This is a genomic window from Rhodococcus sp. NPDC059968 (genome assembly GCF_042738615.1).
GTDB lineage: Bacteria > Actinomycetota > Actinomycetes > Mycobacteriales > Mycobacteriaceae > Rhodococcus_F.
Genome location: NZ_JBHWUE010000018.1, coordinates 57,672 through 115,342, shown reverse-complemented (window position 1 = coordinate 115,342; position 57,671 = coordinate 57,672). Strand labels below are relative to the sequence as shown.

52 protein-coding genes, 1 pseudogene and 1 riboswitch (1 of these 54 only partly in view) are annotated in these 57,671 nt (G+C 66.8%); of the genes and pseudogenes, 29 read left to right on the top strand and 24 right to left on the bottom strand.

Annotated elements, in window-relative coordinates:
• Positions 1-2,465, top strand: partial view of an ABC transporter ATP-binding protein gene (locus tag ACFWAY_RS17510; protein ID WP_378511408.1) — the 3' portion only. 1,294 nt of this gene lie to the left of the window's left edge; the window shows 2,465 of its 3,759 coding nt (coding positions 1,295-3,759); the start codon falls outside the window, past its left edge; the stop codon is at positions 2,463-2,465.
• Between the two features lie 10 nt (positions 2,466-2,475).
• On the opposite strand, the gene ACFWAY_RS17505 is transcribed toward ACFWAY_RS17510, so the two are convergent.
• From ACFWAY_RS17505 to ACFWAY_RS17495, 3 genes are all read right to left on the bottom strand, one after another.
• Positions 2,476-2,877: a VOC family protein gene (locus tag ACFWAY_RS17505; protein ID WP_378511407.1), complete on the bottom strand. Its 402-nt coding sequence runs from the start codon at positions 2,875-2,877 to the stop codon at positions 2,476-2,478.
• Between the two features lie 34 nt (positions 2,878-2,911).
• On the bottom strand, positions 2,912-3,895 hold the full coding sequence (locus ACFWAY_RS17500) for an alpha/beta hydrolase (RefSeq protein ID WP_378511406.1): 984 nt from the start codon (positions 3,893-3,895) through the stop codon (positions 2,912-2,914).
• Between the two features lie 146 nt (positions 3,896-4,041).
• Entirely contained in the window at positions 4,042-6,360 is a 2,319-nt protein-coding gene (locus ACFWAY_RS17495; protein WP_378511405.1) for a helicase-associated domain-containing protein, read from the bottom strand.
• Between the two features lie 60 nt (positions 6,361-6,420).
• On the opposite strand from ACFWAY_RS17495, the gene ACFWAY_RS17490 reads away from it, so the two are divergent.
• Positions 6,421-6,609, top strand: coding sequence for a hypothetical protein (locus ACFWAY_RS17490; protein ID WP_378456470.1), 189 nt, complete (start codon positions 6,421-6,423; stop codon positions 6,607-6,609).
• 65 nt (positions 6,610-6,674) lie between these two features.
• On the opposite strand, the gene ACFWAY_RS17485 is transcribed toward ACFWAY_RS17490, so the two are convergent.
• From ACFWAY_RS17485 to ACFWAY_RS17475, 3 genes are all read right to left on the bottom strand, one after another.
• On the bottom strand, positions 6,675-7,256 hold the full coding sequence (locus tag ACFWAY_RS17485) for a transglycosylase family protein (RefSeq protein WP_378511404.1): 582 nt from the start codon (positions 7,254-7,256) through the stop codon (positions 6,675-6,677).
• Positions 7,257-7,264: 8 nt separating this feature from the next.
• A riboswitch (cyclic di-AMP (ydaO/yuaA leader) is annotated at positions 7,265-7,478 on the bottom strand.
• A 234-nt stretch (positions 7,479-7,712) separates the two neighbouring features.
• A complete protein-coding gene (locus tag ACFWAY_RS17480) occupies positions 7,713-8,090 on the bottom strand; it encodes a YccF domain-containing protein (RefSeq protein ID WP_378456468.1) in 378 nt (125 codons plus the stop codon).
• 30 nt (positions 8,091-8,120) lie between these two features.
• The gene (locus ACFWAY_RS17475; protein WP_378456467.1) at positions 8,121-8,360 is read right to left on the bottom strand and encodes a hypothetical protein; all 240 of its coding nucleotides are present in this window, start codon (positions 8,358-8,360) and stop codon (positions 8,121-8,123) included.
• 153 nt (positions 8,361-8,513) lie between these two features.
• On the opposite strand from ACFWAY_RS17475, the gene ACFWAY_RS17470 reads away from it, so the two are divergent.
• On the top strand, positions 8,514-8,924 hold the full coding sequence (locus tag ACFWAY_RS17470) for a cold-shock protein (RefSeq protein ID WP_005255275.1): 411 nt from the start codon (positions 8,514-8,516) through the stop codon (positions 8,922-8,924).
• A 67-nt stretch (positions 8,925-8,991) separates the two neighbouring features.
• On the opposite strand, the gene ACFWAY_RS17465 is transcribed toward ACFWAY_RS17470, so the two are convergent.
• The 3 genes from ACFWAY_RS17465 to ACFWAY_RS17455 all read right to left on the bottom strand — a co-directional run bounded on the left by ACFWAY_RS17465 (position 8,992) and on the right by ACFWAY_RS17455 (position 12,014).
• Entirely contained in the window at positions 8,992-9,477 is a 486-nt protein-coding gene (locus ACFWAY_RS17465) for a DUF2771 domain-containing protein (protein ID WP_378456466.1), read from the bottom strand.
• Positions 9,478-9,483: 6 nt separating this feature from the next.
• Positions 9,484-11,148 (bottom strand): MFS transporter, encoded by a 1,665-nt coding sequence (locus ACFWAY_RS17460; RefSeq protein WP_378511403.1) that lies wholly within the window; start codon positions 11,146-11,148, stop codon positions 9,484-9,486.
• Between the two features lie 71 nt (positions 11,149-11,219).
• Positions 11,220-12,014 carry a glutaminyl-peptide cyclotransferase gene (locus ACFWAY_RS17455; protein WP_378511402.1) on the bottom strand — a complete coding sequence of 265 codons (795 nt, stop codon included), beginning with the start codon at positions 12,012-12,014 and terminating at the stop codon, positions 11,220-11,222.
• 38 nt (positions 12,015-12,052) lie between these two features.
• Here ACFWAY_RS17455 and ACFWAY_RS17450 point away from each other — a divergent pair, with 38 nt between their 5' ends.
• The 3 genes from ACFWAY_RS17450 (at position 12,053) to ACFWAY_RS17440 (ending at position 16,174) form a co-directional block, all read left to right on the top strand.
• Positions 12,053-12,898: a DUF3027 domain-containing protein gene (locus ACFWAY_RS17450; RefSeq protein ID WP_378511401.1), complete on the top strand. Its 846-nt coding sequence runs from the start codon at positions 12,053-12,055 to the stop codon at positions 12,896-12,898.
• Between the two features lie 176 nt (positions 12,899-13,074).
• Positions 13,075-15,642, top strand: a complete 2,568-nt coding sequence (locus ACFWAY_RS17445; RefSeq protein WP_378511418.1) for an ATP-binding protein — start codon at positions 13,075-13,077, stop codon at positions 15,640-15,642.
• Positions 15,632-16,174 carry a phosphatase PAP2 family protein gene (locus ACFWAY_RS17440; RefSeq protein WP_378511400.1) on the top strand — a complete coding sequence of 181 codons (543 nt, stop codon included), beginning with the start codon at positions 15,632-15,634 and terminating at the stop codon, positions 16,172-16,174. Before ACFWAY_RS17445 ends, ACFWAY_RS17440 begins: the two co-directional genes overlap by 11 nt.
• A 25-nt stretch (positions 16,175-16,199) precedes the next feature.
• Here ACFWAY_RS17440 and ACFWAY_RS17435 read toward each other — a convergent pair whose 3' ends face one another.
• On the bottom strand, positions 16,200-16,448 hold the full coding sequence (locus tag ACFWAY_RS17435) for a DUF2530 domain-containing protein (protein ID WP_378511399.1): 249 nt from the start codon (positions 16,446-16,448) through the stop codon (positions 16,200-16,202).
• Positions 16,449-16,524: 76 nt separating this feature from the next.
• Here ACFWAY_RS17435 and ACFWAY_RS17430 point away from each other — a divergent pair, with 76 nt between their 5' ends.
• The 3 genes from ACFWAY_RS17430 (at position 16,525) to ACFWAY_RS17420 (ending at position 19,947) form a co-directional block, all read left to right on the top strand.
• A complete protein-coding gene (locus tag ACFWAY_RS17430; protein ID WP_378511398.1) occupies positions 16,525-17,979 on the top strand; it encodes an NCS2 family permease in 1,455 nt (484 codons plus the stop codon).
• A 33-nt stretch (positions 17,980-18,012) separates the two neighbouring features.
• Positions 18,013-18,444 carry a MarR family winged helix-turn-helix transcriptional regulator gene (locus ACFWAY_RS17425; protein WP_378456459.1) on the top strand — a complete coding sequence of 144 codons (432 nt, stop codon included), beginning with the start codon at positions 18,013-18,015 and terminating at the stop codon, positions 18,442-18,444.
• Positions 18,445-18,618: 174 nt separating this feature from the next.
• Complete coding sequence (locus ACFWAY_RS17420; RefSeq protein WP_378511417.1) at positions 18,619-19,947, top strand: MFS transporter; 1,329 nt, start codon at positions 18,619-18,621, stop codon at positions 19,945-19,947.
• A 16-nt stretch (positions 19,948-19,963) separates the two neighbouring features.
• On the opposite strand, the gene ACFWAY_RS17415 is transcribed toward ACFWAY_RS17420, so the two are convergent.
• The 6 genes from ACFWAY_RS17415 to ACFWAY_RS17390 form a co-directional block, all read right to left on the bottom strand.
• On the bottom strand, positions 19,964-20,818 hold the full coding sequence (locus tag ACFWAY_RS17415; RefSeq protein ID WP_378456458.1) for an FAD binding domain-containing protein: 855 nt from the start codon (positions 20,816-20,818) through the stop codon (positions 19,964-19,966).
• The gene (locus ACFWAY_RS17410; protein WP_378456457.1) at positions 20,815-23,190 is read right to left on the bottom strand and encodes a xanthine dehydrogenase family protein molybdopterin-binding subunit; all 2,376 of its coding nucleotides are present in this window, start codon (positions 23,188-23,190) and stop codon (positions 20,815-20,817) included. The genes ACFWAY_RS17415 and ACFWAY_RS17410 overlap by 4 nt, the downstream gene beginning before the upstream one ends.
• On the bottom strand, positions 23,187-23,717 hold the full coding sequence (locus ACFWAY_RS17405) for a (2Fe-2S)-binding protein (protein WP_378511397.1): 531 nt from the start codon (positions 23,715-23,717) through the stop codon (positions 23,187-23,189). The genes ACFWAY_RS17410 and ACFWAY_RS17405 overlap by 4 nt, the downstream gene beginning before the upstream one ends.
• 96 nt (positions 23,718-23,813) lie before the next feature.
• Positions 23,814-24,929: a VWA domain-containing protein gene (locus tag ACFWAY_RS17400; RefSeq protein WP_378511396.1), complete on the bottom strand. Its 1,116-nt coding sequence runs from the start codon at positions 24,927-24,929 to the stop codon at positions 23,814-23,816.
• A gap of 5 nt (positions 24,930-24,934) precedes the next feature.
• Positions 24,935-25,828: an AAA family ATPase gene (locus ACFWAY_RS17395; protein WP_378511395.1), complete on the bottom strand. Its 894-nt coding sequence runs from the start codon at positions 25,826-25,828 to the stop codon at positions 24,935-24,937.
• Positions 25,829-25,889: 61 nt separating this feature from the next.
• A complete protein-coding gene (locus tag ACFWAY_RS17390; RefSeq protein WP_378456453.1) occupies positions 25,890-26,729 on the bottom strand; it encodes an SDR family NAD(P)-dependent oxidoreductase in 840 nt (279 codons plus the stop codon).
• 70 nt (positions 26,730-26,799) lie between these two features.
• Here ACFWAY_RS17390 and ACFWAY_RS17385 point away from each other — a divergent pair, with 70 nt between their 5' ends.
• Together ACFWAY_RS17385 and ACFWAY_RS17380 are read left to right on the top strand one after the other, a co-directional pair.
• Complete coding sequence (locus ACFWAY_RS17385) at positions 26,800-27,606, top strand: TrmH family RNA methyltransferase (protein ID WP_378456452.1); 807 nt, start codon at positions 26,800-26,802, stop codon at positions 27,604-27,606.
• 2 nt (positions 27,607-27,608) lie between these two features.
• Complete coding sequence (locus tag ACFWAY_RS17380) at positions 27,609-27,899, top strand: DUF2537 domain-containing protein (RefSeq protein WP_378511394.1); 291 nt, start codon at positions 27,609-27,611, stop codon at positions 27,897-27,899.
• Positions 27,900-27,914: 15 nt separating this feature from the next.
• Here ACFWAY_RS17380 and ACFWAY_RS17375 read toward each other — a convergent pair whose 3' ends face one another.
• Together ACFWAY_RS17375 and sepH are read right to left on the bottom strand one after the other, a co-directional pair.
• Entirely contained in the window at positions 27,915-28,688 is a 774-nt protein-coding gene (locus ACFWAY_RS17375; protein ID WP_378511393.1) for a DUF6928 family protein, read from the bottom strand.
• Between the two features lie 72 nt (positions 28,689-28,760).
• Positions 28,761-29,618, bottom strand: coding sequence for a septation protein SepH (sepH, locus tag ACFWAY_RS17370; protein ID WP_378511392.1), 858 nt, complete (start codon positions 29,616-29,618; stop codon positions 28,761-28,763).
• 237 nt (positions 29,619-29,855) lie between these two features.
• Between sepH and ACFWAY_RS17365 the strand changes: the two genes are divergently transcribed.
• Positions 29,856-30,341, top strand: a complete 486-nt coding sequence (locus ACFWAY_RS17365) for a nucleoside deaminase (RefSeq protein WP_378456448.1) — start codon at positions 29,856-29,858, stop codon at positions 30,339-30,341.
• Positions 30,342-30,404: 63 nt separating this feature from the next.
• Here the strand turns inward: ACFWAY_RS17365 and serC are convergent, their stop codons facing one another.
• From serC to ACFWAY_RS17345, 4 genes and pseudogenes are all read right to left on the bottom strand, one after another.
• Positions 30,405-31,526, bottom strand: coding sequence for a phosphoserine transaminase (serC, locus tag ACFWAY_RS17360; RefSeq protein WP_378511391.1), 1,122 nt, complete (start codon positions 31,524-31,526; stop codon positions 30,405-30,407).
• A gap of 41 nt (positions 31,527-31,567) precedes the next feature.
• Positions 31,568-32,725 carry a citrate synthase 2 gene (locus ACFWAY_RS17355; protein ID WP_378511390.1) on the bottom strand — a complete coding sequence of 386 codons (1,158 nt, stop codon included), beginning with the start codon at positions 32,723-32,725 and terminating at the stop codon, positions 31,568-31,570.
• Between the two features lie 209 nt (positions 32,726-32,934).
• Positions 32,935-33,570 (bottom strand): TetR/AcrR family transcriptional regulator, encoded by a 636-nt coding sequence (locus ACFWAY_RS17350; protein WP_378511389.1) that lies wholly within the window; start codon positions 33,568-33,570, stop codon positions 32,935-32,937.
• Positions 33,571-33,631: 61 nt separating this feature from the next.
• A pseudogene (locus ACFWAY_RS17345) lies at positions 33,632-35,226 on the bottom strand (long-chain-fatty-acid--CoA ligase).
• A 584-nt stretch (positions 35,227-35,810) separates the two neighbouring features.
• Here ACFWAY_RS17345 and ACFWAY_RS17340 point away from each other — a divergent pair.
• The 13 genes from ACFWAY_RS17340 to ACFWAY_RS17280 all read left to right on the top strand — a co-directional run bounded on the left by ACFWAY_RS17340 (position 35,811) and on the right by ACFWAY_RS17280 (position 50,775).
• Complete coding sequence (locus ACFWAY_RS17340) at positions 35,811-36,677, top strand: NAD(P)-binding domain-containing protein (RefSeq protein ID WP_378511388.1); 867 nt, start codon at positions 35,811-35,813, stop codon at positions 36,675-36,677.
• A 62-nt stretch (positions 36,678-36,739) separates the two neighbouring features.
• Entirely contained in the window at positions 36,740-37,615 is an 876-nt protein-coding gene (locus tag ACFWAY_RS17335) for a phytanoyl-CoA dioxygenase family protein (protein ID WP_378453995.1), read from the top strand.
• Entirely contained in the window at positions 37,612-38,229 is a 618-nt protein-coding gene (locus ACFWAY_RS17330; protein WP_378453994.1) for a hypothetical protein, read from the top strand. Before ACFWAY_RS17335 ends, ACFWAY_RS17330 begins: the two co-directional genes overlap by 4 nt.
• The gene (locus ACFWAY_RS17325; protein ID WP_378511387.1) at positions 38,222-39,607 is read left to right on the top strand and encodes a glutamine synthetase family protein; all 1,386 of its coding nucleotides are present in this window, start codon (positions 38,222-38,224) and stop codon (positions 39,605-39,607) included. Before ACFWAY_RS17330 ends, ACFWAY_RS17325 begins: the two co-directional genes overlap by 8 nt.
• 32 nt (positions 39,608-39,639) lie before the next feature.
• Complete coding sequence (locus tag ACFWAY_RS17320) at positions 39,640-40,728, top strand: Zn-dependent alcohol dehydrogenase (RefSeq protein ID WP_378453992.1); 1,089 nt, start codon at positions 39,640-39,642, stop codon at positions 40,726-40,728.
• A 17-nt stretch (positions 40,729-40,745) separates the two neighbouring features.
• On the top strand, positions 40,746-41,471 hold the full coding sequence (locus ACFWAY_RS17315; RefSeq protein ID WP_378453991.1) for a gamma-glutamyl-gamma-aminobutyrate hydrolase family protein: 726 nt from the start codon (positions 40,746-40,748) through the stop codon (positions 41,469-41,471).
• Positions 41,458-42,954: an amidase gene (locus ACFWAY_RS17310; RefSeq protein WP_378453990.1), complete on the top strand. Its 1,497-nt coding sequence runs from the start codon at positions 41,458-41,460 to the stop codon at positions 42,952-42,954. Before ACFWAY_RS17315 ends, ACFWAY_RS17310 begins: the two co-directional genes overlap by 14 nt.
• Entirely contained in the window at positions 42,954-44,438 is a 1,485-nt protein-coding gene (locus tag ACFWAY_RS17305; RefSeq protein WP_378453989.1) for an aldehyde dehydrogenase family protein, read from the top strand. The genes ACFWAY_RS17310 and ACFWAY_RS17305 overlap by 1 nt, the downstream gene beginning before the upstream one ends.
• Before the next feature lie 7 nt (positions 44,439-44,445).
• Entirely contained in the window at positions 44,446-45,348 is a 903-nt protein-coding gene (locus tag ACFWAY_RS17300) for an NAD(P)-dependent oxidoreductase (protein WP_378511416.1), read from the top strand.
• A 35-nt stretch (positions 45,349-45,383) separates the two neighbouring features.
• Positions 45,384-46,871 carry a flavin-containing monooxygenase gene (locus ACFWAY_RS17295; RefSeq protein WP_378453988.1) on the top strand — a complete coding sequence of 496 codons (1,488 nt, stop codon included), beginning with the start codon at positions 45,384-45,386 and terminating at the stop codon, positions 46,869-46,871.
• Between the two features lie 102 nt (positions 46,872-46,973).
• Positions 46,974-48,122 carry a saccharopine dehydrogenase family protein gene (locus ACFWAY_RS17290; RefSeq protein ID WP_378511386.1) on the top strand — a complete coding sequence of 383 codons (1,149 nt, stop codon included), beginning with the start codon at positions 46,974-46,976 and terminating at the stop codon, positions 48,120-48,122.
• The gene (locus ACFWAY_RS17285; protein WP_378453986.1) at positions 48,119-49,666 is read left to right on the top strand and encodes a class I adenylate-forming enzyme family protein; all 1,548 of its coding nucleotides are present in this window, start codon (positions 48,119-48,121) and stop codon (positions 49,664-49,666) included. The genes ACFWAY_RS17290 and ACFWAY_RS17285 overlap by 4 nt, the downstream gene beginning before the upstream one ends.
• A gap of 86 nt (positions 49,667-49,752) precedes the next feature.
• Positions 49,753-50,775: an NADP-dependent oxidoreductase gene (locus ACFWAY_RS17280; RefSeq protein ID WP_378511385.1), complete on the top strand. Its 1,023-nt coding sequence runs from the start codon at positions 49,753-49,755 to the stop codon at positions 50,773-50,775.
• Positions 50,776-50,829: 54 nt separating this feature from the next.
• Here ACFWAY_RS17280 and ACFWAY_RS17275 read toward each other — a convergent pair whose 3' ends face one another.
• Positions 50,830-51,096: a hypothetical protein gene (locus tag ACFWAY_RS17275; RefSeq protein WP_378453984.1), complete on the bottom strand. Its 267-nt coding sequence runs from the start codon at positions 51,094-51,096 to the stop codon at positions 50,830-50,832.
• A gap of 71 nt (positions 51,097-51,167) precedes the next feature.
• Between ACFWAY_RS17275 and ACFWAY_RS17270 the strand changes: the two genes are divergently transcribed.
• A complete protein-coding gene (locus tag ACFWAY_RS17270; RefSeq protein ID WP_378511384.1) occupies positions 51,168-51,338 on the top strand; it encodes an SDR family oxidoreductase in 171 nt (56 codons plus the stop codon).
• Between the two features lie 59 nt (positions 51,339-51,397).
• Here the strand turns inward: ACFWAY_RS17270 and ACFWAY_RS17265 are convergent, their stop codons facing one another.
• Positions 51,398-52,090 carry a TetR/AcrR family transcriptional regulator gene (locus ACFWAY_RS17265; RefSeq protein WP_378453982.1) on the bottom strand — a complete coding sequence of 231 codons (693 nt, stop codon included), beginning with the start codon at positions 52,088-52,090 and terminating at the stop codon, positions 51,398-51,400.
• A 598-nt stretch (positions 52,091-52,688) separates the two neighbouring features.
• On the opposite strand from ACFWAY_RS17265, the gene ACFWAY_RS17260 reads away from it, so the two are divergent.
• From ACFWAY_RS17260 to ACFWAY_RS17250, 3 genes are all read left to right on the top strand, one after another.
• On the top strand, positions 52,689-53,558 hold the full coding sequence (locus tag ACFWAY_RS17260; protein ID WP_378453981.1) for a phytanoyl-CoA dioxygenase family protein: 870 nt from the start codon (positions 52,689-52,691) through the stop codon (positions 53,556-53,558).
• A gap of 79 nt (positions 53,559-53,637) precedes the next feature.
• On the top strand, positions 53,638-54,381 hold the full coding sequence (locus tag ACFWAY_RS17255) for an SDR family NAD(P)-dependent oxidoreductase (RefSeq protein WP_378511383.1): 744 nt from the start codon (positions 53,638-53,640) through the stop codon (positions 54,379-54,381).
• 1,721 nt (positions 54,382-56,102) lie between these two features.
• On the top strand, positions 56,103-57,551 hold the full coding sequence (locus ACFWAY_RS17250) for an APC family permease (protein WP_378453979.1): 1,449 nt from the start codon (positions 56,103-56,105) through the stop codon (positions 57,549-57,551).
• Positions 57,552-57,671: the final 120 nt, after the last annotated feature.

Sequence of the window (57,671 nt, the reverse complement as noted above, 5' to 3'; positions counted from 1 at the left end):
TCCGCGCCAACGTGTCCTACGGCCGGCCGGATGCCGACGAGGCACTGGTGCGTGAGGCGCTCCGGGTGGTGCAGGCTGAGGAATTCGTCGACGCGCTGCCCGAAGGCCTCGACACCGTCGTGGGGGAGCAGGGGGTGACGTTGTCGGGTGGGCAGCGGCAGCGGATTGCCCTCGCCCGGGCATTGGTGACCGATCCGCGGATCCTGGTGCTCGACGACGCGACGTCGGCGGTCGACGCCCGTGTCGAGGCCGCCATCCACCACGAACTGTGCGTCGCGACCAGCGAACGGACCACGCTGATCATTGCGCATCGCCGGTCGACGCTCGCGTTGGCCGACCGCATCGCGGTGCTGGCGCACGGGCGCATCGTCGACGTGGGCACGAGCGCCGAACTCGACGAGCGGTGCCCTCTGTTCCGCGCGCTGCTGTCGAGCGCGGACGACGTGACCGCTCCGGACACGTCACCCGAGCCGCCGGACGTCGACGGTGTCACCGCCGAACTGTGGCGCCGGGAGGACGGCGACGAGGTATCCGGGGTGTTCGATGCCAGAGCCGCAGCGGCTTTCGCGACCGCGGCCGCGGGTGCCAGTGGACCGTCCCGCGGAGGCGCGTCGGGCGGGATCCTCTCTTCGGCGCCGCCCAGCCCCGACGTGATCGCTCGGCTCGACGACCTGCCGCCACTCACGGGGAACCCGGACGTCGCCGCGGACGAGGCGCGGGCCGCCGACCCGGCGTTCGGGCTCGGCTCGCTGCTGCGGCCGCTTATCCTGCCGCTGGTCGCGGGCTTGGCGCTCGTCGGGCTCGACGCCGTCGCGCAGATCGCGGTACCGGTCCTCGTCCGTACCGGGGTGGATCGGGGAGTGCTGCAAGGCGCCCGCGACCTACTGCTGCTCGCGGCGGCCGCGACCATTCTGGTGGTGCTGCTGGACTGGGCCGTCAACATCGCCCAGGCGCGGGTGACCGGGCGGACGGGCGAACGGTTGCTGTACACGTTGCGGGTCAAGACGTTCGCGCAGCTGCAGCGGCTCGGTCTGCAGTACTACGAACGAGAACTGGCCGGCCGGATCATGACTCGCATGACCACCGATGTCGACAGCCTGTCCAACTTCCTGCAGACGGGTCTGGCCACGGCGGTGGTGAGTGGGCTGACGATCTCCGGTGTTCTGGTGGCACTCCTGGTGATCGATGCGGAACTGGCCCTCGTGCTGGTCCTCGTGGTGCCCGTCCTCGTCGCGGCCACGGTCGTGTTCCGCCGAAAGTCCGTGCCCGCCTACGCGGAGGCCCGCGATCGCGTCGGGATCGTCAACGCCTACCTGCAGGAGAATGTGACGAATATTCGCGTCACGCAGGCATTTCGGCGCGAGGACTACAACGCCGCCCAGTTCGCCCGGCGAGCCTGGGACTTCCGGGAGTCGCGGCTACGCGCCCAGCGATACATGGCGCTGTACTTTCCGTTCGTCGAGTTCCTGTCGGTGGTGGCGACCGGGCTGGTGCTCGCGGCCGGGACGGCGCGGATCCACGCAGGGTCCCTCACCGTCGGCACCTTGATTGCCTTCGTGCTCTACGTCGAACTGTTCTTCGCTCCCGTGCAACAGCTTTCGCAGGTGTTCGACGGCTATCAACAGGCGGTGATCGGACTCGGTCGACTGCGGGGTCTGATGAGGACACCGACCACAACGCCGCAGGCGGGCGATCCGATCGTCCTCGACCGCATCCAGGGCGGCATCATGTTCGACGACGTCCACTTCGCGTACGAATCCGGCAGGGGAGAGGCGCTGCGAGGGGTGGCGCTTCGCATCGAACCGGGTGAGACGGTCGCCCTCGTCGGTCAGACCGGCGCCGGCAAGTCGACGGTGCTCAAGCTGCTCGCCCGGTTCTACGACCCCACGGAGGGCGCGGTGCGGGTGGACGGCATCGACACCCGGTCACTCGACCTCGCGTCGTTCCGGCAGCGACTCGGTGTCGTTCCGCAGGAGCCGCACCTGTTCGGAGCCACCGTCCGCGACGCCGTCGCCTACGGGCGCCCGGACGCGACAGACGCGGAGGTGGAGGCCGCCAGCAGGGCGGTCGGGGCGCACGAGATGGTGTCCGGGCTCGCCCTCGGATACCTGCAGCCGATCGGGGAGCACGGACGCAACCTGTCGGCTGGGCAACGTCAGTTGCTGGCACTCGCCCGCGCCGAATTGGTGGACCCCGACATCCTGCTGTTGGACGAGGCCACGGCGTCACTGGACCTGGCCACCGAGGACCGCGTCCGGCTCGCGACCGAGAACCTGTCCCGGCGGCGCACCACCGTCGTCGTGGCGCACCGGCTGAGCACCGCGGCGCGAGCCGACCGGGTGGTGGTCCTCGACGGCGGACGGGTCGCGGAAGTCGGAACGCACGAGGAGCTACTCGACCGGGGCGGCGTCTACCGGGAACTCTGGGACGCCTATGCGGCTTCGCCACCCGTGAGTACTTATTAACCGCCGGGCGTTAATAAGTACTCACGGGGCCGGAGGCCACGGTGGGGGGATGCTCCGCCACGCAGAATAGATTGCCCTCCGGGTCGGCCAGCGTTGTCCATTGCACATGGGGGTGCTCGTCGAGGACGTCCCATCGATGCGTTGCACCGAGCGTGAGTAGCCGCTCGACCTCGGGTTGCCGTGAACCCCACGGAACGGTGAGATCCGGGTGGATGGCTTGGCGCTCGGGACGGGGGCCGGTGAGCGGCTGGAAGAACATCGCGAACCCGTTCGGGCCGGCCGGTGGCAGATAGACGCTGTCACCGCCCGGCAGCGGCGCTGCACCGGTGACGCCGGCCCAGAACGCGGCGAGCGCGGCGGGGTCCGCGGCCTCGAGATTGATTGCTCCCAGGCTGATCTGATGGTTCTCCACGTCGGCGATACTAGGCGGTACCTGTGGGGCTCGCTCAGGCGCCGATCGACGCCTTCATCATCGGCAGCATGGCCCACAGCTGGTCCTGCCAGTAGCCCCAGCTGTGGGTTCCCGTCGCCGGGAAGTCGTAGTGCGCGCCGATGCCGAGGGTGTCGAGTCGCACCTGGAAGGCACGGTTCTGGGCCAGGGCGATGGCCTCGAGGCCCATGCCGGTGCCGACGTTGAACACGTCGATGGCGGATTGCGGTTGATCGTGCGGGCCGGGGAGGCCGGCGCCCGCCGAGATCCACATCGGCAACCCGCGCATGAGGGGCGCCGCGACGAACGGGTCGTTCCGCAACCAGGCAGGATCCCACGGCGGACCCCACATGCAGTCGGAGTTGTAGCCGCCGGAGTCGAGCATCGCCAGTCGGATCGCCTCACGCATGCCCGGCGCCGACAGGTTCAGGTACCCCGACATCGAGCCGGCGAACGTGAACTGGTTGCGGTGGTAGGCGGCGAGGATCAACGCCGCGTTGCCGCCCATCGACAGTCCGGCGATGGCGTTGCTGGTGCGGCTGATGCCGTAATTGTTCGCCAGGAAGTCGGGCAGGTTCTGGGTGAGGAACGATTCCCATTTGTATGTGTACGGCTGACCGTTGGTATTGCTGGGTGCGTACCAGTCCGTATAGAAGCTGGACTGTCCGCCGACCGGTTCGACGACGGTGATGCCGTGATCGGACAGCCACGCGGCATTGGTCTCGTGTTCCCACCCGCTGACGTCGTTGGTCGCGCGGAGGCCGTCGAGCAGGTAGAGGGCCTTGTTGCTGCCGTTGTTCGCGAGCCACATCCGCACCTTGATCTGCCCGACCCCGCCGGGTGCGTCGACCCAGTGCTCGCGCAGACGGCTGTACGGGTCCGCGGAGGCCGTTCCGCCGCCGACGAGGACGAACGCCAGCGGCAGGATCACCACGGCAATCATGAGCCGGACGACGCCTCGTAACCAACCATGTGACGGCTTCGTTGCTGTGACAATCACGGTTCTGCCTCCTGGTAGTCGTCCCCGGCCAGGTACATACCAGCATCACGGTATTGCGCGCCCCGGAATTCCTCGGCGTTTGCGCAGAATCGTTATCTGACCCGTGAGTACTTGTTAACCGCCCGTGGTTAACAAGTACTCACGGGTCAGTCGACGCGGGCGACGGACGTGATGCGGTGGAGGGTGAACCGCCGGACCGCGCCGCTCGCCGGGTCGAACGCGTCGAGCTGACCGCCGCCGACGCTTACGGGATCGACGATGCGGTGCGTCGCCACGCCCTGCGCGTCGACGTAACCGATCGTCACGCTGGTGCGTTCCCGCGCTGCCGCGTTGAGCAGGGCGATGGTCGCGGCGCTGCTGGCCCGCGATCCGTCGGACCGGATGCTGCCGGATCCCCGGGCCGATGCGGCCAGGTCGCCCGCGCGGAGGGTTCGGACGACCGCGTCGAGCTGGGCGTCCGTGGCGACGGCCGGGGTGCGGCCGGCGGGAGCCTTGCGCCGGGTCAGGACCCGGGCCCCGCGCGGGCGCAGGTCGACCAGGGCGCCGGACGAGTCCTCGCCTGCGGGCGCGAAACCGGCCACCCGCAGCTCGCCCAGTACGTCCCGCAGCGGTGCCTGCGACACCGCCACCGTCGGAGCCAATGCGCGCAGGGCCAGGGAGGCGGCGACCGGTGACGCCAGGACCTCCGCGAGCAGGGTGGGGTCCTCGCAGCGGACGAACGACGCCGCGACACCGGCCCGGAGCCGGCCGTGCCGCCGCGCGACGTCGTCGATCAGATACGACAACGACTGCGGGACCGGTGTGCGCGACCGGGTGGCGAAGAGGCTGTGCAATTCGGCTGCCGTCATCCCGACGTCGAGGGCGCGCCGGACGCTGTCTTCGCTGATTCGATACATCGACGCCGCACCGGCGGACTCGATGTCCGCGACCAGGGTGATCTGCTCCAGCAGGTCGGGGGTCAGCGGTCCGGGGGCGACGACGGTGAGGTCGGCCTGGACGAGGACGTGGTCGACGGGTTGGGGCAGCGAGGCGTGCATTTCGGCCTCGGCGTCGCCGCCGTGGAGCAGTGCGCGTCCGGGTGAGCTGAGGGCTCCGCGGGCGACGAGTCCGAGCGTCGCGGCCTCGTCGAGGGTGCGTGCGACCGCGTGGACACGCAGCCGGGCACCCCAGCGGGGGCGACGCCACGCCAGCAGTCGGCTGACCTCCGCGGGATCCGCAGAGTGTCCGCTGCCCAGCTCCGCCAGCAGTCCGAGGATCGCCTGCCGGTCGCGCGGCGCGGACGGCGCGCGCACTTCCTCGGACAGGGCGGCGACCGGTTTGTCGTTGGCGTCGCGCATGCCGATGAACCATGACATGCGAGGCAGTTCCAGCCACGCCGCGGCCAGAGCGTGCCACCGCCGGGCGACCGGCGCCGTGAGCCAGGGGTCGACGGCGGTGGTCGGTGCCCAGTAGCTCTCCCCGCTGTCGGACGTCGGGGCCGGGTCCGGGGTGCCGCTCGCGATCAGTCCCGCAGCGGAGAGCAGCTCGACGAGCAGGCTCAGCCGGTTCTCGTCGATGCCGGACGTCTTGGCGATCCGCCGCAGTTCGCGGACACCGAGACCACCCGCCCGCAGAGCGGGCGCCGGGACCTCGCCGAGAGCCTTGACGACGTCCTCGCAGTGGCGAACCAGTTCGAGCGCCTCACCTGCCGCGGCGGCATTGATGTCGGCCGGCTTGTGTTTGCGGCCGGTCACGGTGGGAGCGGCCAGCGAGGTGGGGTCGAAGACGGCCTCTCCGCGCAGGACCTGCCGCACCTGATAGGGCAGTTCGACGGTTTCGTCGTCGATCCACCGCAGCAGCCCGGCAGCGAGGAGTCGCTGCACCGGACGGTCGGGGGGTGTTCCGGGGGCCGCGTCCCGGGTCCGTCCGATCGAACTCGATTTCGACAGGGTCTCGAGAATGTCGCGCTCGACGGTCTGCAGTCCGGCCAGCGCAGCCGTGATCCCGGGTTCGTCGAGCGTCTCGACGGGCTCGGCGCTGCGTCCGACCCGCCACGGGATGGTGGCCACGACAGCGGGAACGATGCGCAGCGACGTCTTGTCACCCCAGACGATCCCCACGGACCGCAGGCCGTCCAGCGTGGCGTCGACGGTCTTCTTCGTCGCCCGCGACCCCACCGCGTCCTGCAGGGTGGCCCGTGGCACGGCGACCTCGTCGGCTCGCTCGAGCGCCAGGAGTTCGAGGATGCCGAAGTCCAGCGACGTCAGGTTGTCGGCCGCGCGGGCGACCGACGCCCGCTGTTCGGCGCGACCGGCGAGAACGACGATCGTGGCAGGCGGTGGGACCGCCAGGTCGGGGCGCTTGCGGAGCAGATCCGTCAGTTCGGCGTCGCTGCGCGCGGCCAGCCAGTCCGCGAGAGTCGCGGCGCCGCGGGACGAGGCTGCGGTGCCGTTGGTGCTCGCGGTGGTGTCGTCGGTGTCGGTCATCGACTATCAGATTAGAGACCTGGGCTGTACGTCGCCGAATGCTCCTGTCAAAATGGCACCGTGGCTAACAATTCGAAGAAGCAGTACGTAGATCCCGGGTGGCCCGAAACCGCCGATGGAGATAACGCCGTGACCGAACTGTCGTCGAGCCGTGCGGGCGGATTGTCCCCGTTCGGCGAGGACACCGAGTTCCCGCTGCCGGCGGAGTCGCTGCCGTACGCGCATCCGCACACCGTGATCAACCGCTGACCCGACGACACAAGAGGGGCCCTGCACCGGATCGGTGCAGGGCCCCTCTTGTGTGAGCTACCGGGTTACTGCGGGAGCAGTCCCTTGTTCGCGTCGATGAGCTGCAGGATCTGGGGATCGATCTCGATGCCCTGAGCCTTGACGGCCTCGATCGCGCTGTCGACGGCGCCGGCGTACTGCGAGGTGCCGTTGGTGCTGGGGACGCCGCCCGTGAGGTCGGGGAGTGCCGGCGCCGCGGGGGCCTCGGGCACGGTTGCGGGGGCGTTGCGCTGGGTGGGTGCGCTGCTCAGGCCGAGGCTCGAGGAGCAGGACGGCCATGCGCCCCAGCCCTGGGAGTCGAGGACCTTCTCGGCGACGACGATCTGCTGTTCGCGCGAGGCCTGGTTGGCGGTTGCGGCGTACTGGGTTCCACCGTGTGCGTTCCAGGTGCTCGGGGAGAACTGGAGTCCGCCCTGGAAGCCGTTTCCGGTGTTGATGCCCCAGTTTCCGCCGGACTCGCACTGCGCGAGGCGGTCCCAGTCGGAGTCGGGTGCCGCGTTCGCGGTGCCCGCGAAGGCTGCTCCGGCGACGCCCATGATGGCGCCGGTGACGGCGACCTTGGCGACGGTGCGGCCGGTGGTGGTGGGCTTGCGATGGCGTCCGCTCATAGTGGTCGAGATCCTCTCCACACGCGCCTGCGAGGTCAGCTGTCGGGTTCGGGCTGAGAGGTCGCCCGGCCTCGCCTCTCCTGGCTGGAGAGGGTCTGGCTTCACCCCAAGATCCGAGTGTGCGAGGCACATTCGAACCGGTGTCCGTCTGAGAACTTGCGTTCCCTGGAGGACTTTGGGTCCCCCGTCCTCGTCCCTGGAATGCTTCGTCGGGACTCCGGTACCCGCGGGACGAGGTTTGGCGCGGCGGGCCGGACGTGGCCGATGTTTCCTCGGCCGGTGACGACGGTAACGGGCCGAGGCCGCAGTGTCACCATTTGATAACGCGGAGTGTCTTCGCCTGTTGAGGGGCCTCATTGGGCGCGCAGAGACTCTTCCCAGCTAGTGGCGACGAGACGTGTCCATCTCCGAGCTGTTGCCCTTCCGTTACCGGGTCGTTATGTGAGGAAGCTCACATCACTGGGGCGCGTCGACGATGTCCTTGCCGAGCGGCATGAGCGAGATGGGAATCATCTTGAGATTCGCGACCGCCAGCGGGATCCCGATGATCGTGATCGCCATGGCGATTGCCGTGACGACGTGCCCGATCGCGAGCCACAGACCAGCGATGATGAACCAGATGACATTGCCGATCAGCGAGGCCACACCGGCCGTCGGCTTGTCGACCACGGTCTTCCCGAACGGCCACAGCGCGTAGACGCCCACCCGGAACGACGCGATGCCGAACGGGATCGTGATGATCAGGATGCAGCAGAGGATTCCGGCGACGAAATACCCCAGCGCCAGCCACAGACCGCCGAAGATCAGCCAGATGATGTTGAGCAGAATTCTCATGATCGTCCCATCGGTCGGTGGTCGGGTGTGTCAGCGCGCGCGTCTGCCCTGCCTCAGTGCCGCGACGATTCCGAGGAGGAATCCGATCGGGCACGCGAGGGCGATGAGATAGAGAACGAGACCCGGGTCGGAATCGGAGAGCACCGGGGTCAGGAAAATCGCCACGATCGCCACGAAGCCGATCGCGAAGAGGGCGAGTGCGACACGCAGCAGTCCGTCACCCCTCCGGGGTGTGTGAGGAGTGCTCGAAGGAGTCGATTCGTGGGCCACACCAGCAACGATAGTGCCTGGAAACCCGGATGCCGGAGGGGGTGTGCCCAAGGTAGACTGTGGGCACTGCGCGTCCCGCACCAGAGGTGGGGCGCGCTGTTTTGCATACCAAGTGCAACCAACTGCACTCCAAGTGATGAGCGGGTGAACGCGGTGCCGACCGGCAAGGTGAAGTGGTACGACGTCGAAAAGGGCTTCGGCTTTCTGTCGCAGGAGGAGGGGGAGGACGTCTATGTGCGTTCGTCCGCTCTTCCCGAGGGCGTCGAGGGCCTCAAGGCCGGCCAGCGTGTCGAGTTCGGTATGGCCGCCGGTCGACGTGGACCCCAGGCGCTGAGCCTGAAGGTGCTCGACCCGGCGCCGTCGCTGCGTCAGAACGCCGCGCGCAAGGAGCCGTCCGCCAAGAAGCACACGCCGGACGAACTCCACGGCATGGTCGAGGACATGATCACGCTGCTCGAGGCGAAGGTCCAGCCCGACCTGCGTAAGGGTAAGTACCCGGACCGCAAGACCGCCCAGCGCATCTCCGAGGTGGTCCGGGCCGTCGCGCGCGAGCTCGACAGCTGATTCGACGAACGACGAGAAGGGCCCCCGCGCTTTCGGCGCGGGGGCCCTTCTTCGTGAGCGTGTCGTTCTAGGCGGTCTTGATCGACCAGGCCGCCCGGGCCTGCGTGAGCCCCTGCTCGTCGACGACGGCGGAGGGTAGCTGGATCTCGACGCCGGCCAGCTGCAGGTCCTCCGAGGAGGGCACGGTCACGGCGCGGGTCTCACCGGCACGGTGGGCCTGTTGCTGGACGACGACCTGACCCGACGCGTCCTGGTACACGACGAGCATGCGCCACGGTGCATCGACGATCTCCTGCGGCAGCGATAGCTGCAGCGAGGAGCCGGGTGGCACGTCGAGTTCGGCGAGGTCGCCGGTTGTGCAGTCCTCGAGATACAGGTTGCAGTACGCCAACGGGGGGACCTGCTCGGCCCGGTTGTGCGCGAAGGCGGTGATCTCGGGCAGGCGGGGCGAGGAGTTGCGGACGAGTGCGTACAGGACTCCGACGAAGGCCACCAGGACCACCATCAGGCCCACAGCAATCAGTGCCAGGATCTTCTTGGTTCGCGCCTGCATTCTCACTTACTTCACTTTTCCTGTCGATCGGTCGGCCCGGTGGGTCGAGTGAGGCTCGGACACTTCTTGTTCGGCCAGGTCGGGGCGTTTTCCGCCGAGCCCGGGCAGGAGGGTGCTCCCGCGGTACGTGAGGACGGTCTGGACGAGCCCGATGGTCATGACGGCAGAGACCACCGAGAACCCGATCCAGTATTCGGTGGGCAGGAGGACGCCCAGCGCGCCGCCCACGACCCAGCTCAGCTGCAGGACCGTCTCCGATCTTCCGAATCCGGACGCAATCGATTCCTCGGGCAGGTCGTGCTGCAGCGACGCGTCCAGCGACACCTTGGCCAGGGCGCTGGCCGCCGACGCGACGAGGGTGGCCAGGGCGGCGGTCAGCAGGTTGTCGGTGATCGCGGCGAGGACGGCGATGATCCACACGGCACCCGTGCAGCGCAGCACGATGAGGGCGGGGCGGCCGAGCTTGATCCGGGCGCCCGCGGCGTTGCCGGCGAAGTTGCCGATGCCGGCGGCGGCGCCGACCAGGCCGAGCATCGCGGCCTGCACCAGCGGCTCGTGGTCGGTCCTCGACTTCGCGACGAACGCGATGTACAGCGTGAGGAACCCGGTGAGCACGCGGATGGTGCTGTTTCCCCACAACCCGGTGATGACCGCGCGGCCCAGCGGTTGCCTGCGTTTACCGGATTTCGCGGGGGCCTCGGGCTGCAGCACGCGGGTGCGTCCCATGACCTCGGTCGGGTGTTCGTCGCCGTGGTACGTGAGGGTGGCGGGGACCTCGCCTTCGGTGACCTCGACCCACGACGGGATCCGCATGCTGAGGTACGCGCCGAGGGCGGTGATGACGGCCGCCAGCCACAGTGCGCCGACGGACCCGGTGGCCATGGCGAGACCACCCGCGAGGGCGCCGGCGCCGATGGTTCCGCCGAGAAGTCCGAACACGGTGAGCCGGGAGTTGACCCGCACGAGGTCGATCTCCGGTGGCAGCACACGTGGTGTGACCGCACTCTTGAGCACCGAGAAGGACTTGCTGAGCACCATCATTCCGAGCGCGGCCGGATACAGCACCCAGCTGTCGAAGTTGAAGACGAGAACGATCGCCAGGATCGTCCGTAGGCCGAACGACGTGGCCAGTGCGACGCGACGGCCGTGCTGAAGCCGATCGAGCATCGGACCGATCAGCGGAGCGATGACGGCGAACGGGGCGATGGTGATCAGCAGATACAGCGCGACCTTCGTCTTGTCCTCGCCCGTCGCGGCCGAGAAGAACAATGTGTTCGCCAGGGCGACGGCGATGGCCGCGTCGGTCGCGTTGTTGGCCATCACCGCGTACGTGAGCGCGGTGAGCCCCGACTTGTCGGCACCGTCCGCCTTGGCCGCGCGATGGAACGTCGCGATGCCCTTGTTGGTGAGTTCCCGGCTGCGCATCGCCGCGACCCGGGTGACGGTGAGTTTGCGAGGCATCGGCGGCGCCTTGGGGGCGTCCGCCCGCTCCTCGTCGGAACGGGGACGCTGCCCGCCGCCGACCGGATGAAGGGGTGGGAGCGGTGTCCGTCGACCTCCCGAGCGTGCGGCCGGCGGGTATTTGTCGAAGCCGGGATGAACGGGGGGCCCGGAATTCTCGTCAGGAGCCCGACCGCCGTCAGGCTCGTGGGGTTCGCGCGGTCCGGTCACTCCCTAATTCTGTCCTAGTCGGGAGACATGCGACCACAGCAACCCCGGCCAATGCTGGTCAGATCGGCCTGTCAGGGAACGAACCGCACCTCGAACATGCGCGGCCAGTACTTTCCGGTGACGAGGAAGCGGTCCGTTCCCGGGATCTGGGCGATGCCGTTGAGGACGTCGACGTCCCGCGGGCCGGGTGGGAGCGCGTCGCGGAGGGCCGAGGCGTCGACCTCCGCGGTGACCCGCCCGTCCGAGGGATCGATGCGGACGAGGGTGTCGGTGGTCCAGACGTTCGCGTAGATCGCGCCGTCGTCCGCGCATTCGAGTTCGTTCAGGCGGCCCAGCGGGCTTCCGTTCTGCACCGCCTGCACGGTGCGCCGGGGTTCGAAAGTGACCGGGTCGCGGAACGTGAGTGTGGGTGATCCGTCGCTCGTGACCAGCGCGTCGGGCAGCGCGCAGATGCCCCACCCTTCGCCGTCGAACGGGACCCGCCGCTGTTCGGCGAGTGTCGCGCGATCCCGGGCAACGGCGACCCCGTCTCGCCACGTCAGCTGCCAGACCGTGTCGCCGCTCACCGTGATGCCCTCGCCGAACAGGGGCGACGGCAGTTCCGCGCGAACCCGGACGGTGCCGCCGTCGAGGTCGGTGGCCTGCACCCAGGATTCGCCGGGGCGGCCGGTGCCCTCGAGCAACTGCGTGCCGTCGATCTCGAGTCCCTGGGTGAACGCATTCGGGTCGTGGTCGAGGGTGCGGAGGATCTCCGCGCGAAGGTCCGCGTCGGACGCGCCCGCCGCCACGGGGCTCTGCGGGGAGCACGCGGTGACCATCCACGCCACCGCAAGCAGGGCTGGGACGAGGTGCCTCCGGCCTGTCATCGGACCAGCATGACAGCCCAGGTGGGCACGCACTTGCGGTGGTGCGGCAAACTGGTGGTGTGAGTGTTGCTTCTTCCGACGAGCGCGCAGTGGCGCGTCCCGTACTGACCGACGCCGTCGAGCTCGCCCGGACCGCTGTGGTCGAACTGCAGGAAGGGGGAGTCGGCGACTACCTGGGCGTCACGTCCGACGACGCGTGCGCCGCGACTCACCGTTTCGTTGCGGACCTTCCGGGCTACCGGGGCTGGCAATGGGCGGTGGTGGTGGCTGCCGATCCCGAAGCGGACCATGCCACCGTCAGCGAACTGGCCCTCCTCCCCGGACCCGATGCGCTGGTCGCACCCGAGTGGATTCCGTGGGACCAGCGCATTCGCCCCGGCGACCTGTCCGCGGGCGATCTGCTGGCACCGCCGGCCGGTGACCCCCGCCTCGTCCCCGGCTATGTCGCGACGGGTGACCCCGAGATCGACGAGGCCGCCCTCGAACTCGGCCTGGGCCGCAAGCAGGTGATGAGCCTCGAAGGTCGCATCGACGCCGCCGAGCGCTGGCACGACGGCGACTTCGGACCCGATTCCGAGATGGCCAAGGCCGCGCCGTCGACGTGTGGGCTGTGCGGCTTCTACCTCCCGCTCGCCGGCTCGCTGCACGCGTCGTTCGGGGTGTGCGGCAACGAGATGGCCGCCGACGGGCACGTGGTCGACGCCACCTACGGATGCGGCGCCCACTCCGACACCCTGCTGCCTACGGGTGCCGGTTCGCCGCAATACGACGCGTACGACGACGGTGCCGTCGAGGTCGTCGAGCGGGCCGTCGCCGAGACGGAAACCGGGCCCGAAGCTGCTGCCGAGGTCACCGAGGCCGAGGAATCCGCATCGACCAGCTGACCGATCCTTTCGGCACCGCCGCCCTGAGGGATTCGACGCTCCTGGCGTGGCGCACGTCCCCGACCCGTCTGCGGGAGGACGCGGCGGCCGAATCCGATCTGGCCCGCGCCGGCTACCGCGACCGGCTCCTCACCGAGCTGGCGCAGAACGCGGCCGACGCCGCCGCCCGCGCCGAAGTGCCCGGTGAGCTGTCCGTGCAACTCGACGGACGCGTCCTGAGCGTGTCCAACACGGGCACGCCGCTGGACGAGCCGGGAGTCCAGGCGCTGGTCGCGTTGCGGGCGTCGAACAAATCCGGGACGACCGTCGGCCGCTACGGTGTCGGTTTCACGGCGGTGCTGTCGGTGAGCGACGAGGTCGAACTGCGGTCGACGTCCGGTTCGGTGCTGTTCTCCGCGGAACGGACGAGGTCGGAGCTCCGGGAACTCGACGGTGCGGACCCGGGAGCGGACGTGCCCGCCCTGCGGTTGGCGTGGCCGACGGAGAACCGCCCGGCCGCAGGCGCGGCGTCGGAAGTCGTGTTGACGCTGCGCGAGGACGTGGACGGCGAGTCGCTGCTCGCCTACATGGCCCGCGAAGCACCCGACCTTCTGCTCGAACTGCCGGCGCTCGTCTCGATCTCCGTGGGCGACAAGCAGTTCCGCCGCCGCGAACGACCACTCGATTCTGGGTTGACCGAGGTCGCGATCGGCGACGACCGCTGGTGGCAGTACGAGTCCGGGCGCGCACGCTGGCTCGTCCCGGTCCGCGACGGCGTCGTCTCACCCGTGACGGAGGACGTCCTGCGCGCCCCCACACGGTCGGACGAGGAACTGTCGATACCCGCGATCCTCGTCGCGGACATCGCGATGCAACCCGACCGCAGGCGCATCCTGCCCGGCGCATCGACCGGCGACTTGGCGTCCGGATACGCCGAGTTCGTGGCCGCGGTGCCGCCCGAGCAGCGACTGTCGCTGGTTCCCGTTCCCGCGTTCGCACGCAGCGAGGTGGACTCGGCGTTGCGCGACCATCTCGTCGCCGAACTCCGGGAGCAGCCCTGGCTGCCGACCGTCGACGGCACGAACAAGGCCCCCGCTCGGGCGTCCGTGGTCCCCGGTCTCACCGACGAACTCGCCGAACTCCTCGCCGAGATCGTCGACGGCCTGGTCGTCCCGGATCTGTCCGGCCCACGCTGGGCGCCCGCGCTGGCCGCCGTCGACGCCCACCGCCTCGGCCTGGCCCGCCTCACCGAACTTCTCAGTGGCATCGAACGGACACCGTCCTGGTGGCAGCGCCTGTATGCGGCGCTCGAACCGCTGGCCGTCGACGCCCTCGCGGCGGAGGAACTGGCGTCGATCCCGGTTCCGCTGTCCGACGGCCGCACGGTGACCGGTCCGCGAACGGTGTTGCTGGGTCACGACATCGACGGTGTCCTGGGGGTCGACTGGACGCGGCTCGTCCACCCGGATGCCGCGCACCCGCTGCTGTCGAGGCTCGGCGCGAAGACCGCCACGGCCGTCGACCTGCTCTCGGATCCGGCGTTGCGGGCCGTGATCGAGGACCTCGACCCCGACGACGCGGCGGCGGCAGAAGAACTGTCGACCGCGGTGCTCGCACTCGCCGGGCGGGTCGACCCCGGCACATTGCCGTCGTGGCTCGGCCAGCTGCCCCTCCCGGATGTCGACGGGGAGTTGCGCGGTGCGGACGAATTGCTGTTGCCCGGTGCGCCTCTCGCCGACGTCCTGGTGGACGACTCACCGTTCGCGTGCGTGGACGCCGCGTTCGCCGAGCGGGTGGGGGAGGGCGCCCTCCGCGCCGTGGGCGTCGGCTGGGGTTTCACCGTGCTGCGCGCCGAACTCCCCACCGGCCCCGATCACGACCTCGACGACGAGGACCGCTGGTGGGACACGCTCGACGACGATCCCGACGAGATCGGGGCCGTGCGCGACCTGGACCTGGTGGACGAGGACCGCTGGCCGCAGGCGCTGACGATGCTCGCCCGTGATCCGTCGACGCGTCCGCTGCTCGCCGACCGCGCCGGGTACACGGCCTGGTGGCTGCGTCACAACGCAGAGTTGGACGGTCAGGTGCTCGGCCTGCTCCGCGATCCCACGGACGAGACGTTCGCCGGACTGCTCGACCCCGTCGAGCACCCGGAGTCCGCCGTGTTCGCGGCGGCCCTGGCGCCTTCGACGGTCGACTCTCCCGAACTCGCGCAGCTACTCCTGGACCGACTGGCCGATCCGGACCGCGAACCGAGCCCGGCGGTGATCGCGCGGGCACACAGCCTGCTCTCGGCGGCCGCGGCCGCACATCGTCTCGACCTCGAGGAACTCCACCTGCCCGAACACGTGCGCGGCCTGACGGGTGCACTCGTCGACCCCGGCGACGCCCTGGTGCTGGACGCACCGTGGCTGGCCGCCGCGGTGCCGCGCGAGCGCCTGGTGGTCGGGAGCCTGGACACCGCCGAGGCTCTCGCCGACCTGCTGGACCTTCCCCTCGCGTCCGCGGCGATCCGCGGCACCGTCACCGGCTCCGGCCGTGAATCCGCGTGGGATCGCGAACCGGCCGCGGTGCTCGCCTTCGCCGCACTCGGCCGCGACCTGCCGCACGGGCCCGTCGTCGTCCATCCCCGGCTCACGGTGAAGCTCACCGGCGCGGTCGACACCGAGATCGCGGTCCCGTGGTGGGTGGACGAGCAGGGGACCACCCATTGCTCCGAGTCGTGGGCCGAAGGCACGTGGGGCGCCGCCGGTGTCGTTTGACCAGAGCGTTCTCGACAGTGCCGTCGGAGATCGCACACCGTGGTTGATCGATGTCGTCACCGTCGTCACCAACAGCGGAGGAACGGTCGCGGCCTGGATCGTGTCCACCGTCCTGACGACGGCCCTCCTGCTGCAGGACCGTCGCCGCGAAGCCGTACTCGTGGCCGGCGCGATGCTGTCGGGTCTGGCCGTGATGACCACGCTCAAGAATCTGTTCGAACGGCAGCGCCCGCCACTGCCGGATCGCCTGGTGGAGATCTCGTCGTTCTCGTTCCCGTCCGGTCACGCGATGATGACTGCGATCCTCGCGAGCGTTCTCGTCGCCGTGACCCTCCGGGTCGTGCTGGTGGGGCACGTCCGGATCGCGCTGGTCTTCCTGCTGGTGCTGTACACGCTGGCGGTGGGGCTGTCGCGCGTCTACCTTGCCGCACACTGGATGACCGACGTCCTCGCCGGGTGGGCGTTCGGCGCGTTGTGGGCGGCGTTCTGGATCCTGCTGACCCGCACCCGGCCCCGCCGCGCCCGGACCTAGAGGTAGAGCAGTCCCTGCTGTATCACTAGAGCAGTCCCTGCTGCGCCCCGCGGCTTCCGCGCCGGGCCGCCCGCCGCTGCAACGCGAACAGTCCGTAGCCGAGGAATCCGACGACGACCCCCGCTATACACGTCGGAAGCGCATCCAACCACCGGTCGCCCGTGACGATCACCACGACGATCGCGACCGCCCACGCCAGCGTTCCCAGTATCAGCGCAGGTCGCGGGTCGGCGAGGCGCTGAGTGAGGGGTGGGCGATCTGCGGATTCGTTCACCGAATGAACGCTACCCTCGCGGTGGTGCCCTAATCTCCAAGGGCGACGCGCGACTTCTGGCGATGGGGACTGAACAATGGGTGCTGCTCCGAAACTGCTCGACAACTACTTCAAGATCACCGAGCGTGGTTCGACGGTAGGCGCGGAGATCCGCGGCGGAGTGGTGACGTTCGTAGCGATGGCATACATCGTGGTGCTGAACCCGCTCATCCTCGGCAGCTTCTCACCCGACGACGCCGTCGCGAAGACCGACGTCCTCGGCAACATCCTTCCCGTCAACCAGGTGGCCGCGGTCACGGCCCTGGTGGCGGGGCTGATGAGCATCGTGTTCGGGGTCGTCGCGAACTATCCGTTCGCGATCGCGGCGGGCCTCGGCATCAACAGTCTTCTCGCCGTCACCATCGCACCGCAGGTCACCTGGCCCGAGGCGATGGGCCTCGTGGTGATCGACGGTGTCATCATCGTCGTGTTGGCGCTCACCGGATTCCGGACCGCCGTCTTCAATGCCATTCCGGCCGAGCTCAAATCCGCCATCGCCGCCGGTATCGGCATGTTCATCGCGTTCATCGGTCTCGTCGACGCCGGGTTCGTCCGGCGCATCCCGGACGTCGCGGGCACCACCGTCCCCGTCGGCCTGGGCATCAACGGATCGATCTCCTCCTGGCCGACCGTGACGTTCGTGTTCGGTGTGCTGCTGATGGGTGTCCTGGTGGTGCGCAAGGTGCGCGGCGGTCTGCTCATCGGCATCGTCGTCACCACCGTGCTGGCCGCGATCATCGAGGCCGTCGCCGGCGTCGGACCGTCGCTGGGCGTGAACCCCCAGGGCTGGAACCTCAGCGTCCCGGCCGCTCCCGAAGTGCTGGCGGAACTTCCGGACCTCAGCCTCGTCGGCGACGTCAGCATCTTCGGCGCGTTCACCCGCATCGGCGTACTTGCGGCCAGCCTCCTGGTGTTCACGCTCGTGCTCGCCAACTTCTTCGACGCCATGGGCACGATGACCGGGCTCGGCAAGGAGGCCGGTCTCACCGACGAGGACGGCAATCTGCCCAACATCGGACGGGCCCTGGTCGTCGAGGGCACCGGCGCCATCGTCGGCGGCGGCGCGTCGGCGTCGTCCAACACCGTGTTCGTCGAATCCGCTTCGGGTATCGCCGAGGGCGCCCGCACCGGACTCGCGAATGTGGTGACGGGACTGCTGTTTCTGGCCGCGATGTTCCTGACCCCGCTGTATTCGGTGGTGCCGATCGAGGCGGCCGCGCCGGCGCTGGTCGTGGTGGGCGCGATGATGATCGGTCAGGTCCGCGACATCGATTTCACCCAGTTCTCGATCGCGTTGCCCGCGTTCCTCACCATCGCCGTCATGCCGTTCACGTACTCGATCGCCAACGGCATCGGCGTCGGATTCGTGTCGTGGGTCGTCCTCAATGCTGCGAGCGGTGGTATCAAGAAGATTCACCCGTTGATGTGGGTGGTGGCGCTTCTCTTCGTGGCCTACTTCGCGGTCGGTCCGATCACCGACGCAGTAACGTAAACGGCGGCGGATCGGTCCCGTATTGTCATTCCCGTGACCACGGATACGCGAGCACTCGCCAGTGACCTGTCCCTGGCTGTCGTGCGCCTCACGCGTCACCTGCGTGGGCGCCGCGTCGACGCCCAGGTATCGCTGACCCAGCTGTCGGCTCTGGCCACCCTCGCCCGCGACGGCGCCATGACGCCGGGCAATCTCGCGGCTCGTGAGAAGGTGCAGCCGCCGTCGATGACCCGGGTCATCGCTTCGCTGGTCGAACTGGGACTGGTCGAGCGGGCACCGCATCCCACCGACGGACGGCAGATCATCGTCACGCTGTCGGATGCCGGTCACGCGCTGATCGCCGACGAGACCCACGCCCGCGAGGCGTGGATGAACGAGCGGCTCTCCGGGCTCGACGAGGCTCAGCTGAAGACCCTCCGCGACGCGGTCGGCATCATCACGTCCATCGTCGCCGAGTCGGAGTAGTCCCCGCGGCGAATGGTGCTGTGTCACTGAGTTTTCTGCGCGAGCCGATCGCGTCGACGACGGATGCCGCGATGTTCCGCGCGGGGCTGGTCGTTCCGATTCCGGGGCCGGGAGCAAGATGGATGTGTGCCGCCCGAATCCGAGACCACCGCCTCAGCCCAGCCGAAGACCGGCATGTTCGCCGCTCTCCGCACCCGGAACTACCGGTTGTGGGCCTCGGGGCAGATCGTCTCCCTCGTCGGAACCTGGATGCAGCGGGTGGCGCAGGACTGGCTCGTCCTGACGCTGTCGAACGGTAATGCGCTCGCCGTCGGCATCGTGATGGCACTGCAGTTCGGTCCGACCCTGTTCCTGTCCGTGTGGGGCGGCGTGCTCGCCGACCGATACGACAAGCGGCGCATCCTGATCGCGACGCAGGTGTCGATGGCGGTGTGCGCACTGGTGCTCGGGGTGCTGGACGTCGGCGGGCTGGTGGTCCTGTGGCACGTCTACCTCATCGCGTTTCTGCTCGGCTGCGCGTCGGCGATCGACGCGCCGGCGCGGCAGTCGTTCACGATCGAGATGGTCGGCAAGGAGTCGCTGCCCAATGCCATCGCCCTGAACTCGATGACATTCAACACGGCTCGCATCATCGGCCCGGCGATCTCCGGTGTGCTGATCACCCTCATCGGCACGGGGTGGGTGTTCCTGCTCAACGTGGGCACGTTCACCGGTGTGCTGATCGCGCTGCTGATGATGAACACCCGCGACCTGTTCACGGCACCCCAGGCGCAGCGCGGGAAAGGGCAGGTCCGCGAGGGTTTCCGTTACGTGTGGGGCCGCACCGACCTGCGGGTGCTGATGGTGGCGGTGTTCATGGTGTCGACGTTCGGGCTGAACTTCCCGATCAGTCTCGCCGTTCTCGCCCGCAACACGTTCGATCGCGGCGCGGACGCCTACGGACTGTTGTCGACGACTCTCGCTGTGGGCACGCTGGCCGGTGCCACGATCGCCGCGAAACGCAAGACCCCGCCGCGGCTGCGCACATTCCTCGGGGCGGCGGCCGCCTTCGGAGCCTTCGAGATCCTGGTGGGACTCATGCCCACCTATGTGCTGGTCGCGATCATGCTCGTCCCGACCGGCGCGCTCACGCTGACGTTCACGACGGCGGCGATGAACATCCTGCAGATGTCCGTGCCGTCGGAGATGCGCGGCCGGGTGATGGGCATCTACATGCTCTGTTTCCTCGGCGGCACCCCGCTGGGCAGTCCCGTTCTGGGATGGCTGGCCGACGTCCTCGACCCCCGCGCCCCGCTCGTGATCGGAGGCGCGATCTCCCTGGTGAGCGGGATCGGCGCGGCCCTGTACCTGATGCGGCACCAGCGGGTGCGGGTGACGGTGCGCAGACCGGACACCGGCAGCTATCTCCCGGTGATCGAACTGCACAACGTTCTCGAACCGCACCCGGTGGTCTGCGACGCCACCGAGCAGGCCGTGGAAGCGAGCCGCGACCCGCGGCGATGACGGCCGCCGCAACCGTTCAGACGCCGACCGCCGTCGCCACGGCCCGCCGGGTCAGCACTCTCGCGAGGTGGCTGCGGTACTCGGCGTCGGCGTTGCCGTCGGTGACCGGGTCGGTGCCCTCGGCGGCGTGTTCGGCCGCCGCCCGGATCAGCTCGGGATCGGCGGCATTGCCTACGAGCGCATCCTCGACGCCGCGAGCCCGAACCGGTACGGACCCCATGTTGGTCAGCGCCACCCGGGCCTGCCGGATGGTGCCGCCGTCGACCTGGATCGTCGCGGCCACTCCTACGATCGACCACGCCTCCGCGACCGTGTTGAATTTCTCGTACCGCGCCTCCCAGCCGGTGTGCTTGGGAACCCGCACGTCCACGAGGATCTCGTCCGGTCGCAGCGTGGTGGTGTAGTAGCCCTCGAAGAAGTCCGCGACCGGGATGCTCCGCCTGCCCGCGGTACCCACGGCGGTCAGGGTGGCGTCGAGTGCCAGCGCGGGGGCGCACAGGTCACCGGCCGGATCGGCATGCGCCAGAGCACCACCCAGTGTGCCGCGGTGCCGGATCTGCGGATCGGCGACGGTGCGGGTGGCCTCGACGAGCAGCAGCGCGTGCTCGTGGACGAGCGGGTCGCGGATCACGTCGTAGTACGTGGTCATCGCACCGATCACGATGCTGTCCCCGTCGTCGCGGACACCGCGCAACTCACCGATCCGGCCCAGGTCGACGAGGGTGCTCGGCGAAGACAACCGCAGCCGCAGCACCGGCAGCAGGCTCTGGCCGCCCGCGAGTATCTTGGCGTCCTCCCCGGCCTCGGCGAGCGCGGCCACCGCCTGTTCGACGGAGGTCGGGGACACGTAGTCGAAGCGCGGCGGAATCATCGGGCACCTCCCTGAGCGGCGCGGATGGCGTGCCAGACCCGCATCGGAGTACACGGCATCTCGACGTCACGTACCCCGAACTGGCGGACGGCGTCGAGGACGGCATTGACGACGGCGGGGGTGGACGCGATCGTCCCCGCCTCACCGACCCCCTTGACGCCGAGCGGATTACCGGTGGCGGGAGTCTCGGTGCGGCCCGTGGTGAACGACGGCAGATCCGCCGCCGACGGCACCAGGTACTCGGCGAAGGAACCCGACAGCAGGGTGCCCGACTCGTCGTACACCGCCTCCTCGTACAGGGCCTGCGCGATGCCCTGGGCGAGTCCGCCGTGCACCTGACCCTCCACGATCAGCGGGTTGACCACGTGCCCGATGTCGTCGACGCACACGTAGGAGCGGATGCCGACCTTCCCGGTCTCGGTGTCCACCTCCACCGCGCACAGGTGCGTGCCGTGCGGGAACGAGAAGTTCTCCGGGTCGTACGTGGCCTCGGAGTCCAGATTCGGCTCCACACCCTCGGGCAGGTCGTGCGCGGCGAACACGGCGAGCGCGACATCGGCGATGCCGACCGCCTTCTCGGTGCCCTTCACCCGGAACCGGCCCTCGGTGAACTCGAGATCGTCCTCGGCGCACTCCATCAGGTGCGCCGCGATGGGCCTGGCCTTCGCGATCACCTTCTCGGCGGCCTTCACCACCGCGATCGCCCCGACCGCCAAAGACCGGGAACCGTACGTGTCCATGCCTCGCGGCGACGTCTGGGTGTCACCGTGCAGCACCTCGATGTCCTCGAATGGAACCCCGAGCTGATCCGCGACCACCTGGCTCCACGCGGTCTCGTGCCCCTGGCCGTGCGCAGAGGAACCAGTGACCACCTCGACCTTGCCGGTGGGCAGCATCCGGATCGCCGCGTGTTCCCACCCGCCGGCCCCGTAGGCCAGCGCGCCGAGGGTGCGCGACGGCGCCAGACCGCACATCTCGGTGAACGTGGACACTCCGATGCCGAGTTGCACCGGGTCCTTCCGCTCGCGGCGCTCCGCCTGTTCGCGCCGGAGCCCGTCGTAGTCGAACAACTCCCGCGCGCGTGCGGTGGCGGCCTCGTAGTTGCCGGAGTCGTACGTCAGGCCCGCGACGGTGTCGAACGGGAACTCCTCGTGGGTGATCCAGTTCTTCGCCCGCAACTCCAGCGGATCCAGCGACAGCTCGGTCGCGAGTTCGTCGATCATCCGCTCGATCGCGAATGTCGCCTCCGGGCGCCCCGCCCCGCGGTACGCGTCGGTGGGCACCTTGTTGGTGAACACGTTGGTGCACGTGAAGTGATACGCCGGGAACTTGTAGATGCCGTTGAACATGAACGCGCCCAGGATCGGAACCCCCGGCGTGACCAGCCGCAGGTACGCGCCCATGTCGGCGAGCAGTTCCACCTTCATCCCGGTGACGGTGCCGTCGCGGCGGGCGGCGAGTGTCAGTTTCTGGATCTGGTCGCGTCCGTGATGTGCCGCGACCATCGATTCGCTGCGGGACTCGGTGTACTTCACGGGCTTGCCGAGTCGCCGCGCGACGAGCAGCGCGATCACTTCCTCCGGCGTCACCTGAAGCTTGCCACCGAAACCGCCGCCGACATCCGGGGCGACGACGCGCAGTTTGTGCTCCGGGATGCCGAGTGTCATCGCCAGCATCAGCCGCAGGATGTGGGGGATCTGCGTGGCCGACCACATCGTGATCTGGGCGCCGGTCGGGTCGACCACCACCGAGCGGGGTTCCATGAACGCCGGGATCAGCCGCTGCTGCCGGAAGGTGCGCTCGACGAGTACCTCGGCGTCGCGGATGGCCTGCTCGACGTCGCCGCCGGTACCGGCCTCCGCCGAGTCGAAGGTCCAGGTGGCGCTGACGTTCGTCCCGAGATCCGGGTGCACGAGGTCGGCGCCATCGGCGGCCGCGGCCGCGAGATCGAGGACGACCGGCAGTTCGTCGTACTCGACGTCGATCGCCTCGAGTGCGTCGTGCGCCTCGTAGGCGCTGCGCGCCACCACGACCGCGACGGCCTCGCCGGCGAAGTTGACGCCGTCGACCGCGAGGGACGGGGCCGGCGGCGACTTCATGTCCGGCGTGATCGGCCAGGCACATGGCAGGCTGCCCTGCTCGTCGGCGAGATCGGCGCCGGTGAGGACCGCGACGACACCGGGCATCTCGCGGGCGGCTGAGGCGTCGACACCGGTGATGCGGGCGTGCGCGAACGGGCTGCGCAGGATCGCCAGGTGCTGCATGCCGGGGAGGACGAGGTTGTCGGTCCAGCGGGTGCGGCCCGTGATCAGATGCTCGTCTTCCTTGCGTTTCCGGGCCTTGCCGATTTCCGGTTCGGCGGTGGCGGTCATCGCACACCTCCCTGCGCGGTGTCGGTCTTCGGTGCATCCGCCGTCGGTGTTTCTGCCGTGCCGCCGCCGCGCAACCGCTGCGCCGCATCCTGCACCGCGCTGACGATGTTCTGGTATCCGGTGCAGCGGCACAGGTTGCCTTCCAACCCCAACCGCACCGTCCGCTCGTCCGGGTCGGGTTCCTCGGCGAGCAGGTCGAGGGTCTGCATGATCATGCCGGGGGTGCAGTAGCCGCACTGCAGGGCGTGGTTGTCGCGGAACGCCTGCTGCACGGGGTGCAACGTCCCGTTCCGGGACAGGCCCTCGACGGTGAGGACGTCGCCGCCGTCGGCCTGCACGGCGAGCACCGAGCAGGACTTGACGCTGTGACCGTTCAGATGAACGGTGCAGGCCCCGCAGTTTCCGGTGTCGCAGCCGATGACGGTGCCGACCTTGCCGAGCCGGTCCCGAAGATAGTGGACGAGGAGCAGTCGCGCTTCCACCTCGTCCGTGTATGCCGTTCCGTCGACGGTGACAGTGATGCGCATCGCGCCTCCAAAGCCGGGAGCCTCAGGTGATACGTCCTACTCTGCGCCGACGGAGCGCGAACAACACCCGAAATCGTGGAACCGGTTCCGGATCGGTCACGTTCGGCGCGCGACCTCGAGCAGTTCCTGCAGTGTCGCGAGACTGTGGCCGGCGAGCAGACGATCGATGTACGGCAGGGCGGCCGCGATCCCGGACTGCACCGGCTCGTACCCGTCCGCGCCGGCGTGCGGATTCACCCACAGCACGGTGCGCGCGAGCCGGCGCAGCTGAGCCATCTGTTGCGCGAGCAGGGCCGGGTCACCGCGCTCCCAGCCGTCGGAGAAGATCACCACGACGGCGCCGCGGGCCACGCCCCGCCTGCCCCAGCGGTCCAGGAACGCGCGCAGCGTCTCGCCGAGGCGGGTGCCGCCCGCCCAGTCGGGCACGGCCCGGCCCGCGGCGGCGAGCGCCACTTCCGCGTCGCGGACCCGCAGCGCCCGGGAGAGCCGCGTCAGCCGGGTGCCCAGCGAGAACACCTCGGTGCCTGCGGGGTTGCCGCGGGCGACGACGTGCGCGAAGCGCAGCAGCGCATCGGCGTACGGGCTCATCGATCCGGACACGTCGATCAGCAGAACCATCCGGCGTGGCCGGGTGGCCTTGCGGTGGTGGCTCGGTCGCACCGGTTCGCCGCCCGCCGCGAGCATGCCCCGCACCGTGCGCCGCGGGTCCACGGCGCCTCGGCGGGCCGGCCGCATCCGGATGGCCGGGCGGGTCGGGGGCCGCGGGCGCAGCGAGGCGATCAGCTCGGCGAGGTGCGCCCGCTCGGCCGCGGTGAGGTCGGCGATGTCGCGGTGGCGCAACACCTCGGTGTCGTCCGCGGCGACCCGCAGATGCGGCGCGTCGCCACCGGTGTCGCCGCCGTCCGTCCTGGTCAGCGCTGCCGTTCCGGCGCGGCGCGGCTGCTCCCCGTACCGCGGCGTGCGCGCCGGGACGGTACCGCCGAACCAGCCCGCGAACGCCGAGTTGTACCGCGGGATGTCGTCGGGACCGCGGCACAGCGTCGCACGACCCGCCCAGTACACCTGAGTCGGATCGCCCACATCCACCTGGCGGAGGGCCCGCGTGAACGCGGCGACGGCGTCCGACGCGACCGACAGTCCCGCCGCCGCGAGGGCGTGGGCGAACCCGGCGATGCCCACGAGCGGGTCGCCGACGTCCGGGGTCGTGGACATACCTCTCACCCCGCCAGGAGACGGTCCAGTCCGGCACGGGCCACCCGTTCGAGGTCCTCGCGGTACTTGAGGACCGCCCCAAGCGTCGCGGCGGCAGTCTCCGCGTCCAGCACGTCCCGATCGAGTTCCCGCAATGCGCGGGCCCAGTCCAGCGACTCGGCCACTCCCGGCGGCTTGAGCAGTTCCATCTCGCGCAGGGAGTGGACGGCCCGGGCGACCTGGCCGGCGAGTTCGGCCCCGATGCCGGGGATGCGGCGGCGCAGGATCGCGACTTCCCGCGCCAGATCGGGGTGTTCGAGCCAGTGATACAGGCAGCGGCGTTTGAGGGCGTCGTGCACCTCGCGGGTGCGGTTGGAGGTGAGTACCACCAGCGGCGGTGTCGCCGCCCGCACCTCGCCGAGTTCGGGGATGGTGACGGCATTCTCGTCGAGTACCTGCAGCAGGAATGCCTCGAACTCGTCGTCGGCGCGGTCTATCTCGTCGACGAGCAGCACGCACGGCGCCTCGGTGAGGGCCCGCAGCAAGGGGCGCGCCAGCAGAAACCGCTCGGTGTACAGCGAGCGTTCGACCGTGTCGGCCTCGAGCATGCCGTCGCTCGCCGCCTCCAGCGTCCGCAGGTGCAGCAACTGCCGAGGGAAGTCCCAGTCGTAGAGCGCCTGCGCCGCGTCGATGCCCTCATGGCATTGCAGGCGGATCAGCGGCAGACCGAACGCTTCCGACAACGCGGTCGCGAGCGACGTCTTGCCGGTGCCGGGTTCGCCCTCGCAGAAGAGCGGACGTCCCATACGTATGGCGAGAAACGCGGCCATCGCGACGCCGTCGTCGGCGAGGTAGCCGGTGGCGTCGAGCGCCCGCGCCAGTTCCGCAGGCGAACCGACCGTCGGCGTGGAATCACTCACGCCCGCGAGCCTAGGTGAGTGCCCGGCCCCGGATACGCGACTCGGACAACCCCGCCGGCGGTCAACCGCCCGGCTCCACCCTGCCGCGGTCCTCGCTCAACCGCCGGAACATCGCGGTGGCGCCGAATCTCGCGGCCGCCCGTTCGACGAGTCGCGGCGCGATCTGCGCCAGGGCGAGCAGCGGGCGGATCGGTGCTCCGCTCTCGACGATCTCGGGCCGGTCACGCTGGATTGCCCGGATCACGGCGGCGGCGACCTTGTCGGTGCTGGTCTCGCCCGTGATCCGGCCGGCCCTGATTCCGCGTTCAGTCATCCGCTGGTACATGCCGTCGCCCGCGATGAATCCGGGGCACACCACGGAGAAACCGACAGGCGAGCCTGCGTACTCCGCCCGCAGCGACTGGGTGAGACCGATCAGCCCGGCCTTCGTCGCGGCGTACGGCGCGCAGTACGCCGGACCGATCTTCGCTGCCAGCGACGAGATGAACACCACGTGACCGCGACCGCGGCCCAGCATCCCGGGCACCACTCGGCGCGTGAGAAGTAGTGGCGCGGTGAGATTCACATCGACCATCGCGGTGAGCTCACCGGGGTCGAGTCGGGTGAAGGCCGAGACGTTCTCCACGCCGGCGTTGTTCACGAGGAGGTCGAGGGGACCGACTGCCGCCTCGGCGCGTTCGATCAGCGAATCGAGCTGGCCGAGTCGGTTCAGGTCCGCGGGCACGGCCTCGGCGCGCACACCGAGCGCACGCAGTTCTCCGACGACTTCCGCGAGTCGGTCCTCACGTCGGCCGGACACGGCGACGGCGACGCCCTCGCGCGCGAGGGCCAGGGCGACGATGCGGCCGAGACCGCCGGAGGCGCCGGTCACCAGAGCCGTGCGTCCGTGCAGTTGCTTCATTCCTTCGAGCTTTCGCGTTCGGTGGAGGGGAGTCAACGCTGTGACGCCCCGCATACGGCACGATGGACCGGTGGTTCACGTCATCGACATAACAGATCCGGCCGACACCAGGCTGGACGACTTCCGCGATCTCAATTCCTCGGACCGCCGTCCCGACCTCCCCGAGGGCAAGGGCCTGGTGATCGCGGAGGGTGTGCTGGTGGCGCAGCGCCTGCTCGCGTCCCGGTTCGACCCGATCGCGCTGCTCGGCGTCGATCGGCGTCTGGAGGAACTCAGAGGCGACCTCGCGGACGTGGACGTGCCGTTCTACCGGACGACGTCGGACGTCATGGCCGAGGTCGTCGGGTTCCATCTCAACCGGGGTGTGCTCGCGGCGGCGCGCCGCCCCGCGCCCCTCGAAGTGTCGGACGTGCTCGAGCACGCCCGGACGGTCGCGGTGCTCGAGGGCGTCAACGATCACGAGAACCTGGGCTCGATGTTCCGCAACGCGGCGGGGCTCGGCGTCGACGCCGTGGTGTTCGGCAAGGGCTGCGCCGACCCGCTGTACCGCCGGGCGGTCCGGGTGTCGATGGGGCACGTTCTCCGGGTCCCGTTCGCGCACGTGACGAAGTGGCCGCACGACCTGGACGCGTTGCGGGAGCGGGGTTTCCAGCTGATCTCGTTGACCCCGAATCCCGAGGCGGTGACACTGGCCGAGGCGATGACAGGGGAGAAGGTGGCGTTGCTGCTGGGCGCGGAAGGCCCCGGCCTCACCGAACACGCCATGCGGGCCACGGACATTCGTGCCCGCATCCCGATGGCACCCGGAACGGACTCACTCAACGTCGCGACGGCGGCGGCGATGGCGTTCTACGAGCGCGTCCGCACGGGTCGGTGAGAATGCTGCACCCTCATTCCCCGTATCCGCCGCAAACGGGAACACCGTGGTTCGCCGGACTTCTCGTGGCGGGGTTCGCCGCCGTCGTGGTGGCGGTCGCAATCATGGCCTTCGGCTCGCAGCTCGCCCGGATCAACCCTGCCCTGGCGGTGTTCCTCGAACTCGTCGCGGTGGCCGGGGTGGCGCCGTCGGCGTGGCGACTACGCCGAACACCGGTGTGGCGGTGGCTGGTGTACGGCGCCGCGGCCGGGGTGCTCGCCGGTTGGATCGCGATGCTCGTCGGCGCCGCGTAGTCCGGGATCGACCACTCAGAAGCCGAAATAGCGGCGGAGCAGTCCACCCTTCCGGGCGGCCGGTGGCGGAGCGGCTAGAGGTGTGGGGTGGGTGGCCGGGGCGGGTTGTTCCACCTCGGCGGGAGGCTCGACCTCGGGACCCTCACCGGGCGGGTGAACGGTGAAGCCGAGCACGGTGAGCGACTTCGGGTCGATCTCGGTGCCCTCGGGGGCGCCCGTGTACCGGAACCCCAGCCATTCCCGGTTGGCGCCCTCGGCGAACTGCTGCGGGTGGAACGGCAACGACTGCGGGTCGGGCAGGACACCCGTCGGATGCTTCAGCGGAAAGTCGCCCGCCCAGAACGGCCTCTCCCACACCAGCGGGATGCCGAGGTCCTCGTGGATGTGGACCGGCGTCGCGCTGAACGACCGCGTCAGGTGCCCGTCCTCCCACATCGCGAACGAGCCCCACGCGATGTCCGGCCTTGACGCCACGTAGTACGTCTTCGCGAATTCGGTGGGCCGGACGCGTGTTTCGGGCAGAGTCGACGGTCGGGGGACGGCCAGATCGGGCCCGCACACGACGGTGACGCCGGGGTAGGAACCGATGTGCACGGTCCCGGCGGCATCGAGCCGCGTGGCCTCGGCCAGCGGAACCGGGCCGGTGGGGGTGGCCGTCAGATCGGGATAGAGGCGAGAGGCGAGCCGCTGCGCCGCGTCGAGATCAGGCTCCGGGTGGCCGCGCAGCACAGCCGCAGGGTCGGGGACGTCGACGTACCAGATCGTTGATACCTTCGCCCCCACGGTCATCCCTCTCTTCCGGTGTCTTCCTGAAAGAGTACGACCCCGACCGTGTTTCCGGCCTGCTCACCGCGCAGACGGTCAGCGTCCGCTGCTGCGGACACCGAGCAGGACGTCGTCCCAGGACGGGAGGGCGGGTTTGCCGCGCTTGTCCTTGTTGTTCGTCTGGTGCGGAGCGATCTTGGGTGCGGCGGGCTCTTCGGACGGGGCGGGCTCGTCCTCGGGTTCCTCGGTGACGTCGGCCTCGATGATCTCCTCGGGCTCGATCGTCGGCACCTCCACCTCGGTGGGGAACTCGGCGAGTTCGAGTTGCTCCGGCTCGTCGGACACAACCGGCGCCAATCCGCGAAGCGGACGGCCGAAGTCGGGATCGATCAGGTCGAACGCGGTGTCGTCGAGCGCGACGATGGTGCCACCGTGCGCGTCCGGCTGATACCGCCAGTGCGCCGCGTTGGTGGTCCGCCCGGCCTGCCACTGCAGCTGGGCGACCCAGTGATTGTCCTCGTCGCGCCACGCGTCCCATGCGGCGTCGTCGATGTTGTGCCCCCGCGCGCGGAACGCCTGCGTGACGATCTCGGCGAGAGTGGGAACGGCGGGGCCGTTGTCGCGGACCGGGTGTCCACCCTGCGCCATCTCGGCCGCACGGGAACGTTCGAGCAGAACCGGATAGGCGAAACGCTCCACCTTCGCCAGGGGGATACCGGCCTCGTCGGCCACCTGTTCGACGGAGGCGCCGGCACGGATGCGGGCCTGGATTTCGCGGGGCCTGAGCTGACTGTCCATTTCGATCTCAATCTGGCCGAGTCGAGCGATGTCCCCGCGGGATGCGGCGCGGAGTTTGTCATCGGCGGGAAGCCGGAATTTTTCGCCGGTACTGGCATCTGCGCACACGACGTGCGATCCATCGGGCTCGAGACCGATCACTCGAAGCTCTCGCACGTTTGACCTCCTTATCGCGCCGGCTCGCGACTTTGCACCTGGGCAACTGTAATTCATTCGTGACAGCCCGCGCGGCAGGACACGCGCGGGTAAATCCCGTCCCGGCGTCGTGGCCGCGCTAGGCTTCCTCGTTTCGAGGCGGTCCCTCGGGATCGGCCTCCAGGACCTCGCCGCCGCGCGCATACTGATCGACAGAGCCCGGGAACGGGGCGTCGGAACAGAAGTGGATCTGAGTCGATGAGCCAGAGCGATGTCGACGGCGTGGACCTTGCGCACCTGCGGCGAGCCATCGAACTCGCCGACGAGACGGGCGACGCGGGCAACAGACCGTTCGGTGCGGTGGCGGTCGGGGCCGACGGTCACGTGATCAGCGAGGGCGCCAACTCCGTCGCGACGTCCGCCGACGTCACCGAGCACGCGGAACTCGACGCAATCACCACCGCCTGCGGTGAGGGACGAACCGGCGACCTCGTCGGCGCCACCATGTACGCCAGCGGTGAGCCGTGCCCGATGTGCAGTGCGGCGATGGTGTGGGCCGGCATCACGCGGGTGGTCTACGCGGCGTCGTCCGCGGACTTCTCCCGGATTCTCCCGGACGGCCCACGGTTCGCGCTGGGCTGCGCCGACGTGCTCGAGTCCGCGAGCGTCGAGATCGAGGTCAGCGGACCGCATCTCGGCGACGAGGCGCTCGCACCGTTCCACCGTTTCCTCGACACGGACTGACCAGGAACGCCGTCAGCCCCCGGCACCGCAGTGCCGGGGGCTGACGGACGTGTGTGCCGGGACTCAGCCGAGCTGCGAGACGACCCAGTCGATGCTCTTCGTGAGCTGCGAGACGTCCTCGGGGTCGATCGCCGGGAACATGCCGACACGCAGCTGGTTGCGGCCCAGCTTGCGGTACGGCTCCGTGTCGACGACGCCGTTGGCGCGCAGGATCTTCGCCACCTGGGCCGCGTCGATCTTGTCGTCGAAGTCGATGGTGCCGACCACCTGCGAGCGGTGAGCGGGATCGGTGACGAACGGGGTGGCGTATTCGCTGGCCTCGGCCCACTGGTACAGGCGCGACGACGAATCGGCGGTACGCGAGGTGGCCCAGTCGAGGCCGCCGTTGCCGTTCAGCCATTCGATCTGGTTGGCGAGCAGCAGCAGCGTCGCGACCGCCGGGGTGTTGTACGTCTGATCCTTGGAGCTGTTGTCCACGGCGATGGGCAGCGACAGGAAGTCAGGGGTCCAGCGACCCGAATCCTTGATCTCCGCGACGCGCTCGAGCGCCTTCGGGCTCATCAGCGCGATCCACAGTCCGCCGTCGGCCGCGAAGCACTTCTGCGGCGCGAAGTAGTACACGTCGGAGTCGGCGACGTTCACCGGCAGACCGCCGGCGCCGGACGTGGCGTCGATGGCGATGAGCGCATTCTCCGAGCCCGCGGGACGCGAGACGGGGATCGCGACACCGGTGGACGTCTCGTTGTGCGCCCAGCCGATGAGGTCGACGGACGGATCCGAGACCGGCTCGGGAGCACTGCCCGGGTCGGCGGACACGACGATCGGGTCGCCGATGAACGGGTTGTTCTTCGCGACCGACGCGAACTTGGAGCTGAACTCACCGTTCGTGAGGTGCAGCGACTTCTCCCGGATCAGGCCGAACGCGGCCGCATCCCAGAACGCGGTGGTGCCACCGTTGCCGAGCACCACCTCGTAACCCTCGGGCAGGGAGAACAGATCGGCGAGGCCGGACCGCACGCTGGCGACGATGTCCTTGACAGGCTTCTGGCGGTGGCTGGTGCCGAACACCGAGGAGCCCACCTCGACCAGCGACTGCAGCTGTTCGGGCCGAACCTTGGAGGGTCCGCAGCCGAAACGTCCATCGGCGGGCAGGAGGTCTGCGGGGATGATCGGTGTGGAGGTCATCGCTACTTTCGGTTCCTTACTGGTTCTGGCGGGGGAGGCGGTCAGCTGGTGTGGGCGATCTGGTCCCAGCCCTCGACGGACTCGGGGGTGCGGGGCGCGGGTCCGGTGTAGATGGCGGCCGGGCGGACGAGTTTGCCGAGGCGCTTCTGTTCGAGGATGTGGGCGCACCAGCCGGCGGTGCGGCCGCAGGTGAACATCGCGGGCATCATGTGCGCGGGGACCTCGGCGAAGTCGAGGATGACCGCCGCCCAGAATTCGACGTTGGTTTCGATGGCCCGGTCGGGGCGGCGTTCGCGCAGTTCGGCGAGCGCGGCCTGCTCGAGGGCGGCGGCCGCCTCGTAGCGGGGGGCGTTCAGCCGTTGGGCGGTGGCGCGCAGCACCCGGGCGCGGGGGTCTTCGGCGCGGTAGACGCGGTGCCCGAAGCCCATCAGCTTCTCCTTGCGGTCGAGGACGCCCTTGACCAGGGCGCGGGCGTCGCCGGTCTTCTCGGTGTCCTCGATCATCGGCAGGACGCGGGCGGGGGCCCCGCCGTGCAGCGGGCCGGACATCGCGCCGATCGCCCCGGAGAGGGAGGCGGCGACGTCGGCGCCGGTGGAGGCGATGACGCGGGCGGTGAAGGTGGAGGCGTTCATGCCGTGTTCGGCGGCGGAGACCCAGTAGGCGTCGATGGCGGCGACGTGGGCGGGGTCGGGGTCGCCCTTCCAGCGGACCATGAACCGCTCGGTGACGGTTTTCGCTTCGTCGATCCGCTTCTGGGGGACGGCGGGCTGGTAGATGCCGCGGGCGGACTGGGCGACGTAGGACAGGGCCATGACGGAGGCGCGGGCGAGTTGTTCGCGGGCGGTGTCGTCGTCGATGTCGAGGAGGGGCTGGTATCCCCAGATGGGGGCGAGCATGGCGAGGCCGGCCTGGACGTCGACGCGGACGTCGCCGGTGTGCACGGGCAGGGGGAACGGTTCGGCCGGGGGCAGTCCGGGGCCGAAGCGGCCGTCGACGAGCAGGGCCCACACGTTGCCGAAGGTGACGTGCCCCTCGACGAGTTCTTCGATGTCGACGCCGCGGTAACGCAGGGCGCCGCCGTCCTTGTCGGGTTCGGCGATGTCGCTGGTGAACGCCACCACGCCTTCCAGTCCGCTGACGAAATCGTCCGGCACCGGTGAACCGGGAGGTCCCAAGACTGACAAGGTCGTTTGGTTCATGGGGCAGTCTCTTTCTCGAAGGTGGGGTATCGCCGACGAGCGGTTTCGTCGACGGGGAAACGCAGTTCAGATCGGTACGCCGCGGCCGCGCGAGCATCGATCAGCGCAGCACGGGCCGAATCCCCGGGTAACTGACCGGCTCATCATCGCTCACGTCCGCACCGCTTCAGTGGCACTGCACTGCCACTGTTCAGAATGCGATCCGCCGCTCAGGCTCGTGCTGCAAGGTACTGCTCGGACTCCAAACGACGAATGTGCGTGACGGAACGGGCGAGCTCCACCAGATATCGTGCCAGCGCCACTGTTTCGGGCCCGCCGATGCGCTGCCGGTGGGATGCCATTTGCTGGAGGACCAGTCCGTCCAGCATCCCGACCAGGTAGTCCGCCAAAATGACCGGATCGATCCCCTCTGCCAGAGCCGATATGGCCAGCCGGTCTGCAACCGCATCCACGTGCTTACGGAAACTCTGCGCAGCAAGGTTGTCGCTCTGCTGAGTCCGCAGTGCCCACAGCAACAGTTCGTACTGCGCAATGGCGACATCCGAGCTTCCGTCGAACAGCTGCTGATAACCGCATACCATTGCCGCCACCGCGTCCTCGAGAGGTGGACTCGAGTTCGGGTTGCTCGACTCCCAAGGCCCCGACGCAAAGGCCTCGGTGTTTTCGAGAACGGCGGCGAACAACTCGGCTTTCGACCCGAAGCTGTAGTGGAGTGCCGCGAGGTTGAGGCTCGCTTCTTCCGCGATGCGACGAGTGGTGGCCTTGGACAGCCCTTCACGCGCGATGACCCGCGCAGCGGCGCGCACCAACTGAGCGCGTCGCTCGGTGAGCGTGGAGTACCCCAACGTCTTTCTCCGTCCTATTCGACCGGATCCGATCCGGAAGGTCATGTCGGCCTGCGCCGCCTCACCCTTGGATGCGGGTATGGTGTCCGGACCACTCTCTGTCGCGCAGCTGAAATTTCTGGATCTTGCCTGTTGATGTCTTCGGAAGTGCCTCAATGACATCGATGATGTCGGGTACCTTGAACTTCGCCATTCGAGTGGCCGCATGACTCCGCAGCTCGTCGGGTGTCACCTGCGCGTTCGGTTTCGTCACCACGAATGCCTTGGGTCGTTCCCCCCATTTTTCGCTGGGTACGCCGATCACCGCAGCTTCGAGAACGGCCGGGTGTGAGACAAGCACCTGTTCGACCTCGACAGAGGAAATGTTCTCTCCTCCGGAGATGACGATGTCCTTGCTACGGTCCCGGAGCTCGACGTAGCCGTCGGGATGCATGACCCCGAGGTCACCGGAGTGAAACCACCCTCCTTCGAAAGCCTTTTCGGTGGCCGCGGGATCGTTGAGATATCCCTTCATGACGCCATTGCCTCGCATCACGATTTCGCCGATGGTGGACCCGTCCGCGGGGACGTCGGTCATGTTCTTGTCCACCACCCGCACTCCGTGGTGTGGATCATTCCTACGCCTTGACGAGCTGCGAGTCTGGCTTGCTCGGTTGCGGGTAGCTCGGCCCAGTCGGACTGTGTTTCGCACACCGAATACGGTCCGTATGTCTCGGTCAGGCCGTAGACGTGAATGATCTCGAACCCGAGCACCCGAGCTTGCTCGATGATGGTGGGGCTGGGAGGGGCGCCGGCCGTTGTCACCGTGACGGCCTGCGGAAGGGCCGCCGCCGAGGGAGAATTGACCAGCATCACCAGGACTGTGGGGGCCGCGTTGAAATGACTGACCCCCTCGGTGCGGAAGAGGGTCCAGATCTTCTCGCTGTCGATTGCCTCGAGACAGATGTGGGTGCCACCGATGGCGGTAATCGCCCACGGTGTGCACCAGCCGTTGCAGTGGAACATGGGCAAGGTCCAGAGGTAGACGCTGCCGGAGGTGTGCCGAGAATGGATCAGCTCCCCCATCGCATTCAGGTATGCGCCCCGATGGGTGTACATCACCCCTTTGGGACGCCCGGTGGTGCCCGAGGTGTAGTTGATGCTGATCGTCGCCAGCTCGTCCCGGACCGTCCAGTCGATCGGCTCGTGCGCATTGTGATCGAGAATCTTTCGATATTCGACGGCATCGACGCCGGCGATATCGCCGGCACCGATGACCACAACCGTGGACAGTCTCAATTCACCGGCGATGGGCCGGATCGAGTCCAATAGCGACTCGTGGACGACAAGGATCTTGGCGTCGCAGTGGGCGAGGATGTAGGCGATCTCTGCCGACGCCAGCCTGGTGTTGAGTGCCACCAGGACACCCTTGGACAACGGAACTCCGAAATGCGCAACGAGTAGTTCCGGAACGTTGGGAGCGAGATAGGCCACGCGATCCTGCTCGCCGACGCCGAGGCGAGCGAGCCCACGCGCGAGTGCGGCGGCCTCCGCTGCGAACTCGCTATAGGTCGCACGTCGACCTCCGAGGACGATTGCGGTCTTGTCCGGAAAGGTCTTGGCGGCACGGTCGAGGAAAGCCAGTGGAGTCAGGGCAGTGACATTCGGTTCGGACACGGGTGCCAACTTTCATCGGAGAATTCGGGCCGGAACACGCCTGATCGCGCGATCGTGGGACCACGACGAGGCCGACGCTTCCGGATAAGCAGCACGCCTCGCGCGACAGCCGGAGAAGGGCTCCCTACATGCGGCTGCGCGGTGAGATCACCTGACTTGACCATATGGCCCACTTGCCTGTCAAGAGAAATTCTTTCGACTCCCCAGATCGACAGCCCAGGCACGCGAGGACGCCTCGCCCACTTCGAAGCCGAGAACGGCACCGTATCCTTACCGCGCAGAAACATCTACGTAACATTGAATATTGTTGCACGGTAATCTATTCCGAGCATCAGACGTACGACTTGACAAGCCCGAAACCGACGCGGTTAATGGACAGAGTCCGCTAGTTGATCAACTGCACAAGTCATGCGGCTTAATCAATTGCCCCGAAGGGATTGACAGCCGTCGAGTAGACCAACTAGCTTGACCATGTGCCCAAGTCGAGTGACTTGGATCACGACCCAACCAGGATGTGATCGCTCCGTTCGCTCGCCGAGAGCGGGAGCCACATCGGATTGCCCACGAACGCAGCGGAGGAAACCATGGTCAGCGAAGTATCGGTGCTCGGGCTCGGAAACATGGGATATGCACTGGCGTGGGCATTCGACGCTGCTGACCGTTCTGCCACCGTCTGGAACCGGACGCCGGGCAGGAATGTGGGACTTCAGGCGGAGTCTGCGCCCTCCGCAGCGGCCGCGCTTGCTGCCAGTCCCCTGTCGGTGATCTGCCTGTCGGACAATGCAGCGGTTCGCGCCTTGCTCGACGCTCCTGAAGCGGTGTCCGCGGTGAAGGGCCGAACCATCGTGAATCTCTCGACGGGAGTGCCACGCGAAGCGGGCGAACTGCAGAAACTCTTCCACGACGCCGGCGCCGAGTACCTGGACGGCATCATTCCCGACTACCCCGAAGCGGTCGGCACCAAGGACCTCGGAATCGTCTACTCGGGGTCCGAACAGGTGTGGAACCGCAATCGCGAACTGCTCTCCGAGCTGGGAGGCGCATCCTGGTACGCCGGGGAATCCGTCGGAGTGGCGGCGGCGATCGACACGACGATGTGCATCAACTTTTATCACACAGCTATCGGTGCATTCGTCGAGTCGACTGTCTTCGCGCGGCACGAGAACGTGTCGTTCGAGAGCATCGAACGGGTGGCACTCGAACTGGTCGCTTTGCTCCGCCACCAGATCCCGATCGCGGTCGCCGAAATGCGGGCGGGCAAGTTCGACACCGATCAGGCCGATATCGACGTGCACTGGCGCGGGACCGAGATGGCAGCGGAGGCGATGAGCGTTCTCGCCGGACACCGCGACCTGCATATTGCTCCCCTCGTCGCCGACCTGCGACGAGCCCATGAAGCAGGTTTGGGCGACAAGTCGCTACCCGCACTGTCCACCCAACTTCTGCCCTAGACGCACCCCTACCCGATCACGCGCGACGCATAGTCCTGACACATACACAAGGAGATGAACAGATGGCGGCCTTGCAGACTGTTCCGAACGACACCCCGGTAGAACACATCATCGAGATCGTCGACCGCGAGGGCGGCGTGATCGTCGAGAACTTCATCGACGATCAGACCCTTGCCGGGCTGTGGGACGATCTCGGACCTGACCTCGACAAGACCCCCGGCGGAGCCGACGAGTACCTCGGCAAGAAGACCCGTCGAATCTCGTCGCTGTTTGCCCGTAGCAACCGCATGGAAACGGTGGTCACCCAGCCGTCGTATCTCCAGACCGCCCGCGCGCTGATGCAGAAGCCCGTCAAGGTGTATCTCGACGAGTGGATGGACATCACGCCCACCATTCAGATCAGTATCAGCCAGGCCATCCAAATTCACCCGGGTCAGGGCAAGCAGCCCCTCCACCGCGACGACGCGATCCACCTTCGCCGCCACCCCGGCCCGCACAGCCGCGTCCAGCTGATGCTCGCGATGAGTGAGTTCACCGAGGAAAACGGCGGCACGATGGTCATTCCCGCCAGCCACCATTGGGACGACGAGCGCACCCCCCTCGAGTCCGAAGCGATTCCCACGGTGATGGCAGCCGGATCTGCACTGATCTGGGTGGGCGGTGTCTATCACGGCGGTGGGCACAACCGGTCCGACCAGCCGCGCACCGGCCTCACGATCGGTCTCGATCTGGGCAACCTGCGGCAGGAGGAGAACCAGTACCTCGCCATCCCCCGCGAGAAAGTCCTCGAGTACTCCGAAGAGGTCCAGCGACTCCTGGGCTACGACGTGTGCCCGCCGTTCCTCGGCGCGTACGAGATGAACGATCCTCACATCCTCCTCGAGGACAGGGAGATCAGCACGACCATGGCCGCACAGACTCTGTTTGGAGCAAAATGAGCACCGCCACCACTCCCCCGATCGTCCGGGAGGACGACGCGACGCCCTTTGTCCGCGCCATCACCACAGCGCTGCGCCGGTCCGCAGGCACGCCGGCCGGCATCGAATTGCTGTCCACCCTGCCCGCTGTCGTCGGCGTTCGCTCGGCCTCCGATTTCCAGAGGGCGACAATAGTTTCGGGCGCCTCGGAGGTCCGGGTGCACCGTGGTCTCGCAACGGACACAGACGTGGTCGTCGACGTCGATCCGGCAACTCGCCGCCTCGCTGGGAGCCAGGACGACGTGGAGCCCGGGGCGGCAGCGGTCGCCGCGGTCCTCGAGCCGGAATTGCCCGAGCTGTCCGATGTCGCGGCCGAATTCTGGGAGCTGACGAAGAATATCCCCGGCATGCCGGCGCTGAAGTTCGTCGCGACCGACTCGGGCGACCAAGTGGTCGTCGGTGACAGCGCACGACCCTATGAGATTCACGGTGCGGAAGCAGATTTGCGCCGCATCCTCGGTGGTTTGGAGACATTCCCCGATTCGCTGTTCGCGGGCAAGTTGACCATCAGTGGCACCTTCCGCGAGTGGTCTGTTGTCACCGGCGCATCTATGAAGGCGGTTTACGATGTCTGACAATTTCGATGCGGCGGCGTGGGTCGATCAGCATTCCATCCGCACCGTTCGGGCGGAAACCCTCAGCCTCGACGGTGTCCTGATCGGAAAGCACCTCGCCCCGCAAAAGTTCATTTCGGGCGCTCACGGTGGCGGATTCAGCTTCGCGGACATCGTCTTCGGTGTGGACATGGCCAACATCCCTCAGCTGGGATTCGATTTCGGTGACTGGCGCGGTGAACTCCGCGACATCCAGTTGAGGCCGGATCCGAGCACCCTCGTCGTGGACCCCTCTCTCGACGGTCTGGGGTCTGTGCTGTGTGACATCACCGACCAGAACAGCGTGCCGCTCCCAGTCTGCTCGCGGTCCACCCTCAAGCGAATGGTCGAGGAGCTGGCTGCGCGTGGGTATACCGGCAAGGCCGCCATCGAGATCGAGGCCACCGTTTTCGAGGAGTCGATCGAGCAGGCCCGCGCCCAGGACTTCAAGAATCTCCACCCTCTGGGTGGCTCGTCGGGTGCCGTCTACGTCCTGAGCCGCTCGCGTGATTTCACCGAATACATGGATGCGGTTGCGCGTCGACTCGACGAACTCGGAATCCCCTGGGAAGGCTGGGCCGACGAGTCCTCGATCGGACAGATCGAATTCAACATCTCCCCCACCGACATCGTCACCGCCGCTGACCTGTACGTGCGGACCCGCCAGGCCATGCGTACTGTCGCGTACGAACTGGGCCGCACGGTCACCTTCATGGCACGCTGGGCACCCGACCAGTACGGTCAGGGCTCGCATATCAATCTGTCCCTCGAACGAGACGGGGTCAACGCCTTCCACAACCCGGACAACCCGCACCGGCCGTCGCAGGCGATGACCGACTTCATCGGTGGAGTGCTCGAGACATTGCCGGCCGCAACGACGTTCCAGTTCCCGACGATCAACTCGTACAAGCGCATCGTAGAGTTGGATGGCCCGCCCACCAGCATCACCTGGGGCGTGGAGAACAAGTCGACGGCAGTGCGTGCGATCTGCCGCGATGCCAAGCAGACCCGAGTCGAGTACCGAGTGACCTCGGCCGACGTGAACATCTATCTCGCGTTCGCGGCTTTCCTCGCGGGCGGCATCATCGGGCTCGACCAGCACATCGATCCGGGACCCGAATGCGATGTCATGGCGTGGGGGCTTCCCGCAGGAACGGTACCCAAGATCCCGACGAGCCTGTCCGCAGCCACGGACATCCTGGTCGCCGACACCCTGTTGTCGAAGGTCCTGGGAGCGGATCTGGTCGACTACTGGGCCGGTACGCGCCGGTGGGAGTGGTTGCAGTTCCACACCACAGGCGGCGACCCGGACGCCGGCATCTCCGACTGGGAACTTCAGCGCTACTTCGAACACATCTGACAGCGAACACCACGATCGGCAGGAAGCTCATTATGAGAGCGGCAGTGCTCAATTCGGCTCCGGGAAAACTCGAGCTCGAAGACCTCACCATGGACGACCCCGGACCACGTGAGGTCGTCATCCGCACAGCGGCGGTAGGGCTGTGCCATTCGGATCTGCACTACATCGATGCGACCTGGAGCACCGACTTGCCAGAGGTTCTCGGGCACGAAGTCGCCGGTGTCGTCGCCGCGGTCGGTAGCGAGGTGTCGTCGGTCCGGCCGGGTGATCACGTCGTCACCTGCGCCACCATCTTCTGCGGGTACTGCCGATACTGCACCAACGGCCAACTGTCCCTGTGCCTGAACCACCAGGCACTGCGGACCAGGCCACGCCCCAAGCTCACCAATGCAGCGGGCCGGCCGGTAGGAACGATGGGCGGACTCGGCGGCTTCGCCGACAGCATGCTGGTTCACGAGAACGGTGTCGTCAAGATCGACAAGGTCATGCCCTTCGACCGGGCATGCCTTCTCGGCTGCTCGATCGTCACCGGCGTGGGGGCAGTATTCCGGGGCGCGCAGGTACAGCCGGGATCGACTGTCGCGGTCATCGGGTGCGGCGGTGTCGGGATCGCAACGATTCAAGGCGCCCGCCTTGCCGGCGCTTCCCAGATCATCGCCATCGATGTCAACGAACATGCCCTCGAGCAGGCGAAGTTCTTCGGTGCGACTTCGACGGTCAACGGCCGTGAAGTCGATTCCGTCGAGGCGGTGCGCGAGCTGACCGGCGGTGGAGTCGACTACTCGTTCGAGGCGATCGGAGTCCGCGTCACTGCCGAGCAAGCCGTAACCATGCTCGCGCCGGGCGGCGTGGCAACGATTCTGGGCATGGTCCCCGACGAGCAGCCGCTGCGCATCCCGTCGTCGGAATTCTTCGTGAAGGAAAAGCGCATCCAGGGATCCCTATTCGGATCGAACCAATTCATGGTCGACATCCCACGGTTCGTCGACTACTACCTCCAAGGCCGACTCCGGCTCGACGAGATGGTGTCCGAACGGATCCGACTCGACGAGATCAACGACGGATTCGACGCCATGCGCCAGGGCGGGATCACCCGCGTCGTCGTCGAATTCGATCAGTAGAGACAGGAGGAAGCATCGTGCGACCACTCATCGGTATCTCTGGGCGTCGTTGGCAAGGAACCCGCGTCGACATGGAAGCCCGCTATCAGAAGAAGCCGTTCGACGTCCATGTCTCGGATTTTGCGACCAAGGTAGCCGCCGCCGGTGGTCTACCGGTGCAACTTCCGTACGAATCCACAGGCCCGGATCTGATCGACCGCCTGGACGGACTGTTGATCAGCGGCGGCCAGGACGTCGACCCGGTCCGCTGGGGCGGCGAACCTGTCGATGCTTGCGACATTGATCCACTTCGCGACGAATACGAAATCGCCCTGATCCGCGATGCGCTCGATGCCGGAATCCCGATACTCGGTATCTGCCGCGGAATGCAGATCCTCAACGTCGCACTCGGCGGCAGTCTCGTACCCGACCTGCCGACGCACGAACTTCATCATCAGCAGCCAGGTCAGCCGGTCGAGAACGAGACGCACACGGTGCAGTTCCTGACCGGATCGACGATGTTCAACATCTACGGGCGCACCGCAAACGTGAACTCCCTCCACCATCAGGCCGTCGACACCTCCGGCACCGGTCTCACCGTGACGGGGTGGGCACCCGACGGGGTCGTCGAAGCAATCGAGTACGGCGACAAACCTGTCGTCGGAGTGCAGTGGCATCCGGAATGGCGGCACAAGGATGCGATCTTCGACTGGTTCATTGACCAGGCATCAGCAGATCAAGGAGGTCGCCGTGGAGCTGCATGAGTACGCCGCAGCCGACGCGACCGAGTTGCGTCACCTGATCCGCTCCGGGACCGTCTCGGCCGGTGAGGTATTCCGGGCTGCCGTCACGGCAATCGAGAAGGTGAACACGAGCCTCAATGCGGTCGTCGGACCCCTCTTCCAGCACCCACTCGAATACGACACCCGGGGCCCGTTCGCCGGCGTCCCGTTCGCGGTCAAAGATCTGTTGCTCACCGCACAGGGTGTTCCGTCCGAATCCGGCAGCGCTCTGACCCGTGATTTCGTTGCCTCTGCCGACTCCGATCTCATGTCACGTTGGCGCGAGGCAGGTTTGGCGACTGTGTGCCGTACCTCCACCCCGGAATTCGGGTTGAGCTGCACCACCGAGCCAGTTTTCAGCGGACCAACCCGCAACCCCTGGGATCCCACCCGCACCCCCGGTGGATCCAGTGGTGGATCAGCCGCACTCGTCGCGTCCGGCGCAGTTCCCTGGGCGCACGCCAACGACGCGGCCGGTTCAATCCGTATCCCCTCGGCTCTGTGCGGGCTCGTCGGGCTCAAACCGACCCGGGGCCGGACACCGGTCGGTCCAGGTGCCGACGAACCCCTCTTCGGATTGACGAGCGAGTTCGCAATCACCCGCACGGTGCGCGATGCTGCCGCACTCCTCGACGAGGTACACGGCGGTGTTCCCGGCGACCGTTACCTGGTCGCTCGCCCACCTGGCCGGTATTCCGACGCCCTCATCGATGCGCGGCATCCTCTTCGGATCGCGGTGAGCACGGAGTCACCGTTCGGTACCGCCGTCGACCCGAGGGTCGCCGAACAGGTCCTGGCAACTGCCCAGCTGCTCGAACAACTGGGCCACCACGTCGATTACGCGCAGCCAACCGTCGATGGCTCGATGCTTCTCGAACTCAACATCCGTTTCTTCTCCGCGTCGATCGGCCACACGATCCAGGAGATCAGCGGAAGCGACGATGCCGATGCATCGCTGGCACGTGTCGAGGCTTCCACTGCCGCATGCGCCCGCCGCGGTCTCGATCTCCGCTGGACAGATGTCGCGGAGGCCCGTTCCTGGCAGAACGACATCACGCGGAGCACCGCCGGCTTCTTCGCCGACGAGTACGACGTCCTGATGACGCCGACGGTCGCCACTCCCGCCTGGAGCGTCGGGAGCATGCGCGGAAACCAACCGGGCTGGAGCGCCGAATCGTGGATCCGCGAGATCTTCGAACACGTGCCCTTCACCGTGTTGTTCAACGTCACTGGTCAGCCGGCGATCTCAGTGCCGATCGGCATGGTCGACGGTCTACCGGTCGGTGGTCAATTCGCCGCCGCGCAGGGCGGTGAGCACACCTTATTGGCGCTGGCCTCAGAGCTCGAGCAGGCCGCGCCCTGGGCCGGCCGAGTGCCCCCCATTCATGTCACAGCAGACACCATCGACCCGTCTGGAGCCGTCGCAGGCCTCGGCGGATCCGTACCCGAGGAAGTGCTTCAGTAATGGCCCAGACACGCGCAGAGTGGGAACAGTACATCGGCGAATTGGTTCTGCCGACCGCGATGTGGATCGACGGTGGCTGGCGAGAAGGCACTGGCGACTCCGTTCACGATGTGATCAGCCCGCGCAACGGAAGCGCCGTCACTCAGGTGCCGTTGGCCGGCGACGACGACGTCGACCTCGCTGTCGCCGGTGCACGGGCTGCCTTCGAACGCGGCGACTGGTCGCGGATCTCGGCGCGTGAGCGTGGCAAGGCACTCCAGCGGTGGGCGGATCTGATTCACGACAACCGTGACGAGCTCGCGGCACTGGTCGCCCTCGAAATGGGCAAGCCCGTCCTCGACGCCCGCGACATCGAGCTGAAGACCACCGAGCAGACGTACCGGTGGTACGGCGAGCTTGCCGACAAGCAGCTCGACGAATCCCCTCGAGGACTCGCCGATGCAGTCGCCTTGGTCACGCGCGAGCCCGTCGGTGTGGTCGCCGCGATCACCCCGTGGAACTTCCCCATGACGCTGAGCAGCTGGAAGATCGCGGCAGCACTGGTCGTCGGCAACAGTGTCGTGGTCAAACCCGCCATCCAGTCCCCGTTGTCGCTGCTTCGGGTCGCCGAGCTCGGTACCGCCGCAGGTCTGCCCGCCGGGGTGCTGCAAGTACTGACCGGGACTGGTGGACAGGCCGGATCGCGTCTGGCTCGTCACGAGGGCGTCAACTGCCTGACATTCACCGGCTCACCGGGTGTCGGGAAGCAGCTGATGCACTACTCCGGCGACTCCAACGCCAAACCCGTGCATCTGGAGCTGGGTGGAAAGAGCCCGCACATCGTGTTCGCCGACGCGGACCTGGACGCAGCAGCAGAGTCGGTCGCATGGGCGATCACCTTCAATGCCGGCCAGATGTGCACTGCAGGCGCGCGACTGATCGTCGACAAGCGCATCGAGAAGCAATTCGTCAGCAACGTGATCGAAAGGATCGCCGCCAAGAAGGTCGGTGACCCCTTTGCCCCCGAGACGGTAATCGGTCCCCTCTCCAGCGCCAAGCACCGCAAGGATGTCGCAGCCCATGTCCGGCGCGGCGTCCAGGAAGGTGCCACACTCGAACTCGGGTCCCCCGACATCGCCGATGGCGACGGGTTCTACTTCGATCCGGTCGTCTTCACTGGTGTCGCCCCCAAGCAGGCGTTGTTCCAGGAGGAAATCTTCGGCCCCGTCCTCGCGGTGACATCGTTCGATGGCGCCGACGAGGCTGTGGCGCTGGCGAACGACTCGCAGTACGCACTCGGGTCCGGAGTCTGGACCACGAATCTGCGTACAGCCCATGATGTCTCACGCCGCATCGACGCCGGAATCGTCTGGGTCAACTGCTTCGAAGAAGGCGATCTGACCGTGCCCTTCGGCGGCCGCAAGCTATCCGGGCACGGCGCCGACAAGAGCGAACACGGACTCGAAAAGTTCACCTCGCTCAAGACCACCTGGATTCAGCTGTGAACGCGCGATCAACGGAAAGGGTGAACGCATGGCACGGATAGGAGTTCTCGGACTCGGCCTCATGGGGTCCGCAATCGCCGAAGCATTTCTCGTGGCCGGCCATTCGGTCACCGTATGGAACCGCACGGCGTCGAAGGCCGAACGGTTGGTGGAATTGGGCGCCTCGGCAGCAGGCACCCCTACCGAGGTGCTGGCCGAGAGCGAGTTGACCGTCATTGTGCTGTCCGACTACCGGTCGGTCCGGGACGTGCTGGACGAGATCAACAGGGACTCGCGCCGGCCGGAGGCTACAACGGTTCTGAACCTGACGACCGGAGACGCGGCAGCAGCTATCGAGTTGCAAAGCCACCTGGCCCCCACCGGTATCAAGTATCTCGACGGTGCGATCCTGGCCTACCCCAAGGCGATCGGCGCCGACGCCGACGTCGTGATCACGGGCCCTGAAACCGTGTGGGATGCGCACCGTCCGGTGCTGATGTCGTTGGGTTCCGGCACCGCCTTTGTCGGTGAGCAGATCGAGCACGCCAATGTCATCGACACTTCGATCACCGGCAGCTTCTTCTGCGTTGCGATGGGGGCGTTCTACGAGGCCACCGCGTATGCCGCGCGTTCAGGGATGACAGCGGACAAGCTCGTGCCCTACGCGCTCAGATGGACAGACCAACTGAGGACCGAGATCGAAAACGGCGCACGCGAGATCGTCTCCGGTGACTATACGACCGACCAGGCGGCCGTCGTTACCTACGAGAAGGCGATCGCCATGATCACCGAGTCGATCCAGCATTCCGGGCAACCTGCACACCTGAACGCTGCTCTGCTGGAAAATCTGCGCGCCGCAATGGCTGCGGGGCACGGTCGAGATTCTCTTGCAGCGATACACGCAACCCTGACCAGGGATGTCGGCGCATGACCGAAACGCGTACCACGGAAACAGAAAGAGCGATCATGGGTAACACCACAGTGACCGACAACCACATCGCCATCATCGGAACCGGATTCTCCGGGATCTGCGCCGCGATCAAGCTGAAGGAATCCGGGATCGAGGATTTCGTCATCTACGAGCGTGCCGATGACGTGGGGGGAACGTGGCGCGACAACACCTATCCCGGGGCCGCATGCGACGTTCCCAGTGTCCTGTACTCGTTCTCATTCGCTCAGAATCCGGAGTGGACCAGGACCTACAGTCCGTGGAACGAGATCCACGACTATCTGGTCAAGGTGTCCAAAGACTTCGAGATCGACTCGCACATCAAGTACGGTGCCGAAGTGTCCGAACTCCGGTTCGACGACAGTGCTCTGAACTGGACCGTGAGCTTCACCTCGGGTGAGTCCGTGACTGCACGTTCCGTCATCAGCTGTGTCGGTATACTCAGCCAACCCTCGATTCCACAGATTCCGGGATTGGAGTCGTTCGAGGGAACTACCTTCCACTCGGCGCAGTGGCGTCACGACCACAATCTCGAAGGCGAGAAGGTCGCGGTCATCGGAACCGGCGCGAGCGCGATTCAGTTCGTCCCGAAGATCGCCAACGATGCCGAGAAGCTGTATGTCTTCCAGCGTTCACCCCACTGGGTCATGGAACGCGGTGACCAGCCCATCAGCGCCCGCACCCGCCGCCTCTACCGACGCTTCCCGCTCCTCGAGCGGTTCGAGCGGTGGCGCACCTACTGGGATTTCGAGACCCTGTCCCGCGGCTTCCTCGGCAACCACCCGAAGGTGGTCGAGAACTACCGCGAGAAGGCCCTCGATTTCCTCGCCGAACAGGTGCCCGAACCGGGACTGCGCGCCAAGCTCACCCCCGACTACGACCCCGGGTGCAAGCGCCGCCTCGTCTCCGACGAGTGGTATCCCACTCTGCAGCGCGACGACGTCGAGCTCGTTACCGAGGGCATCGCCGAGATTCGGCCGCACTCGATCGTCACCACCGACGGCGAGGAGCACGAGGTCGACTCGATCATTTTCGGCACCGGGTTCACCGGCACGAGTTTCCTGGCGCCGATGAAGGTGTTCGGTCGCCGTGGTGTCGAGTTGTCCGACGCATGGAAGGATGGGGCCGCAACGAAATTGGGGGTCGCGACCCACGGCTTCCCGAACCTGTTCATCATGTTCGGACCGAACGCCGGCCTCGGCCACAACTCGGTGGTGTTCATGATCGAGGCGCAGGCACGCTACATCACCACAGCCGTCAAGCGGCTGCTCCGCTCCCGCGGTGCCGCCCTCGATCTCGACCTCGACGTTCAGACACGCTGGTACGAGCAGACCCAGAAGAAGATGCGCGAGACGGTGTGGGTGACCGGTGGTTGCAGCAGTTGGTACCAGTCCGCAGACGGCCGAGTCGACACCCTGTGGCCGGATCTGACACCGAACTTCTGGCGTCAGACGCGGCTGTACAAGAAATCGGACTTCGCCGCGATCCGGCCACAACGCAACTGACATTTCATCGGTCGGCGCAAAGTTTGTCGGAGCGCCGACCGATGTGGCCGGCCAGGGTGTGCCCGGGACAATCTGTAAACAACGTGAACTGGAGAAAATAAGATGCGGGTGGTATTCGTCGGCGGAGCCGGCGCCATGGGTTCACGCGCGGTCCGCACCGCCGCCGAATTCGACGAGTTCACCGAACTCGTGATCGCCGACTTCAACATCGCAGCGGCGGAGTCGCTGGCCGCCGAGTTGGGTCCGCGGGTCTCGGCGGTGAAGTTCGATGCTGATCGCGACGATCCACGGCAGTTGTTCTCGGGTGCGTGGGGCGTGCTCAGCTCCCTCGGGCCGTACACGCGGTTCGGGACCAAGATCATGAAGGCGGCGATCGAGTCGGGCTGCCAGTATGTCGACATCAACGACGACTGGGAACCGACCCTTCAAGCGTTCGAACTCGATGAAGCGGCCAAGGCTGCGGATGTAACAGCGCTGATCGGGATGGGCGCAAGCCCGGGCGTGTCGAATGTGCTCGCCGCCAAGGCCGCCGCCCAACTCGACGAGGTTCACGAGTTGCTGACCGGGTGGGCATTGGTCGGGATCGCGTCCGACGCCGGCAGCGTTCGCCCCCAGGCCGCCATGCTGCACGTGGTGCACCAGTGCACCGGCACCATACGGGCGGTCGAAGACGGCGAATGGGTGGATGTGGCGCCTCTGCAGACCCTCCCGATCCACTACCCGGGTATCGGGGACGTCGTGGTGCGTACCGTCGGGCATCCCGAGGCCGTAACGCTTCCCCGCACCTATTCGGGTCTGCAGCGCTGCGTCAACGTCATGTCGGGTCCCGACTGGTACTTCGACTACGTCACCGACCTGATGGACGGCGTCGAATCCGGTCGAATCACTGTCGACCACGCCGCGGTGGCGATGGACCGCACCCCGCCACGACCGACCGACGCTCCCCGCACCCGCCGGCTCCCACCCGTATTCGCTTGGGCCCGGGGCACCCGAGGCGGGGTCGAGACGATCGCCGCGGCGGGCATCACGCGCTGGGCACCAGGAAAGATGGCCGGCGCCACCGCCGTCCCCGCGGCCGTCGCCCTCCGGCTACTGGCCCGCGGCGACATCTCGCTCCGTGGTGTGGTCACCCCCGAAGCGGCAGTGCCGGCGGAGGAATTCTTCGCCGCACTCGACCCCCACTACACCGAACCTGCCGGAACCGAATCCCCGCTCGTCGAACTTGTCACCACACAGGCGGTCCCCTCATGAGCAACCTGCTCAACAGCGTCACCGACCACGTCGAACACTGGGCACACCACACCCCCGACGCGATCGCCGTGTCCTCGTCCGACACCGAAATCAGCTACGCAGAACTTCTCTCACTCATCGACAGCACCGCCGCACGCCTGTCCGCGGCCGCGGTCCGGCCGGGGGACCGGGTCGTCCTCTCGGGCATCAACACCCCGGCCTGGGTAGTAACCTTCCTCGCGGCGCTGCGCATGCGCGCGGTGATCGTGCCCTTGAACTCGCGGCTCGGGGCCGAACAACTCCGGCCCCTGATCGACCTCGTCGAACCCCGCATCGTCCTCGTCGACCACACCCAGCTCGAGGTGTTCACCACCGCACGAATCGCCGAATCCGGAACGCCGGTGCATTCGCTGGGCTCAGGGGACATCACCGACGCGTTCACCGGGATGCCCACCGATCACCGCTGGCACGCACCCACCTCAGAAGACCGCGATGCCCTCGCCCTGCTGAGCTTCACCTCCGGAACAACCGGAAACCCCAAGGCGGCCTCGATATCTCACGCCTCCCTCGTTGATTCGTCGAGTGTATACGTGCCGTGGATGCCGCTCGGCGAACGCGCGATCTCGACCATCCTGGTTCCGCTGTTCCACAACACCGGTTACGTCGACCAACTCGGATTCATGCTGGTCATCGGCGGCCAGGTCGATCTCGTGCCGCGGTTCCGCACCACGACCGCCATCGACGCCATGACCCGGCGACCACCGTCTCACCTCGCCTCCGTCCCGAGTATCTACCGCATGCTCATGCTCACCGAGGACGCTGACACAATTCTTGGTTCCTGCCGGCACGCCCTGGTCGGGGGTGCCGGAATGCCACCGGCGTGGAGCACCGAGTTCTTCGAACGCTGGCCAGAGCTGAACCTCTTCCACGTCTACGGCCTGACCGAGTTCACCTCGGCTACTCACTTGCTGCCCGCCGAGGAAATCATCGAACACGGCGACACGGTCGGCTACCCGGTGGCAGGCGTGCAGTGCTCTATCCGTGACACAGAAGGCAAAGAGGTGCCAGTGGGCACCGCCGGCGAGGTGTGGGTCAGCGGGCGGATGCGGATGCTCGAATACTGGAAGCGGCCCGACGCCACCGCAGACGCGTTCAGCGGACACTGGCTCCGCACCGGCGACGTCGGAGCCGTCGACCCGGACGGGCGACTGCGGCTCCTCGGCCGGATCAATCAAGTCATCAACCGCGGCGGCGAGAAGATCCTGCCCACCCAGCTCGAGGACCTCCTCGCACACAGCACCGCGATCGCCGAGGTCGTCGTGGTCGGCCTCCCCGACCCGGTCATGGGAGAACGTATCGTCGCCGGCGTCGTCCTGCGCGACGGGCACACGCTCGACGAAACCGACGCCAAAGCACAACTGCACGGCCGCGTCCCCGACTACGCCGTCCCCGAACAATTTGTCATCATCGACGAACTCCCCCACAATGCCAGCGGAAAGATCGACCGCACACACGCCACCGAACTGATCAGCCAACTCACATCAGTCGCTGCCGAGTATTCCTGAATCCCCCACGCTGCGGTCCGTCACCGTCACCGTGACGCCGACGGGAAGCCCGTTCGTCTCCACATCATCTTTCCGGAAAGGTCGTCATGGCCATCAGCTCGTCACGAATCGTTCTCGCCTCGCGCCCCACCGGCAGCCCCACAGTCAACAACTTCCGTCTCGAACCTTGCGGCACCCCCGATCCGGGCGACGGGCAACTGTTACTCCGCACGCAGTTCCTCTCGCTCGACCCGTACATGCGGGGTCGCATGGACGCCGGCGAGTCCTACGCCGACCCCGTCGACGTCGGGTCGGTGATGGTGGGTGGCACGGTCTCTGAGGTCCTCGATTCTCGCCACCCCGACTTCAAGCCCGGCGACATCGTGTTGTCAGATTCGGGATGGCAAACCCATGACGTGGTCGACGGCGCCGACGTCCGCAAGCTCGATCCCGCCGCCGGGCCTGTCTCGACCGCCCTCGGCGTTCTCGGTATGCCCGGAATGACCGCATACGCGGGTTTGCACGAGATCGGAAAGCCGAAGCCCGGCGAGACCGTTGTCGTTGCCGCAGCCAGCGGACCTGTCGGCTCCGCGGTCGGACAGATCGCGAAACTGCGGGGGGCGCGTGCCGTCGGAATCGCCGGCGGGCCCGAGAAGTGTTCCTTCCTGCTCGACGAACTCGGTTTCGATGCTGCGATCGACCACCGGGCGCCCGACTTCGCGGACCGGTTGCGGGCTGCGGTCCCGAACGGTATCGACGTCTACTTCGAGAACGTCGGCGGCGAGGTGGCGTCAGCCGTCCTTCCACTCTTGAACGATTTCGCCCGAGTACCGGTCTGCGGTCTGATCGCCCAGTACAACGACACCTACGTGGCGGACGGCGCTGACCGGCTTCCCGGGTTCTTCTCCAAGGTCCTGGTCAAACGCCTTACCGTGCGCGGCTTCATCGTCTACGACTTTGCCGATGACCTGCACGATCAGTTCCAGACGGACGTGTCGCGCTGGTTGGCCGAAGGACGGTTCGCGTACCGCGAAGAAGTGGTCGACGGACTCGAGCAGGCACCTGCAGCATTCCTCGGGCTGCTGCAGGGCAAGAACTTCGGGAAGCTCGTGGTCCGAGTCTCTGACTGACCGCAGCCCCAACCACATTCCGTACACCCAACCCGGAGGGTGATTGTCGTGTCGTCACACGAACGGAGCATCGCGCTCGTCACCGGCGGCGGCGCCGGAATCGGTAGGGCATCGTCGTTGTCGGTGGCGAAGGCCGGAACCTGTCGTCACCGACATCGATGGCGACACCGCCCACCAGACGGTGGAGGAAGTCGCGGCCGCGCCCCTGACCGAGATTTCGGTCGAAATGTGGAATCGGTTGATGAAAGTCCATGTCACCGGCGGATCATCAACGCTTCGTCGACCGCCGGACTCATCGGCGCGGCACAGCATGTGCTGCACGGGGTCTCCAGAGGCGCCGTCCGACTCGTGTCCAAACACGCGCAATCGAGCAGGCCGCGAACAATATCCGGGTGAATTCGATCCATCCCACGTTCACCCGTAGTGCGACGGCGGACGAAGCAGCGATCGCTGCAGGCACCACGCTCGACGAATGGGCCGGTGGGACGCCGAAAGGCCGCCTCGCGGACGTTCAGGATGTTGCCAATATCGCGGTCTTCCTCGCCTCCGCCGAATCTTCCTAATCTCGCGGGCGGTGGATACGTGATCGACGGAGCGGGGACCGCGCGGTAGGCCCGGGGTCCTACTTCGATGTCTTCGCCGTCCGCCTTGCCGATGTCGCCGCAGGCTTCTTAGACGCTGCCGCAGGGGTTCTGCTCGAACGCCCCTTCACAGTTTTCGTGCGGCCGTGACGTTGCTCGATGAGTGCCGCGAAGGACTGGGCCGCGAACTCCATGCCTCGTTGGAGTTTGTCGTCGTCCTGATAGGTGAACCACTGCAGCGACAGTCCGTCCGCGACGGCGGGGATCTGCTCGGCGAGCAGGTCGACCAGGGACTCGTCCTCACCCTCGGCCAGGCCGTGCCGCAGGACCTCGGCGAAGAGCTTTTCATGGATGTCATACGACCGCACCGCCAGATCGGGGTACTGAGGCTGGCGGATCGACCACATCAGCAGCTCCATCTGCGCTCGGGTGTAGTCCGGGTCACTGCGATACCACGCCACGATCTCATTCAGCAGGCGAGCCGAGGCAGCGGCCAGCCCCTCCCCCTCCACGCCATAGTCGGCCTTCTCCTCGATCTTCTCGGCCTGCTGCTTGAACAGCTCGTAAAAGATCTCCTCCTTGCTGCGGAAGCAATAGTGCAGGGTCGCCGGGGGTGCGCCGGCCTCCTCGGCGATCTTGCGGGTGGTCGCACCGGACACCCCGTGCTGCGCGATCACGCGAACCGCAGCCTCCACGAAGAGATGACGGCGCTGCTCAGCCGGTACATGTGCCATATCCGGTTCCTCACTATCGGCCTGATTGTTCATAACCGCCGAGGGTGGACGAACCGACCTGGGCGATTGACTCAGTCATATCCTACGTCACAGTAATGGGATTCTCTGGGCCTACCAAAGTTCGTGGCGTCGCGTCAGGTGCGTCCGTGATAGTCCCGCCTGGATCCCCACCACCGCCTCCCGGCAAGCATCGAAAGCCGTCGGGCTATGCGGGAACGAAGCCCAGTTCACCAGTCGGGCAGATCCGCGGCTGCAATGCGGTGTTGGTGACGCGTTTGAAACCTGCCAGAAACGACGAATTCAGTTGATGCAAAACAGTTCTAGCTATTTCTGGCCAGCACTTGACACCACGGCAAAAACAGCGCCTAATGGACCGACTTTGACTGGGGCAATCGAACAAGTCATTCGGTCAATATGGGTTGAACGCCCCACACCACTCCCGCGAACAGGCGTTGACACTTCAAACTCGAGCAACTATCTTGACCATATGACCAAGTCAGTGACTCAAGTCACTGTCCCATGAAATTGTGGCGGCTGAAGCAGCACCTGCCACGTGACGAGATTCCCTGCTGACCACCTACCGAAGGATGGAAGTCCGATGACCAGCACAACTCAGGCAGCCCTCGCTCATGTTCCGAACACCTCCACGGCGGACGAGATCGCAGCGATCGTCGAGCGCGACGGCGGTGTCATCATCGACGGGATGCTCACCGACGACCAAGTCGCCCGATTCAACGCCGAGATCGACCCGCACCTCGACGGCCTCCGGCCCGGGTCGCTGTCCTCGAACGAAGGAGTCCAGGACTTTCACGGTGCGCAGACCAGGCGCCTGACGAATCTCGTCACCTTGAGCAAGACCTTCCGCGAAGAGATCATCGATCACGACCTCGCCCTCGCCGTCGCGGACCGGGCGATGCTCGACTCCTACGACTCGTACTGGATGGGCACCGCCCAGGTGATCGACATCGGCCCCGGAAACAGGGCACAGCCGCATCACCGCGACCTCGAGAACTACCCGCCGTTCCTCGCACTGGGCCCCCACGGCCCTGAGGTGATGTGCAACTTCCTCATCGCACTGACCGACTTCACCGAGGAGAACGGCGCGACCCGCGTCATTCCGGGCAGCCACAAGTGGCCCGACTTCAACGACCGCGGCACCCCGGAACAGACAATTCCCGCGACGATGAGGGCGGGCGACGCCCTGTTCTTCAGCGGGAAACTGGCGCACGGCGGCGGGGCCAACGTCACCTCCGATGTTCGCCGTCGGGGAGTGGCCTTCACCTTCAACCCCGGATACCTCGTACCTGAGGAGGCGTACCCGCACGTCATCGATCTCGAGCTTGCTCGGACGCTGTCCCCCCGGGTGCAGCAGCTGCTCGGCTTCCGCTCCTTCCACGACGACAGCCACGGGTACCCCGGACTGTGGCAGGTCAACTACGACGACATCGAGGACTACCTCGGCCTGTGAGCCGTCAGCCCATCGTTCGCCGATACCTGCTCGGGCAGGATCCTCGCGTGGGGCCGCCCACGACCGATCGGAGTAGTACATGAATTCCACACTCGAAGGACGCGGTGCGATCGTCACCGGCGCCGCACGGGGATTGGGGGCCGCGATCGGCCGCGTCCTCGCCGAACGCGGTGCCCAGGTCCTTCTCGCCGACGTGCTCGACGACGCTGGCGAGAAATATGCAGCACAACTACGCGCCGAAGGACTCGACGTCCACTACACGCACCTCGATGTCACCGATGAAACCTCTTGGGGTGACGCCGTCGCACTGGCGCAGCGCTGTGTCGGCGGCGTAGGGGTCCTGGTCAACAACGCTGGGATCTCCGGTCCGGGTGAAGGCGTCGCCTCCGACCTCGAGGCGTGGGACTCGATCGTCGCCGTCAATCAGACGGGACCATTCCTGGGCATGCGTGCCGTCGCACCGTCGATGCGTGCGGCGGGAGGCGGATCGATCATCAACATCGCGTCGATCATGGGGTACGTCGGTGATCCCGACTACCTCGCATATACCGCCACCAAGGGCGCCGTCAGGCAGATGACCCGCAGTGTCGCGCTCGAACTGGCGGAGTCCCGAATCCGTGTGAACACGGTGTGCCCCGGTTACATCAAGACCCCGATGAACGACGACGAACTCGATCTCGCCTCGTCGATCGACAACACCCCCCTCAAACGGCTCGCCGAGCCGGCCGAGATCGCACGAGCAGTGGCCTTCCTGGCATCGGACGACAGCTCATACATGACCGGCTCCGATCTCGTTGTGGACGGCGGCTATCTGGCCCGCTAGGGCACCGGCGACTCGGCCGCCGCTGCACTCCGGAGATCGCGTCTCGAAGATCTGTGGTCGCTCCTGCGCCGGATGGCAGCCGTCGAGTGCCGCATGCCGGCCGGAGGTCGGTTTCGCTCCCCACCGGGTCGGCCCCGATCACGCTGCCGCCGGCATTCGGGAAGTGTTGCGACCATATAGTTTTCGCACCCGAGGCATCATAATTCTGTTGTCTCGCGTGATCTCTGCACGTGAGCGACATGCCGGAGGTCGGCTTCCGTGCTGAAACCGGAAGCCTACCCCGGACATCGTTGGCCGATCCCCTCTCCCCCGAGGAGTTCCAACGTGGATGTGGATCGGTCGCCACCCTCGCCCGCCGACCCACGGTTGCCTCGAGACATGCGGTATCACTCGGCGCACGATGGTCCGCACCAATAAAAGCTGATTATTCGCGTAACCGTGGGCCAGGGCGCGGGTCTCGATCCTAGGAGACTGGTGTCGTGAGCGGTGGTCGAATTCCGCGCCCTCCTCAGAGTCGAACGGACCCCTTCGATCACTTTCCGGGCTGCTGTCCGTACGTTCAAGACGTGGTCCGCCCCCGCATCGAGCAGCGCGATCTGATCCTCGTGAGAGCTGAATTCACCGATTACGATGAGCGCTTCCGGACCGCGTAGTGCACAAGATCTTCGCAGCGGCAAACTCATCGAGGCGGTGGAAACGAACATCGGCGATCGCCACCCGAAGGAAGCACCCTGGGTTGACGTAGCAGATCACTGTCACGGAAACCGGCATCCGCATCGATGAGTAATACGCAGGAAGTCGGCGCGGTCGGTGTCTGCAGAGGTCCGGAACCGCAGGATCGGCAAGTCCCAGGCCTGTAGGAAGTCTGGCGGTGCCGACCGGTCGGTAGAGACTCGTTGATCAGCAATTTCGCCGCAGGCCCCAGTCGCCGTGCTCCGTGCACTTGTTGATGTTGTCCTCGGACATTGTCACCACTTGTCATGGCGGTCAGCCGCGATCATTCTCGGTCGGGTCCGCAGCTGCGCCCCGCGATACGATGCCGCGGAGCGCTCCACGTACCGCGTTGGTTCGGCGCGGCGCGACTGCGCACTGCGCGGCATGCCACGGCTGAAGCGCCTCGGATTCGAAGAGTGGTCTCGCAGGGAAGATTGGGTCACCCAAGAGGCCGATGGGTCATGGGTCATGTACATCTGCAGTCGTCGCGTTCGCGAGATCCAACCAGGCGAGCCCGGTGCGGGTGCGCCTTCTCTGATCGGACCGTTGGGAAACATCAACGTAACACCGGTACCTGCAGGTCAACAGTGTGTAACCGGGGATTCGGTGACGTTGACATCGCACTCGAAGAACACGCCTAATTACTTGAGCCAACGACTTGATCGCTTGGACAAGATGGTCGCACAGGTACGAGTTGGCCGGGACACAGCGAAGCGATTCGGTCAAGTGTTGACACATCCGGCTTGGGCAACTAACTTGACCGAATGCCCCAGTCGGTGACTCAGCTCACGTTTGACGGAAGGACGTGAGGGCAGTCACCAGAAGGTGATCCTCATGCCGAAACGAACCAAGAGGAAGTCCGCCGCTCCTGCCCGCATTCACTGGTCGATACGAGCGGCTACCGCATCCATCAATCGCTACCCGACGTCCCACCCCATTTGAAAGAGCAACTCTTGACGAGGCAACTACGGCCTGTCATCGTCAGGACAGGCCTGGAGGATCCAGCAATGATTGATAAACCGGCATCTGCCGTCACTGGCGAGATCGAACTACCCGGTCTTGATGAAGGGCATCTGAGTCGAACTCAGATCATCTCGCTCGCTCTGGCGTCGTTCATCCCTGCCGTGGCGATCGCCAGCTTCCCCGTTCTAATGGTGGCCACGGCCGGCAACGGCAGTTGGTTGGCATCGTTGATCTCTGCAATTGCGACAACATGCGTCGGCGTTGCCGTGATCACGTTTGCCAAGCGGTTCGTCGCCACGGGGTCGCTGTATTCGTATATCGCCGAAGTCTTCGGTCCTTGGGCGCGCTACCTGATGGCCGCGACCCTGTTCCTTGGTTATCTTGCACAAATTCTGTCGATGTTGTTGATCATCGGCCTCTACTCGGGCAGCTTCCTCCTGTCGGTGGGCGTCGATTCCGGGCTGGACCACGGCACCCAAATCTTGATCTACGTAGTGTCCGCGATCGTGGTCATCGCGGTGACATGCAGAGGCCTGGACACGTCGGTCGTCGTCGCGGTATCGCTCACCGTATTGTCGTTGCCGTTGATGCTGCTGATCACCGGTGCCAGCGCTATCCACACGGGCCTTCATCTCGGCGAACAGTTGTCACTGCAGGGCTCGACGACCAGCGGCATCATTGCCGGCATCGCTATTGGTGCTGCCTTTGTCGTCGGCCTCGAGAGTTGCGCCGCCCTGGCCGCCGAAACCAAGGATCCCAAACGCAATGTCCCCGCAGCCGTGATGAGCGTCCCGGTGATCCTCGGCGTCGCGTATCTCGCCGCAACGTTCCTTCAAATCCCCGGCTTGATGCAGGCCTCGACGAACATCGAAGCGGGGATGTCCGGACCCGCAGCCCTCGCGCAGCAATCGGGCCTTGGTGAGGGAATCGGACAGGCATCGGATCTCGTCTTGGCGATCGCCACGTTCGCGTCCCTCATCGGCTTCGCCAACTACGGTTCCCGGTTCGCCGCGACACTGTCAGCGGACGGACTGCTGTCGATCCGGTTCGCGCAAGTACATCGTCGTCTACACAGTCCTGTCAATGCCATTGTCCTGACGGTCGGTGTCGGTCTCGTGGGGCTCGTGACCATGGTCGCGCTGGACCTGGGATCGCCGTTGACGATCTACTCTGCCGTCGCGACGCTGGTCGCATACTTCTGGGTCATTCCCTATGTCCTGATCTGCGCTGGAGCAGTGAGACTGGTCGCGCGCGAGAAGAAGTTGGGTGCGGGTCTGGTCATCGCGTGCACCGTGGGCGCGCTGACGATGGCATGGTTGCTTGTCAGCGCAATCATCAACCCACCCCCGGCTCCGATCGACGCGATGACCTATGTGTTCGTGGTCGCCACAGTGGTCTTGTCGGCAGCGTTCGCGGTCGCCGGGCGAAGACGCACCCAAGACTCCGTGAAATCAATGGAAACACGTCCGGTCACGCCTGATCCCGTCGCATAAGTCCCCTCGGACCCAGCCAAGAACAAGCAGGGACACGCCAATCGGGCGTGTCCCTGCTCATAGATATCGACAACCACGCACACTGGTTCGAACTCTGAGCGCACTATCGACCTCGGACAG

Coding starts and splice junctions, on each gene's coding strand:
- serC (WP_378511391.1), bottom strand. CDS start 31,526: ATGACCTCCACACCGATCATCCCCGCAGACCTCCTGCCCGCCGATGGA.
- ACFWAY_RS17305 (WP_378453989.1), top strand. CDS start 42,954: ATGGCCCAGACACGCGCAGAGTGGGAACAGTACATCGGCGAATTGGTT.
- ACFWAY_RS17405 (WP_378511397.1), bottom strand. CDS start 23,717: ATGCGCATCACTGTCACCGTCGACGGAACGGCATACACGGACGAGGTG.
- ACFWAY_RS17250 (WP_378453979.1), top strand. CDS start 56,103: ATGATTGATAAACCGGCATCTGCCGTCACTGGCGAGATCGAACTACCC.
- ACFWAY_RS17290 (WP_378511386.1), top strand. CDS start 46,974: ATGCGGGTGGTATTCGTCGGCGGAGCCGGCGCCATGGGTTCACGCGCG.
- ACFWAY_RS17255 (WP_378511383.1), top strand. CDS start 53,638: ATGAATTCCACACTCGAAGGACGCGGTGCGATCGTCACCGGCGCCGCA.
- ACFWAY_RS17455 (WP_378511402.1), bottom strand. CDS start 12,014: ATGACAGGCCGGAGGCACCTCGTCCCAGCCCTGCTTGCGGTGGCGTGG.
- ACFWAY_RS17495 (WP_378511405.1), bottom strand. CDS start 6,360: ATGACCGACACCGACGACACCACCGCGAGCACCAACGGCACCGCAGCC.
- ACFWAY_RS17340 (WP_378511388.1), top strand. CDS start 35,811: ATGGTCAGCGAAGTATCGGTGCTCGGGCTCGGAAACATGGGATATGCA.
- ACFWAY_RS17355 (WP_378511390.1), bottom strand. CDS start 32,725: ATGAACCAAACGACCTTGTCAGTCTTGGGACCTCCCGGTTCACCGGTG.
- ACFWAY_RS17280 (WP_378511385.1), top strand. CDS start 49,753: ATGGCCATCAGCTCGTCACGAATCGTTCTCGCCTCGCGCCCCACCGGC.
- ACFWAY_RS17330 (WP_378453994.1), top strand. CDS start 37,612: ATGAGCACCGCCACCACTCCCCCGATCGTCCGGGAGGACGACGCGACG.
- ACFWAY_RS17400 (WP_378511396.1), bottom strand. CDS start 24,929: ATGTCCACGACCCCGGACGTCGGCGACCCGCTCGTGGGCATCGCCGGG.
- ACFWAY_RS17390 (WP_378456453.1), bottom strand. CDS start 26,729: ATGAAGCAACTGCACGGACGCACGGCTCTGGTGACCGGCGCCTCCGGC.
- ACFWAY_RS17265 (WP_378453982.1), bottom strand. CDS start 52,090: ATGGCACATGTACCGGCTGAGCAGCGCCGTCATCTCTTCGTGGAGGCT.
- ACFWAY_RS17320 (WP_378453992.1), top strand. CDS start 39,640: ATGAGAGCGGCAGTGCTCAATTCGGCTCCGGGAAAACTCGAGCTCGAA.
- ACFWAY_RS17480 (WP_378456468.1), bottom strand. CDS start 8,090: ATGAGAATTCTGCTCAACATCATCTGGCTGATCTTCGGCGGTCTGTGG.
- ACFWAY_RS17375 (WP_378511393.1), bottom strand. CDS start 28,688: ATGACCGTGGGGGCGAAGGTATCAACGATCTGGTACGTCGACGTCCCC.
- ACFWAY_RS17260 (WP_378453981.1), top strand. CDS start 52,689: ATGACCAGCACAACTCAGGCAGCCCTCGCTCATGTTCCGAACACCTCC.
- ACFWAY_RS17465 (WP_378456466.1), bottom strand. CDS start 9,477: ATGCAGGCGCGAACCAAGAAGATCCTGGCACTGATTGCTGTGGGCCTG.
- ACFWAY_RS17410 (WP_378456457.1), bottom strand. CDS start 23,190: ATGACCGCCACCGCCGAACCGGAAATCGGCAAGGCCCGGAAACGCAAG.
- ACFWAY_RS17420 (WP_378511417.1), top strand. CDS start 18,619: ATGTTCGCCGCTCTCCGCACCCGGAACTACCGGTTGTGGGCCTCGGGG.
- ACFWAY_RS17325 (WP_378511387.1), top strand. CDS start 38,222: ATGTCTGACAATTTCGATGCGGCGGCGTGGGTCGATCAGCATTCCATC.
- ACFWAY_RS17365 (WP_378456448.1), top strand. CDS start 29,856: ATGAGCCAGAGCGATGTCGACGGCGTGGACCTTGCGCACCTGCGGCGA.
- ACFWAY_RS17285 (WP_378453986.1), top strand. CDS start 48,119: ATGAGCAACCTGCTCAACAGCGTCACCGACCACGTCGAACACTGGGCA.
- ACFWAY_RS17430 (WP_378511398.1), top strand. CDS start 16,525: ATGGGTGCTGCTCCGAAACTGCTCGACAACTACTTCAAGATCACCGAG.
- ACFWAY_RS17485 (WP_378511404.1), bottom strand. CDS start 7,256: ATGAGCGGACGCCATCGCAAGCCCACCACCACCGGCCGCACCGTCGCC.
- ACFWAY_RS17415 (WP_378456458.1), bottom strand. CDS start 20,818: ATGATTCCGCCGCGCTTCGACTACGTGTCCCCGACCTCCGTCGAACAG.
- ACFWAY_RS17380 (WP_378511394.1), top strand. CDS start 27,609: ATGCTGCACCCTCATTCCCCGTATCCGCCGCAAACGGGAACACCGTGG.
- ACFWAY_RS17295 (WP_378453988.1), top strand. CDS start 45,384: ATGGGTAACACCACAGTGACCGACAACCACATCGCCATCATCGGAACC.
- ACFWAY_RS17335 (WP_378453995.1), top strand. CDS start 36,740: ATGGCGGCCTTGCAGACTGTTCCGAACGACACCCCGGTAGAACACATC.